Source organism: Rhodococcus sp. C26F (assembly GCF_053345925.1).
Map to the genome: position 1 here is coordinate 56,679 of NZ_JBKFBA010000020.1, position 43,941 is coordinate 100,619.

The following is a 43,941-nucleotide window of genomic DNA, read 5'->3' on the forward strand; positions in this document are numbered from 1 at the left end:
GCCCACGACGATCGGTTTGCCGCGCAGCCACGGATCGTCGCGCTGCTCCACCGACGCGTAGAACGCGTCGAGATCGGCGTGCAGCACCGTCGCATCGGACACGAACACATGTTCGCACCGGCCGCCGACACCTCGGCAGATCGGCGCTGCCGACACCTCGGCAGATCGGCGCTGCCGACACCTCGGCAGATCGGCGCTGCCGACATGTCCGCAGGTCAGCGCGTGAGGGTCGACAGTGCCTGCGCCACGTTGGACACCTCGAACTTCTTCATGCCCTTCGGGACACCCTCGACATCGCGCGGAACCACCCCGCGGTCGAAGCCGAGCCGGTTCGCCTCCGCGAGCCGGCGACCCGCGCCCACGACACGACGGACCTCCCCGGCGAGACCGACCTCGCCGAGCAACACGGTGCCGGCCGGGACGGGCTGGTCGCGCACGGCTGAGGCGACGGCCAGCGCGAGCGCGAGGTCGGCGGACGGATCGGTGATCCGCATACCGCCGACGGTGGAGGCGTAGACGTCGCAGTTGCCGAGCCGGCCGAGACCGCAGCGACGCTCGAGCACCGCGAGCACCATCGCGACCCGCGCCGAGTCGAGGCCGCTCACTGCGCGTCGCGGTGACGGATTGTGCGTGGGCACCACGAGCGCCTGGACCTCACCGAGGAGCGGGCGTTTGCCGTCCATCGTGACCGTGACGGCGGTGCCGGGCACGGCCTCGTCGCGGTGCTGCAGGAACAATCCCGACGGGTCGCTGACGCCGACGATCCCGTCCTCGGCAAGTTCGAAGCAGCCCACCTCGTCGGCGGCCCCGAACCGGTTCTTCACCCCGCGCACCATGCGCAGCGTGGAGTGCTTGTCGCCTTCGAAGTGCAGCACCACGTCGACGAGGTGCTCGAGAGAACGCGGACCGGCGACCGCGCCGTCCTTGGTGACGTGGCCGATGAGCAGCACCGGGATGCCGCTGGACTTCGCGAGGGAGGTCAGGGCGCTGGTGACCGCGCGGACCTGCGTGACACCGCCGGTGACGCCGTCGACATCGGCGGCGAGCATCGTCTGGACGGAGTCGACGACCAGCAGCGTGGGCTTGACCTGCTCGACGTGCCCGAAGATCGTCGCGAGGTCGTTCTCGGCGGCAAGATAGACCCGGTCGTGCACGGCGCCGGTGCGGTCGGCGCGCAGGCGCACCTGACCGGCCGACTCCTCGCCGGTGACGTAGAGCGCGCGATCGGCTTCGCCGCGCAACGCCCAGCGGTGCACCACCTCGAGGAGCAGCGTGGACTTGCCGACACCGGGTTCGCCGGCGAGCAGGACGACCGAACCGGGGACGACACCGCCACCGAGGACGCGGTCGAGCTCGGGGATGCCCGTGGGCTTCGCGTGGGTGGACTTGCCGTCGATCTGCGACAGCGGGGTGGCCGGGGTGCTCGGCAGCACGGCGGCGGCACCGGCGCGGGCGAGCGAGGTACCCGACCGCGAGGCGACCGCGACCGGCTGGACGGGTGCTTCGTCCATCGACCCCCACGTTCCGCATTCGGGACAGCGCCCGACCCACTTCGCGACGGTGTGCGAGCAGTCGGAACAGCGGTAGAGGGTCTTGGTCTTTGCCACGGCCGGAGGATAGTCGGTCGCACCGACACCGGAGCGGATGCGAAAAGGGCCCGGCCGAGCTGTGCTCGACCGGGCCCTTCAGCAGGAAGTCCTAGTGTGCTTCGCCCACGATCGGCGAGAGCTCCGACTCGTCGCGGGGGAGCTCCGGGCCGGCGTCGATCGGCACGGACAGGGTCACGTCGCCGGCCTCGGCGAACGTGAAGGTCACGGGGATGGTCAGACCCGGGCGGACACCCTCGGAGAGGTTCACGAGCTCGACGTTGTTGACGACGCCTGCCGGAGCCGGGGAGGGGGTCTCCTCGGTGCTGTTCGGACGCGGCGACTCGTCGACCTCCTCGACGAGGGCGGCGTTCTCCTCGGAGACACCGGCGACCACGGAGGACTGCGGCGGAACCTCGAGGCGGGCTCCGGTGACCGAGGCTGCGAAATCGGTGGAGATACCGGTGAGCTGATCGCCGACGTACGGGTCGAGGTTGACGATCGTGAAGCCGAGCTGGGCGGTGCCGCCGGGCTCGATGCTGTACTCCTCGGAGTTCGGGTAGATCACGTGCACGTTGCGCAGCGCGAGGCTGCCGGCGTCCACGTTGGAACCGTTGATGGCCGCGACCTGGGTCGAGGTCTGGGTGATCTGACCGGCGCTGCACGCGGACATCGTGAGCGCCGCTCCCGCGGCAAGGGCGAGAGCGGTCACGACTCGGCGAGTCGGCGCTTTGAGAGCAGTCACGGGTTCCTCCACTCGAGTAAGGCTCGCAATCCACTAGGCAGAGTAGTAGTTCCCGTGTGCGCTGTGTACGTCGGGGCCGGATCTCGTGCGGATTCGCGCGCGGAAGACAAGATCGACAGGCGCCGACGGGCGGGTGTGTCGGAGGTCACCCGATACACGGAAGCAACTGCCTGTCAAGCCCTACGCTCAGTGCTCGGTGCCCCTGACCTGCACCGTTGACGGGAGGGTGATGTGGTCACGTGTTAAACTGGGAGAATCGAAAGGGGCACGGGACACATGATTTTCAAGGTCGGAGACACCGTCGTATACCCCCATCACGGTGCGGCGCTGATCGAAGCAATCGAAACACGCACCATCAAGGGTGAGCAGAAGGAATATCTGGTTCTGAAAGTCGCGCAGGGCGACCTGACGGTCCGGGTACCTGCAGAGAACGCGGAGTACGTCGGAGTGCGCGACGTCGTCGGGCAGGAAGGCCTCGACAAGGTTTTCCAGGTGCTGCGCGCACCCCACACGGAAGAACCCACCAACTGGTCACGGCGGTACAAGGCCAACCTCGAGAAGCTGGCCTCCGGCGATGTCAACAAGGTCGCAGAAGTTGTGCGCGACCTGTGGCGCCGGGAGCAGGACCGCGGCCTGTCCGCAGGTGAGAAGCGGATGCTCGCCAAGGCACGTCAGATCCTCGTCGGTGAGCTCGCGCTCGCCGAGGGCACCGACGACGTCAAGGCGGAGACCATGCTCGACGAGGTTCTCGCCGCCGCTTCCTGACGCGCGAGACATCGGCAAACTGCACATGAGCGATCGCAACGGGCCGGTCGTCGGAATCCTTCCGGCGGCCGGCCGCGGTGTTCGCCTGGGAGAACCACTGCCCAAGGCGTTCGTGGAACTGGACGGCCGCACGATGCTCGACCGCTCGGTCGAGGCGATGCTCGCCTCGGCGGTCATCGATCGAGTGGTGATCGTCGCGCCGCCCGAACTGGCTGCGACGCCCGCGGACCGGCTCGTCGGCGAGTCGTTCGCCCACCGGGTCACCGTCGTCGCGGGTGGCGCCGAGCGCGCCGACTCGGTGCGCGCCGGTCTCGCGGCGGCTTCGGGAGCGCGGTTCGTGCTCGTCCACGACGCCGCGCGTGCGCTCACCCCGGCCGATCTGTTCGTCCGGGTCGTCGACGCGCTGCGGGCCGGCAGCGACGCCGTGATCCCCGTGCTGCCCGTCGTCGACACCATCAAGAGCGTCGACGAGGACGGAGCCGTCACCGGCACTCCGGACCGGTCGACCCTCCGCGCGGTACAGACCCCGCAGGGATTCGACGTCGAATTGCTCGAGCGGGCCAACCGCGACGCGGCCGACGCGACCGACGACGCGGGACTCGTCGAGCGACTGGGGGAGCGGATCACCACTGTCGCGGGCGACCCGCTCGCTTTCAAGATCACCACCCCGCTGGACCTGGTGCTGGCACGGACCGTGCTCGCGTCCGGCGTCCGCACCGAGAAGGAGATGTGAGCATCGTGCGTGTCGGCATCGGAACGGACGTGCATCCCGTGGAGGCCGGACGGCCGTGCTGGATGGCCGGTCTGCTGTTCGAGGACGCCGACGGGTGCGCGGGTCACTCCGACGGGGACGTCGCTGCGCACGCGCTGTGCGATGCGGTGCTCTCGGCCGCCGGTCTCGGCGACCTCGGATCGGTCTTCGGTACGGGCCGACCCGAGATGGCCGGCGCCTCCGGTGTTGCCATGCTCGGCGAGGTACGTCGACTGCTCGACGACGCCGGCTGGGTGGTGGGCAATGCCGCCGTCCAGGTGATCGGGAACCGCCCGAAGATCGGGCCGCGGCGCGAGGAGGCACAGGCGGTGCTGTCCGAGGCACTCGGCGGTCCGGTCTCCGTGTCGGCGACCACCACGGACGGACTCGGGCTCACCGGCCGGGGAGAAGGTGTGGCCGCGGTTGCGACCGCACTGGTCCTGGCCCAGCAGGACGAGCGGTAGGATCGACGGTCGTGACCTTGCGCTTATACGACACCGAATCGCGGGCCGTGCGGGATTTCGAACCGCTGGTCCCCGGCCAGGCCTCGGTGTACCTGTGTGGGGCCACCGTCCAAGGCGAACCCCATATCGGGCACGTACGCAGCGGCGTTGCGTTCGACGTGCTCCGCCGGTGGCTCGCTACCAAGGGTCTCGATGTCTTGTTTGTGAGAAATGTCACAGACATCGAGGACAAGATCCTCCGCAAGGCCGCAGAGGCAGGCCGTCCGTGGTGGGAGTGGGCCGCGACCTACGAGCGGGCCTTCAACCGCGCCTACGACGCGCTCGGTGTGCTTCCTCCCTCGGTGGAACCCCGCGCGACCGGCCACATCACGCAGATGGTCGAACTCATCCAGCGCCTCATCGACGCCGGGCACGCCTACGCGGCCGACGGCGACGTCTACTTCGACGTGCTGAGCTACCCCGAATACGGTGCCCTCTCCGGACACCGCATCGAGGACGTCCACCAGGGTGAGAGCGCCGGACTCGGCAAGCGCGACCCCCGCGACTTCACGCTGTGGAAGGCCGAGAAGCCCGGTGAGCCGTCGTGGCCCACCCCGTGGGGACGCGGCCGCCCCGGCTGGCATCTCGAGTGCTCCGCGATGGCGGGCTTCTATCTCGGCGGCACCTTCGACATCCACTGCGGAGGCATGGACCTCGTCTTCCCGCACCACGAGAACGAGATGGCGCAGTCCCGCGCTGCCGGCGACGGCTTCGCCCGCTACTGGCTGCACAACGGCTGGGTGACGATGGGCGGCGAGAAGATGTCGAAGTCGCTCGGCAACGTGCTGTCGATCCCCAACGTGCTCGCCCGCGTCCGGCCGCAGGAACTGCGCTACTACCTCGGCAGCGCCCACTACCGTTCGATGCTCGAATACTCCGACGACGCGCTCGCCGAAGCGGCCGCCGCGTACCGGGGACTCGAGTCGTTCGTGCTCAAGACCCGTGACCGGGCGGGCGAGGTGCCCGTGGGCGAGTGGACCGAGGCCTTCGCCGAGGCACTCGACGACGATCTCGGTGTGCCCAAGGCGCTCGCGGAGATCCACCGTAAGCGCAGCGAGGGCAACAAGGCGCTCGACAACGGCGATCTCGACACGGCCGTGCAGATCGCCTCGCAGGTCCGGAGCATGCTCGGCATCCTCGGTGTCGACCCGCTCGACGAGCACTGGTGCTCCACCGACGATTCCGGATCGGCCGCACTCGCGGCACTCGACGTGCTGGTCGGCGCGGATCTCGAACGCCGCATGACCGCCCGGGCCGAGAAGAACTGGGCGGTGGCCGACGAGGTGCGGGACCGCCTCGCAGCCGCGGGGGTCGAAGTGACCGATACGCCCAACGGACCCGAGTGGTCTCTGAAAGCAGGACAGTGATGGCAGGCAATTCCCAGCGTCGCGGCGCTATTCGTAAGGGCGGCACGAAGAAGGGCCAGGTCGTCGGGTCCGGCGGGCAGCGGCGACGCGGGCTCGAAGCGCGTGGCGCCACCCCCAAGGCCGAGGACCGGCCCTACCACCCCGCCGCACGGCGTGCCCGGGCCGCGGCCAAGGCCGCCGACCCGCGCGGCGGCGGTCGTCGTCCCGCGGCCGGTCGCAAGGCCGAGGACGGGCCCGAGATGGTGCTCGGCCGTAACCCGGTCGTCGAGTGCCTGCGTGCCGGTGTGCCCGCGACCGCTCTGTACGTCGCCCTCGGCGCCGAGGCCGACGAGCGGCTCAAGGAAGCCGTGCAGCGCTCGGCCGAGATGGGCATCTCGATCCTCGAGGTCTCGCGTTCCGAACTCGACCGGATGTCGTCGAACGGGATGCACCAGGGCATCGGTCTGCAGGTGCCGCCGTACCGCTACGCGCACCCCGACGACCTGCTCGCGCGCGCCGCGGAGAACCACGAGCGTCCGCTGCTCGTGGCCCTCGACAACATCTCCGATCCGCGTAATCTCGGCGCGGTGATCCGCTCGGTCGCGGCCTTCGGCGGGCACGGTGTGGTCATCCCGCAGCGCCGCTCCGCGTCGGTGACGGCCGTGGCGTGGCGCACGAGCGCCGGCGCCGCAGCGCGACTGCCCGTCGCGCGTGCCACCAACCTCACGCGCACGCTCAAGGACTGGCAGTCCCGCGGTGTCCGCGTCGTCGGCCTCGATGCCGGTGGCGACACCAGCCTCGACGATTTCGACGGCACCGATCCCGTCGTCGTGGTCGTGGGGTCGGAGGGCAAGGGACTCTCGCGCCTGGTGCGGGAGACCTGCGACGCTGTTCTCTCCATCCCGATGGCCGGAGACGTCGAGTCGCTCAACGCCTCCGTCGCGGCGGGCGTGGTGCTCGCCGACATCGCGCGGCAGCGTCGGGCCTGATCGAGTCGGTCCGATCCGCGGTCGCGAGGGCCTAGTCTGTCCTCGTGGTCGCATCCCTGCCGTTCCGTACGAAGGTGTTCGCCTTCGTCGAACGCTTCGCCAACAAGTCCATCGCCGACGCGTCCGTCGACGAGATCCCGGCACGTCGTGCTGCGCGCGCGAAGCTGCTGTCGTCCCCGGTCGGCCGGCTGATCTCGGGCCGGACGCATCCCGGCGTGCGGATCGAGGACCGATGGGTCGACCTCGAGCACGAGGTGATCGACGATCTCGCCCCCGAGGACTCCCCGGTCCGGACCCGTCTGCGGATCTACCGACCCTCCGCGCGGACGAACGGTCCGCTGCCGGTCGTGCTGCTGTTCCACGGCGGCGGGTGGGTGCTCGGCAATCCGGAGCAGAACGAGTGGTGGGCGAGCCACACCGCCGCGCGGACCCCGAGCGTCGTGGTGTCCGTGGACTACCGGCTCGCCCCCGAACATCCCTATCCCGCAGCGGTGCTGGACTGCTGGGCGGCGTTCCGGTGGGTCGTCGCACACGCTGCGGAACTCGGCGGTGATCCGTCCCGCGTCGTGGTCGCCGGCGACAGTGCCGGAGGCAACCTCGCCGCGGTCGTCGCCGACGTGGCCGGCCGCTCGGGTGGTCCGCTGCCGGCCGGTCAGGTGCTGATCTATCCGGCGACGGAGATGGAGGAGGAGTTCCCGTCGGAGCGGCAGTTCGCGAACGCTCCCGTGCTCACCTCCCGCGGTATGCGGGCGTTCGTGCGCCTGTATCTGGCCGGAGCCGATCCGTATGCGCCGACCGCGGCTCCCCTGCGCGGCACGCTCGCCGGTGCCGCCGTACCGGCCCTCGTCCAGATCGCCGGGCACGACCCGTTGCGCGACAACGCCGTTCGATACGCCGAAGCATTGCGGGCCAAGGGCGGCGACGTCGCGGAGACCGATTATCCCGACACCGTGCACGGCTATCTCAGTCTGCCCGGCATCTCTCCGCCCGCGACACACGCACTCGACGAGGCGATCACCTTCGTACGGCGGGTGACGGCCGCCGACCCGACCGACGAGGACGACGCCTCCGTGCGGTCGCGCACCTGACGGTCACCCGGCTGCGGTCACCCCGCAGCGATCACCGCACCGGCACGAACCGAACCCGCTGTCCGGGACGCAGTTGCGCCGCGACCGGCAGATCGGCGGCGACCGCCACCGCGGCCACCGGATAGCCGCCCGTGACGGGATGGTCGACGAGGAACAGCACCGGATGCCCGTCCGGCGGTATCTGCAGCGAGCCGGGAACCATGCCCTCGCTGGGCATCTCCTCGTGCCGTGCCCGGTGCAGTCGGCCGGGACCGTGGAACCTGATACCCACCCGGTCGAGTTCCGGTGTCACCGTCCATGTCTCGTGGAACAGCGCCCGCAGTGATCCGGGCGTGAACCAGTCGTCGCGCGGGCCGGGCCGTACCCGGATCTCCACGGGGTCGTCCATCGGCGGCGGTGGTGGGAACTGCTCCTCGTCGGGCAGGTGACCCGACATCGCCCCGACGAGCAGACTGTCGCCGGCGCGAACGGGTGACTGTCCGGTGTGCGACAGGGTGTCGGTGGATCTACTGCCGAGCACCTCCGGCACGTCGATGCCGCCGCGCACCGCGAGGTAGGTCCGCAGGCCTTCGTTCGGGACGCCGATCCGCAGCACGTCGTCGTTGCGGAGGGCGATGCGCGCCCAGTCGCCGACCAGCCGGTCGCACACGGTCACGTCGGCGCGGGCACCGGTCACGGCCACGATCGTCTCGCCGACGCTGCGGACGGCGAGACCGCCGCCGGTCACCTCGAGTGTCGCCGCGTCCGGCTGGTTCCCCACGAGCCGGTTCGCAGCGTCGTGTGCGCGCCGGTCGGCGGCACCGGACCGGGTGAGGCCCGAGGAACCGTAACCGGGACGTCCGCGATCCTGGACCGTCGTGAGCATTCCGCCGGAGAGCACCTCGAACCACGCCACGATGTTCATTCTCACTCACCGGCTTCGATCGCACGGCCGGACTCCGGCCGAACGATCGCGTTAGGTTGAAGATCATCGAGGACGGAGGTGACGATCATGGACGAAGCAGACGTCCGGGCGGCGACGACGCGACTGATCGAGAAGGCCGTCGAGGCCGACGACCTTCAGGCCGCGCACGACGCCGTCGCGGAACTGAGCGTCGAACAGGTCGTCGACGTGCTCGAACGGCTCGGCCGGACGGATCGCGCAGTGCTCTACCGGCTGCTGCCCAAGGACCGGGCGATCGACGTCTTCGAACAGCTCGACCCGAGCATGCAGGGCGAACTGCTCCGCGGGTTGCGTGACGACCAGGTGACCGCGATCTTCGCCGACCTCGAACCCGACGACCGGGTGGAACTGCTCGACGAACTGCCCGCGACGGTCGCGTCGACCCTCATGCGCGGCCTGCCGCCCACCGACCGCGAGGTGACCGCCACGATCCTCGGCTATCCGCAGCGGGCGATCGGCCGGCGGATGAGCCCGGCCTTCGTGTCGCTGCGGCAGGACATGACCGTGGAGCAGGCGATGGACGCCGTGCGTCGTCGGCTGGGCGACGCGGAGACGGTGTACACGCTGCCGGTGGTGGACGCCGGTCGTGTGCTGGTCGGGGTGGTCGGTCTGCGTGAGCTGATGACTGCGGCGCCGGGAACGGTGCTCGCCGACATCATGAACGAGCCCTACTGGGCGCGCGTGACCGACGACGCCGAGGAGTCCGCGCGCCGCTGCGCCGAACTCAAACTGCTGGCGTTGATCGTCGTCGACAGCGAGACCAGGTTGGTGGGCATCCTGACCGTCGACGACGCCCTGCGGATCCTCGAAGCCGCCGACAGCGAGGACCAGGCGCGCATCGGCGGTACCGAGCCGCTGCGCCGGCCCTATCTCGCGACACCCGTCGGGCAGTTGGTGCGCTCGCGGGTGGTGTGGTTGCTCGTCCTGGCACTCGGCGCGACCCTCACGGTCCAGGTCCTCGAGGTGTTCGAGTCGACCCTCGATCAGGTGGTCACCCTGGCGCTGTTCGTGCCGCTGATCATCGGCACCGGGGGCAACACCGGAAACCAGGCCGCCACCACGGTCACCCGCGCATTGGCGCTCGACGACGTGACGCCACGCGACATCGGCGGGGTGATCGCCCGCGAGCTCCGGGTGGGTCTGTCCCTCGGTGTCCTGCTGGGCTCGGTCGCGTTCGTCCTGACGTCCCTGGTCTACGACTCGTCGGTGGGCGCGGTGATCGGGCTGACGCTGGTGAGCATCTGCACCCTCGCCGCCACCGTCGGTGGTGCGATGCCGTTGGTGGCCAAATCGATCCGCGCCGACCCCGCGGTCTTCTCCAATCCGTTCATCACGACCTTCGTCGACGCGACCGGCCTGGTGATCTATTTCCTCGTCGCGAAGGCCGTGCTCGGTATCTGAGCGCAGCGGCGCAGTCGATCCGAGGACGGCTCAGATCGCGACGAAGCGCACCGCACATCCCGGTCGCAGCAGCGCCGCAGGAGTCCGATCCGGTTGCCACAGCGGGGCATCGGAGGTTCCGATGAGTTGCCATCCTCCGGGCGACTTCCGCGGGTAGACGCCCGAGAACTCACCCGCCAGTCCCACGGCGCCGGACGGGACGGAGGTGCGCGGTGAACTGCGACGCGGCACGTGCAATCGAGAATCCCCGCCGGTGAGATACGCGAAGCCGGGCGCGAACCCGCCGAAGGCGACCGTCCAGAGGCTGCCGGTGTGGGCGGCGATCACGCCGTCCGCGCCGAGGCCGGTCAACTCGCCGACCTCTTCGAGATCGGCCCCGTCGTACCGGACTTCGAGCGTCACCTCCTCGATGTCGACGTCGTCCCCGGACGCCGGTGGGGTGGTGGTGACCCACTTGTGCACGACCTGCGCGCCGGTCTCCGACGGATCGAAGCACACCAGCAGTGTCCGCGCCGCCGGCACGAGATCGACGACGCCACGCGGCCGCTCGCGGTCGAGTGCCCGGAAGTGGGCGAGAACCTCGTCGAGGGAATCGAACTCGGCGAGCAGGGCGCTGTCTCCGGCACGAAGGATTCTCATCGGTGGACCTGGCGGTGTCGGGCGTTCACACGAACGCCCGGATGTCGATCTTCTCGGCGTCGAGGCGGCGGCGCACGGCGACGGCCATCGCCGTGGCGTCGGGGGAGTCGCCGTGGATGCACACCGACTGCGCGTTCACGCGTATGTCGCTGCCGTCGACGGCGGTGACCACCCCCTCGGTGACCATGCGCAGGACCCGCTCGGCGACCTCCTCCGGATCGTGCAGTACCGCACCGGGTTCGCGTCGGGAGACGAGCGTGCCCTCGGGGGTGTAGGCGCGGTCGGCGAACGCCTCGGTGACCACCCTCAGCCCGGCCCGTTCGGCCTCCTCGAGGAAGACGGAGTCGGGCAGTCCGAGGACGGGCAGCGAGGCGTCGTAGGCGCGCACCGCATCCACGACCGCACGGGCCTGCTCGCGGTGATGGACGATCGCGTTGTACAGCGCGCCGTGGGGTTTGACGTAGCTCGCCGACGAACCGGCCGCCCGGGCGAGACCGTCGAGCGCGCCGATCTGGTAGATGATCTCGGCGGTGAGATCCGCTGACGGCACCTCGATGAACCGGCGGCCGAAACCGCCGATGTCGTTGTAGCCGACCTGGGCACCGATCCGTACCGCGCGCTTCGCGGCGCCGTGGCACGTGCTCAGCAGTGTCGCCGGGTCGCCGGCGTGGAATCCGCACGCCACGTTGGCGCTGGTGACGATGTCGAGCATGGTCTCGTCGTCGCCGAGACGCCACCGGCCGTAGCTCTCGCCGAGGTCGCTGTTGAGGTCGATGCGGGTCACGACCCGAGTCTATGCCCGCTCAGAAGACCGTTCCGACGTCGCGGACGACGATGTCGTCGAGGGCGCGTTCGACGACGGCGGCGATCGTCATCGACGGGTTGCACGCGGCGGTGTTGCCCGGCATGAGGGCGCCGTCGAGCACGTACAGCCCGCGCTGGCCGAACACCCGGCCCTCGAGATCGCACACCGTGCCCATGCTCGCGCCGCCGAGCGGGTGCCAGGTCGACGGGACGATCGAGTTGGTGTCGGTCAGGATGCTGCGTTCGCCGGCGATGCGGCGCACGGTGGGGTCGATGTGACCCGTCTGCAGCACCGAGTCCCCTTCGTGCGGCCAGCGCAGGACGGCGTCGTCGCGAGCGGCGTCGTAGACGAAGTGCCCACGCCCCTCACTGACGCCGTAGCCCACCAGTACGGTGCTGCGCATGTCGATCCCGTAGAAGCCGGGAATGGAGGCCTGGATGACGGTGTACGCGGAGTTCGGGTCGTCCCAGTTCTTGCTGCCGTAGACGACGGGACCGCCCTGCACCGCGCCGAACTCCTCTTCGAGGTTCGTCCAGAGGTAGATGCGGTCGGCGTTCGAACCCCAGCCCTGTCCGACGCCGTCGGGCAGGTCGGAGATGAGATCCTTCGCGGCGGCCTTCATCAGCAGCCGGGTGGTGTTCATGGTGCCCGCGGACAGCACCAGCGCGTCGGTGGTGAGGATCTTGTTCTCGACGACGGCACCGGAGGTGTCGATGTGGTTCACGTGCACCGTCCACCGGCCGTCCTTGGCACGTTCGATGTCGGTGACCTCGTGCTGCGTCGCGACGGTGACCAGACCGGTCGCCTCGGCCTCCGCGATGTAGGTGACGTCGACGGAGTGCTTGCCGCCGTTGTTGACACCCATCGCACCCGAACCGTCGGTGTAGGCCGGGGCCATCTCGCCGCGGAGCTCGGCGAGCGCGTAGTCCCAGTCGATCGGCATCGGGATCTTGTCGATCGGGAAGCCGGCCTTCCGCGCACGGTCGGCGAAGATGCGCGAGGTCGCGTAGTTGGGGCTGTCGACGAGTTCGTCGGGCGCCACGGCCAGGCGCAGCATCTGCGCGACGCGCGGGTAATGGACGCGGTCCATGCGCGCCCAGTCGAGTTCGTTCGGGAAGTGGGCGTTGAACACCGCTTCGTCGGGTTGCAGCGTCATGCCCTGGTAGACGAGCGACCCGCCGCCGACACCGGCGGCGCACAGGGCCGTCATGTTCTCGCCGACGCACGCCTCGACCAGACCGGTGTAGGACTCGAAGGCGAGGTGGCGACCGAACACCTCGGGGTTCGACCGGTGCCACAGGAACCGCTTGTCGGGGTTGTCGACGCGGGGGAAGGTGTTCGCGTTCGGCCCGGTGGGCCACCGGATGCCGCGCTCGATCATGTGCACGCGCACGCCGGCCTGGGCCAGTCGCAGGGCGGTCACACCGCCGCCGAAACCGGTGCCGATGACGACCACCCGGTGTTCCTCGTGGGTGAGCGGCACGTTGTTCACGCGGGCGGGGATGCCGGGCGTCGCGTGGGCACCGGCGGTGCCGGTGAGGGCGAGTCCGGCGGCCGCGGCCGCTCCGGTCAGGAAGGAACGACGCGTGACGTGCTGCACTCTCTACCCCCGATGTCTGTGACGTCCCGTACCGGAACAACCTCGGGAAACTAGGCGGACGTCGAGGAGCGCGTCAAGATCACGTCCCGACGGGCCGTGGATCAGGCAGTTGCGGCGACCCGCCCGGAACCACGCCGGTTGCGGGCGGTGCCGATCACGCGGCAGATCATGTAGATGACGAACGCGATCGTCGTGATGAACGCCGAGACCGGCACGCCCGGCGCCAGCGCGAGCAGGATGCCGCCGACCGCCGAGATCTCCGCGAAGACCACAGACAGCACCGTGGCGGCGAGCGGCCCGCTGACCACCCGGGCCGCCGCGGCGGCCGGGGTGATGAGCAGTGCCATCACCAGCAGCGCGCCGACGATCTGCACACCGAGTGCGGCGGTGACACCGACGAGCACCGCGAACACGATCGACAATGCGCGCACCGGGACGCCGCGTGCAGCCGCGACCTCCGGGTCGGTGCTGGCGAACAGCAGCGGACGGTAGATCACCAGCAGCGTGAGGATCACGACGGCAGCGCACGCGGCGAGCAGGGCGATGCCGGTACCGCCGGGCGCCACGATCTGACCGGTGAGCAGCGAGAAGGCGGCACCGGTGCGTCCGTCGTAGGCCCACAGCAGCAGGACGGCGAGACCGAGTCCGAAGGCCATCACCACGCCGATGACGGAGTCGCGTTCGCGGGCACGTGTCCCCAGGACCCCGAAGAGGATCGCGGCGATCACGGCACCCGCGACCGCACCGATCCCGACGGAGACCCCGATGATGAGCGCCGCTGCGGCACCGGTGAGCGACAGTTCGGAGGTGCCGTGGACGGAGAACGCCATCTGACGGCTGATGATCAGCGGGCCGATCACGCCGGCGAGCAGACCGAGGATCGCACCGGCGACGAGCGCCTGCTGCACGAAGTCGTACTGCAGGAGTTCGACGGTGGTCTCCACGTCGAACATCCGCCCGAGGGCGTCGGTGAACTTGCTGCTCATTCGTGATCCTCGTGATCGTGGTGGACGCCTTCCCCGGGGCGCAGTCCGCCGGCGCTGCCCAGCGCGTCGATGGCGTCGCCGGTGCCGACGACCACCAGGCGGCCGCGCATCTCGAGCACCTCGACGTCGGTGCGGTAGAGCTCGGAGAGCACCTGCGAGGTCATCACCTCGGCGGGGGTGCCGATGCGGAACTGGCCGTCGACGAGGTACAGCACGCGATCCACCAGCGGCAGGATCGGATTGATCTCGTGGGTGACGAACAGGACGGAGGTGTCGTGGTCGCGGCGGCGGCGGTCGATGAGCGCCGACACCAGGTGCTGGTTGGCGAGATCGAGACTGAGCAGCGGCTCGTCGCACAGGAGTACGCGCGGATCTCCCACGAGCGCCTGCGCGATACGCAGCCGCTGCTGCTCACCACCGGAGAGCGTGCCGATCGGGGCTCCGGCATAGGTCTCTGCGCCGACCTGAGCGATCGCGTCGTCGACCGCGACGCGGCGCCGCCGGCGCGTGCGCAGGCCGGTGCCCCAGCGATGTCCGTCCATGCCGAGGCCCACGAGATCGCGTCCCCGCAGCGGGACGCCCTCGTCGAGAGACTTCTGCTGCGGCACGTATCCGACGTGCGAGTTCCCGGTCCGGACGGCCTGCCCGGCGATCGTCGCGGTTCCGGAGGTGAGCGGGAGCTGGCCGAGCAGCACCTTGAGCAGCGACGTCTTGCCGGCACCGTTCGGTCCGAGCACCGCCAGGAACTCGCCGGGTTCGACGACGAGGTCGAGTCCGTCCCAGAGGACCCGATCGCCGAATGCCAGCCGGGCATCGCGGAGTTCGACGGTGGGCGTGCGGTCGGATGGAGGAGGTGTCACCGGAGTCCGTGTTCTCGATCGGATGGTCAGGAGGCGGTCTCGAGCGCGGCGGCGAGGGTCTCGGCGGTCCGGGCCTGCCACTGAATGTAGTCGACACCTTCGGGCAGGGTTTCGAAAACCTCGACCACGGGGACGCCCGACGACTCTGCTGCCGTGCGCATCTCGCGGCTGATCCGGTCCTCGGTCTGCGGGTTGTAGATCAGGACGCGAACCTGCTTGTCGACCAACAACTGCCGTGTCGCCGCGATCGCCGCCGGGGACGGATCGGTGCCGTTCTCGATGGCGTTGGTGAAGTCCGGGGGAGTGATGTCGTCGAGCGTCGCGGCCGAGACGAGGTAGTGGCCGATCGTCTCGGTCTGGGCGACGGGTGCGTCGCCGTGTGTGTCGGCGAGCTTGTCGACGACATCCGCGACGTAGTGCAGGTTCTCGTGGAAGGCCGCGGCGTTGGCCTCGTAGACGGCGGCACCGTCGGGGTCGAGTTCGGCGAGCTGCTCGGCGACGGCGTGCGCGACGGCGTCGGCGGTCGCGAGGTCGTACCAGACGTGCTCGTTGATGCCGCCGTGGTCGTGACCCTCGTGCGAGTGCCCGTCGCCGGCGACGTCGGCGTCGGACACCTCACCGCTCTCGTGCGAGTGGTCCTCGGAAACGGTTGTCTCCGAGTCGCTCTCGATGGCGTCGTCGGTGCCGTCCTCGTCGCCGTGATCGTGTCCGGCGTGCAGATCCGAGTACGCGCCGGATTCGAACAGGGCGAAGGCCTCCACGACCGCAGGCTTGTCCCCGGTGGCGCCGAGGATGTCGTCGACGAAGTGGTCGTAGCCACCGCCGTTGTAGACGACGAGCGAGGCGTCGGAGATCGCCGCGGCGTCGAGGGGGCTGGCCTCGTAGGAGTGCGGGTCGGCGTTCGGTTCGGTGATGAGCGAGCGGACCTCGATGCGGTCTCCGGCCACCGCCTGCGCGATCGACCCCCACACGTTCGTGGAGGCGACGACGCTGATCTCGTCGTCGTCGGCGCCGGAGGTATCGGTGCCGCACGCGGCGAGGGCGGTCGCGCAGGCTACGGCGGCGGCTGCGAGGGCCGTGCGGGAGGACAGTCGCACAGTTCTTCTCCTGAGGATCGGCGGTCTTCGACGAACGGGGTCCGGAACGACCGAGCGACCGACCCAAACGTTATTGGTAACCGTTACCGTTCCACTTTAGCGGACGACACCGAGCCCTCCTACCATCCCTGGGTGGTCGTGACCATGGACACAGGACTACGGTCCTCTCATGTCCAGGTCTCGTCAGCCGCGCCGACAGGCGACCCTGGCGTCGATTGCCGCCGAGTTGAAGATCTCCCGCACCACGGTCTCGAACGCGTACAACCGCCCCGACCAGTTGTCCGCCGAGCTACGCGAACGTGTCCTCGAAGTCGCCAAACGACGCGGATATGCCGGCCCGGATCCGATGGCGCGGTCGCTGCGCACCCGCAAGGCAGGGGCCGTGGGGGTCCTGCTCACCGAAGCGTTGAGCTATTCCTTCCGGGATCCCGCCGCCATGAGCTTCCTGTCGGGACTGTCCGAGGCCTGCGAAGCGGCCGGACAGGGACTGCTGCTCATCCCCGCCGGACCGGGCCGGACCGACGACGAGGCCGCACAGGTCGTGCACCGCTCGTCCGTCGACGGCTTCGTCGTCTACTCGGTCCCCGCCGAGGACCCCTATCTCGCGGCCGTGCTCGAACGGCACCTCCCGGTCGTCGCGTGCGACCAGCCGCGCGGTCTCGAGAACACCCCGGTGGTGGGCATCGACGACCGGCGGGCGATGCGCGATCTCGCCGCCCACCTCATCGAACTCGGCCATCGCCAGATCGGCATGTTGTCGATGCGCCTCGGCCGCGAACGGCACGACGGGGTCGTCGACCTGTCGACCCTCGAATCCGGCGCCTTCCACGTGCAGCGCGAACGCATCCGCGGCGTCCAGGACGCCATGAGCGCCGCAGGGCTGGCCCCCGAATCGCTCACCGTCGTCGAGCGCTACACCCACACCGCGGAGGACGGCCTGTCCGCCGCGGCGCAGATCATGCGCGTGAACCCGCGGATCACCGCGCTCGTGTGCACCACCGACGTGCTCGCGCTCGGCGCTCTCGCCTGGGCCAATCAGATGGGCCTCGACGTGCCCGGCCACCTGTCGATCACCGGCTTCGACGGCATCGACGAAGCGATCCGCGAAGGCCTCACGACCGTGCGGCAACCGCAGAAGGACAAGGGGCGGCGCGCAGGCGAACTGCTCCTCGCCGCCCCCTCGCACTCCGGTGTGCCCGCGCTCGAGACCCTGGGGACCCAGCTGTGGTTCGGTGCCACCTCGGGTCGGGTCGAGAGCGAGTGGTACGCCGAGTGACCGAGCGGTCCCGGCTGTGACCGTAGCTCAGCAGTCCCCGCTGTGACCGTAGCTCAGCGGTCCCCGCTGGGGCCGTAGGTCAGCGCTCCCGGTCGCCCATGGCCTTCGCACCCGACAGCAGCTGGGCGCAGCGCAGCAGACCGATGTGGCTGTACGCCTGCGGGTGGTTGCCCAGCGCACGCTCCGCGACGGGGTCGTACTCCTCGCTGAGCAGCCCGGTCGGTCCGGCCGCCGCGACCAGCTGCGCGAACAGCGCCTCGGCGTCGTTGCGCTGCCCGACCATCAGGTAGGCCGCGACCAGCCACGCCGCGCACAGGTGGAAGCCGCCTTCGGCGCCCGGCAGGCCGTCGTCGCTGTGATAGCGGTAGACGGTCGCGCCGCTGCGCAACTCCCGTTCGGTGGCCTGCACGGTCGCCCGGAACCGCTCGTCCTGCGGGTCGACGAGTCCGGTGAGGCCGATGAACAGGGTGGCCGCGTCGAGATCGGTGCCGTCGTAGGCCGAGGTGAACGACTGGACCTCGTCGTTCCAGCCCTTCTCGGTGACCTCCTCGGCGATCTCGTCGCGCAGCGCAGCCCAGCCCTCGCCGGCGGTCCGGCCGAACTTCTCGGCGAGCGTCAGCGCCCGGTCGACGGTCAGCCACCCCATGACCTTCGAGTACACGTGATGTCGGGGTGCGTGGCGGATCTCCCAGATGCCGTGGTCCGGCTCGAACCAGCGCCGTTCGACCGCGGTGACCATCGAGCAGACGAGCTCCCAGTCGCGGTCGGTGAGGGCCCGGTCGTGGGGCACGCCGAGTGCCTCGCGGCTGTGCGCGAGATCGGAGATCAGGTCGACGATCGGCCCGAAGACGTCGAGCTGCACCTGCTGGTTCGCTGCGTTGCCGACCCGCACGGGCCGCGAACCGGCGTATCCGGGGAGCGAATCGATCACGGCTTCGGGTGGAAGCGGTCCGCCGGCGAGCGTGTACAGCGGGTGCAGACGTTCGGGGCCGGGCACCGTTTCGAGGACGCGGTGCACCCAGTCGAGATAGTTCTCGGCCTCCTCGAGCGATCCGACCCGCACGAGCGCCTGCGCCGTGAGCGCGGCGTCGCGCAGCCAGCAGTAGCGGTAGTCCCAGTTGCGGACACCACCGATCTCCTCGGGGAGCGAGGTGGTCGCCGCGGCGAGGATCGATCCCGTCGGTCCGTGGACCAGTCCGCGCAGGGTGAGCGCCGAACGCTTCATGAGGTCGGGCTTCAGCGGCGGCAGCTCGAGGCGGGACGCCCAGGTGTGCCAGTAGGCCTCGGACTGCGCTCGGCGCTCGACCTCCGGCACCGGGTGCTCGTCGAGATCATCGGTGCCACAACGAAGTTCGAGGATGATGTCGTTCTCGGTGGGGTCGACCACGGCGTGGGCCGTCTGGTGCACCCCGTCGGTGGTGATGTCCCACCGCACACCGGGGGAGCGCAGGACGTAGGGCTCGTTGAAGCCCATCACGCGGATGCCGTCGTCCTCGACCTCGAGGGTGACCTGGCCCTGCCCGAACTCCGGTCGCGGCGCGAAGGTCACCACTGCGCTCGCGCGCCCGGTGATCACGCGGGTCAGGTCGGTGCGACCGATCTCGACGTCGTGCGGGAGGTAGTCGATCACCGCGAGCGACGCCCACCGGGTCACCACCGTCATCGTCGAGTCGACGTAGCGCTGGCTGAGCGGCAGTGCCTGGCGGGTCGGGCCGATGGTGAAGTGACCCGCAGCGTTGCCGCCGAGGAGATGGGCGAACACCGCCGCGGAATCGGGATCGGGATGGCACAGCCAGGTGATCGTGCCGTCGGGGGTCACGAGCGCCTTCGAGCGGGGGCTCGCGAGCATGGTCAGGCGTTCGATCGGCGCGACATGGGCGCCGGACAGCCATGTGCGACGTTCCTCGAGCAGGAACGCGAGCGCGGCGATGACCTCTTCGCTGGTGCGGACGCGGTACTCGGCGGCGGTGTCGCCGTCGCCGATCTTCACTCCGACGTCCGGGCCCTGCAGGGAGCGGAAGGCCTTCTCGTCGGTCACGTCGTCGCCGAAGAAGACCGCTGCGGTGGCAGCTTCCTGGTGCCGGATGACGTCGAGTGCCTTGCCCTTGTCGGTGGGCACCACGGACAGCTCGATCACAGCCTTGCCCTCGGTGACCTGCACACCGGGCCGGAGCGCGAGGTCGTTCCGCACGAGGTCGAGGGCCTGCTCGGCATCGGCGGGGGCGGCGTTGCGCACGTGCAGCGCGGCGCTCGCGGGCTTGGCCTCCACCCGCACGCCGTCGAACCGGGACGCCACCGAGTGCAGTCCCTCGACGATCGTGGCGAGGAGGTCCCTGGCGTCGGGATCGATCTCGTGGACGAATCCGATGTCGAACTCGGAGCCGTGGCTGCCGACGAGTTTGACCTCGACCGGCAAACGCGACAGAGCGGCGAGATCCTTGAGAGCGCGTCCCGAGATGACGGCAGCGGCCGTCGACGGCAGAGCGGCGAGGCCCCGCAGCGCCCGCACCGCATCGTCGTGCGGGTAGGCCTTCTCGGGATCGCTCACGATGGGGGAGATGGTGCCGTCGTAGTCGGTCGCCACGAGCAGACGGGGCGTCCGCGCGACAGCCACCAGAGCACGTCGAAGGTCAATCGGAAGATCGTGGGCACTCACCTGATCCACGTTAGGTCAGAGTGGGGCACGAATCCGACCCGGTGTGCATTCCGACCACGTGTTTCCGGTTACAAGAAGCGGTCGATCGGACGTCGGGCTTCCGGCGCGAGCGCCGCGGGGCTTCGGACGCGAGCGCCGTCAGGCTTCCGACGCGACCGTCGTCGGTACTCGTGAGCCGTCGCCGAGCAGCAGATCCACGGTCAGTTCGAGCCGGCGGGCGACATCGGTGGCCGACGAACGGCGCGTGAGCCAGGCGACGAGATTCGACAACCACACGTCGCTGATGACGCGCGCGATGGCGAGCTCTTCCTCGGTGGGTTCGCCGTCGTTCATGGCCCGCGCGAACAACCGGTCCATGAGGGTGCCCACCTGGTCGACCTCGGCGGCGGCGGAGGCGTCGGCGAACATGAACGCCCGCGTCATGGCCTCGGTGAGCAGGGGATCACGCTGCATGGCCTTGGTGATCAGACCCAGGATGAGGTGCATGCGCTCGAGGGGGCTGTGGCCGGGTGGGATCCGTCCCTTGCCCTCGATGCGGGCGAATTCACGGCCGAGGGCGGAGACCAGCAGGTGGACCTTGGACGGGAAGTACCGGTAGAGGGTGCCGACCGCGACGTCCGCGCGTTCTGCCACCGCCCGCATCTGCACGGCCTCGTAACCACCCTTGGACGCGAGCGCCAGGGTGGCGTCGAGAATCCGCTTGCGCCGTTCCTTCTGGGCATTGGAACTGAGATCGTCCTCGGTGAGGGCGGTCAGAGTTCCGTGTCCGTTGGCACGGGAGCGGGACGGGGTGGCCATAGATTCGTTTCCTCACGCCTTGACTCTGAATCGGTGTCATATTAGAACACGTTCTAGCAATGATGTCATTCGGAAGGGCGGAAACCGCTGTGAGTATCGCCACGACCGAGGAGCAGCGGGCCGTTCAGGCGTCTGTCCAGGCCTGGTCACGTGCCGTAGACCCCATGTCGACGATACGTCGCGCAAGCGACGCGACGTGGCGCGGCGGCTGGTCCTCCCTCGCAGAACTCGGAATCTTCGGCGTCGCCGTCCCGGAGGAGGCGGGCGGCCTCGGCGCGACCGCCGTGGACCTGGCCGTCATGCTCGAGCAGGCCGCCTACGAACTCGCGCCGGGCCCGGTCCTGACGACCGCCGTGGCGGCCCTCGTGTTCGGCCGTGCCGGTGAGATCGTCGCCAAGACGACGGAGCGGCTCGCCGAGGGTGAGGTCCCCACCGCGATCGCGCTCGACTCGGCCGTGACCGCGGAGTCGGCGGGCGACGGAGTCGTGCTGCGCGGTGATGCCGGACCGGCCGTGGGGGCCGAGGCCGGGATCGCGGTGCTCGTGCGTGTCGCGGGTGAAGGTGATCCGGCCGTCGAGAGCTGGGCGCTCGTCGAGGCGGATGACCCGGCTCTGCACGTCGAACCGCTCGAGACCATCGACGTCTCCCGCGCGGTGGCCCGCGTCCGCCTCGGCGGCGCGACGGTCCCGGCCGATCGGGTCGCGACCGTCCCGGCCGGCTTCGTGCGCGACCTCACCGCCGGGCTCGCCGCCGCCGAACTGGCCGGTCTCGCGGGCTGGGCGCTGACCACCGCCGTCGAGTACGCGAAGATCCGCGAGCAGTTCGGGAAACCGATCGGTTCGTTCCAGGCCGTCAAGCACATCTGCGCCGAAATGCTCTGCCGCACCGAGAAGATCCGGGCCGTGGCGTGGGATGCAGCGGTCACCGTCGACGCGCAGCCCGACGAACTGCCGATCGCGGCGACGGCTGCCGCGGCGGTCGCGCTCGATGCCGCGGTGCAGACCGCCAAGGATGCGATCCAGGTGCTCGGCGGCATCGGGTTCACGTGGGAGCACGACGCGCACTTCTATCTTCGCCGCGCGGTCGCGACCCGCCAGGTGCTCGGCGGTTCCACCGCGTGGCGATCGCGGCTGACGACCCTGGTCCGCGACGGCGTGCGCCGTCACCTCGGTATCGACCTGTCCGATCACGAGGAGGAACGCGCACGGATCCGCGCGGAGGTCGAGAAGATCACCGCCGCACCCGAATCCGAGCGCCGTGTCGTCCTCGCCGAATCGGGTCTGCTCGCGCCGCACTGGCCGCCGCCCTACGGTCGCGGAGCCGGCGCCGCCGAACAGCTCGTCGTCCAGGAGGAGCTCACCGCGGCCGGTATCGTACGTCCCGATCTCGTGATCGGCTGGTGGGCGGTTCCGACGGTCCTCGAACACGGAACACCCGAGCAGATCGAGCGTTTCGTGATGCCCACCCTGCGCGGCGACGTGGTGTGGTGCCAGTTGTTCTCCGAACCCGGTGCCGGCTCGGACCTCGCGGCGCTGCGCACGAGTGCCGAGAAGGTCGACGGCGGATGGGTGCTGCGCGGACAGAAGGTGTGGACCTCGCTCGCACAGCAGGCGGACTGGGCGATCTGTCTCGCCCGCACCGACCGCGACGTCCCCAAGCACAAGGGCATCACCTACTTCCTCGTCGACATGAAGTCGGAGGGCATCATGATCTCGCCGCTGCGCGAGATCACCGGCGACGCGTTGTTCAACGAGGTCTTCCTCGATTCGGTCTTCGTGCCGGACGACTGCGTGGTCGGCAATCTCGGCGATGGCTGGAAGCTGGCCCGCACGACCCTCGCCAACGAACGCGTCGCAATGGGGGGCAAGTCGTCGCTGGGGCCGCGCATCGAGGAACTGCTCGAACTGTCGACCCCCGGCGATCCCGTCGCCGAGGACCGCATCGCGACGCAGATCGGGGAGGCGACGGTCGGTTCGCTCCTCGATCTGCGGGCGACCCTCGCGCAGCTCGAAGGGCAGGATCCGGGCGCCGCGTCCAGCGTCCGCAAGCTCATCGGTGTGCGGCAGCGGCAGGACACCGCCGAGCTCGCCATGGATCTCGCGGGCGAGGCCGGCTGGGTGGAAGGTCCGCTCACCCGGGAGTTCCTCAACACCCGGTGCCTGACGATCGCCGGCGGAACCGAGCAGATCCTGCTCACCGTGGCGGCCGAGCGGCTCCTGGGCCTGCCGCGCGATTGAGCGGTCCTTCCGCGGGGCGCCGGGGAGTGCTACAACTAGAACACGTTCTATTCGAAGGTGGGTGACGGTGGATTTCGCACGTGACGAGACACAGGAGGAGATCGCCGGTGTGGCGGCCGGTCTCCGGAAACGCGGCCTCACCGACGACGCGTTGTGGGCCGCACTGGCCGACGCCGACCTGCTCTCGCTCGCTCTGCCGGAGCGTCTCGGCGGGTCGGGCCTCGGGCTCGGCGAGGTCGCCACCGTGCTCACCGAGATCGGACGCGGAGCCGCGCAGACCCCGGCCCTGGCCACCCTCGGCCTGGGCGTGCTGCCGCTCCTCGCGCTCGCCTCCGAACAGCAACAGGACGACCTGCTCGCCGGCGTCGCCGAAGGAGCCGTGCTCACGGCCGCGCTCGGCGAACCGGGGCGCGCCTTCCCGGAGCAACCGGCCGCCACGGCGGTCGCCACCGACGGGGGCCACGCGGTCACCGGTTCGTTCGTCGCCGTGCCCTACGCCGATCGGGCACGCGTGGTGCTGCTGCCCACCGACGCAGGCGTGGTCGCGGTGGCTCTCGACGCCGCGGGTATGACCCTGCGTTCGAGCCCCACCTCGACCGGCTCTCCCGAGTTCTCGGTGCGCGCCGACGGTGCCGTGGGTGTCCTGCTCGCCGAATCTGGCACCGACGCCGTGGCGACGCTCCACCGGATCGCGCTCGCCGCCGTGGCGGCCTTCGCCGACGGACTGCTCTCCGGGGCAACCGAACTCACGGCGAAGCACGTCAGCGAGCGGCACCAGTTCGGCAAGCCGCTCGCGACCTTCCAGGCCGTCGCACAGCAGATCGCCGACGTCTACGTCACCGCCCGCACCCTGCACGTCGCGGCGCTGTCGTCGGTCTGGCGCCTGGCCGAAGGTCTCGACGCCGCGGACGATCTCGACGTCGCCGCCTACTGGATCGCCGCCGAACTGCCGCCGGCCATGCGGGTGCTGCACCACCTGCACGGCGGCGTGGGTGTGGACGAGACCTATCCGCTGCACAAGTACTCGTCGACCGCCAAAGACCTCGCCCGGTTGCTCGGCGGCGCCTCGTACCGACTCGACCTCGTGGGGGCCCGGTGTTCATCGATCTGACCGACGACCAGCGCGCACTGCAGGCCGAACTGCGGCGCTACTTCAGCAGCCTCGTCTCACCCGAGGAGGCTGCGATCATGCGCACGGAGCGGCACGGCCCCACCTATCGCGAGGTCGTGCGTCGCATGGGCAAGGACGGCTGGCTCGGCGTGGGCTGGCCCGTCGAGTTCGGCGGCCGCGGCTTCGGCGACGTGGAACAGCAGATCTTCGCCAACGAGGCCGTCCGCGCCGACGTGCCGTTGCCGAGCGTCACCCTGCAGACCGTCGGCCCGACCCTGCAGGTCTACGGCACCGACGAGCAGAAGCGGAAGTTCCTGCCCGCCATCCTCGCCGGCGAGGTGCACTTCGCCATCGGCTACTCCGAACCCGAGGCCGGTACCGACCTCGCCGCCCTGCGCACCACCGCCGCCCGCGACGGCGACCACTACATCGTCAACGGACAGAAGATCTTCACCACCGGGGGACACGATGCCGACTACATCTGGCTCGCCGTCCGCACCGGCCCCGCCGACTCGCGTCACCGCGGCATCTCCGTGCTCATCGTCGACACCAAGGATCCCGGCTTCAGCTGGACGCCGATCATCACGTGCGACGGTGCCCACCACGTCAACGCCACCTACTACAGCGACGTACGCGTTCCCGTCGAGATGCTCGTCGGCGAGGAGAACAAGGGCTGGAAGCTCATCACCACCCAGCTCAACCACGAACGCGTCATGCTCGGCCCGGCCGGTCGCGTCGCCGGCATCTACGACCGGCTCGTCGAATGGGTCCGCGCCCACGAACTCCGGGACCGTCCCGAGGTGCGACGCGCACTCGGCGAGATCCACGCGACCTGGCGCCTCAACGAACTGCTCAACTGGCAGGTCGCGGCGAGCAGCAACGACGCCGTCGACATCGCCGATGCCTCGGCGACCAAGGTGTTCGCCACCGAGCGGATCCAGCGCGTCGGTCGCCTCGCCGAGGAGATCGTCGGCGCCTTCGGCGATCCGGCCGACGACGACACCGCCGATCTGCTCCGCTGGCTCGACATGATGGCCAAACGCAATGTCGTCATCACCTTCGGCGGTGGCGTCAACGAGGTGATGCGCGAACTGATCGCCACCGCCGGTCTGGGCATGCCGCGGGTCCCGCGTTGACACAGGAGAATTCGGTGATGCAGGAGAATTCGGTGACACGCGACGTTCCGGGGAAGAACCCCGAGGAGATCCTGCAGGCTGCCGAGAAGGTCTGCGGCGACGGCCCGTCCGCGCCGCGGCCCGGCCGCGATCCGGTGAACATGCCGATGATCCGCAACTGGCTCGAGGCGATCGGCGACGACAACCCGATCTACACCGACGAGACCGCGGCGATCGCAGCCGGTCACGGTGGTCTCGTGGCCCCGCCCGCGATGGCGCAGGTGTGGACGATGCGCGGCCTCGGCGCCGAACGCGAGAAGGACGACCCGCTCGGCCGGATGACGCAGATCCTCGACGACGCCGGCTACACCTCGGTGGTCGCCACCAACTGCGACCAGATCTACCACCGCTACCTGCGCCACGGCGAACAGGTGACGATCGAGTCCACCCTCGAGGACGTCGTCGGCCCGAAGCGGACCGGGCTCGGGGAGGGCTGGTTCTTCACCACCCGCAACCTGTGGAAGGTCGGCGACGAGGTCGTCGCCGAGATGCTCTTCCGCATCCTGAAGTTCGCGCCGCCGTCGAAGGACGAGAACGCGGAGACGCCGCAGGACCGGCCCGCCTCCACGGTTCCCGACGATCTCGACCCCACACGGATGCTGCGCCCGTCCGTCTCCCGCGACACGCAGTTCTTCTGGGACGGCGTGGCCGCCCACGAACTGCGCATCCAGCGACGCCCCGACGGCACCCTGCAGCACCCACCCGTCCCGGCGCTCTGGCTCGACAAGTCGGAGACCACCGACTACGTCGTATCCTCCGGTCGCGGAACGGTGTTCAGCTTCGTCATCCACCACGCACCCAAGGTGCCGGGGCGGCAGGTGCCCTTCGTCGTCGCGCTCGTCGAACTCGACGAGGGTGTCCGGATGCTCGGTGAACTCCGCGACGTCGACCCCGGGCAGGTACGCATCGGGATGCCGGTCGAGGTCACCTTCCTCGATTTCCCCGGCGACGACGAGACCGGCGGGCAGCCGTGGACGCTGTACGCCTGGAAGCCGATCGAGGAGGACGTGTGAGCACCCCGACCGTCACGACGGGCGAGAGCCTGCCCTCCCTCGAGATCCACGCCGATCCCACCTTCATCGTGTCGACGGCCCTGGCCACACGCGACTTCCAGGACGTGCACCACGACCGCGACAAGGCACAGCAGCGCGGATCGAAGGACATCTTCGTCAACATCCTCACCGACACCGGCCTCGTGCAGCGCTACGTCACCGACTGGGCCGGCCCCCGCGCGGTGGTGAAGTCGATCTCGCTGAGACTGGGTGTGCCCTGGTACGCCTACGACACCCTGACCCTCTCGGGCGCCGTTGCGTCCGTCGAGGACGGACTGGCCACCGTCGACATCACCGGCACCAACAGCCTGGGTAAACACATCACGGCCACAGCCACTTTCGTGATCGGAGGCACCGCATGAGCGGCCTGTCGGGTGCAGCGGCGATCGTCGGCATCGGCGCGACCGACTTCTCGAAGGGCTCCGGCCGCAGCGAACTCCGCCTCGCGGCCGAAGCGGTGCGCGCCGCCCTCGACGACGCGGGACTGACCCCGGCCGACGTCGACGGTCTGGTCTCGTTCACGATGGACACCAACACCGAAGTGGCCGTGGCCCGTTCGGTGGGCATCCCGCACCTGAAGTTCTTCTCCCGCATCCACTACGGCGGCGGCGCGGCGTGCGCGACGGTGCAGCAGGCGGCGATGGCCGTCGCGACCGGCGTGGCCGACGTGGTGGTCGCGTACCGGGCGTTCAACGAGCGGTCCGGCGCGCGATACGGACAGGTCAACACCGCGCTTGCCGCGCAGGTGAATTCGTCGGGCACCGACAATGCGTTCTCCTACCCGCACGGGCTGAGCACACCGGCCTCGTTCGTCGCGATGGTCGCGCAACGCTACATGCACGTCTCCGGGGCGACGAGCGCCGACTTCGGCGCCGTGGCGGTCGCGGATCGGGCCCACGCCGCGACCAACCCGAAGGCGTTCTTCCACGGCAAGCCGATCACGCTCGAGGACCATCAGAACTCTCGGTGGATCGCCGAGCCGCTGCATTTGCTCGACTGCTGCCAGGAATCCGACGGCGGCGTCGCGATCGTCGTCACCAGCGCCGAGCGGGCGAAGGACCTGAAGCAGACCCCGGCGGTCATCGCAGCCGCGGCGCAGGGGAGCGGGCCCGACCAGTACATCATGACCAGCTACTACCGCGACGGACTCACAAGCCTGCAGGAGATGGGCATCGTCGGCGACCAGTTGTGGGAGCAGGCAGGCATCGGGCCGCAGGACATCGCCACGGCGGTGCTCTACGACCACTTCACCCCGTACGTGCTCATGCAGCTCGAAGAACTCGGATTCTGCGGACGCGGAGAGGCCAAGGACTTCGTCGCCGACGGCATCCAGGTGGGCGGGCGGCTGCCGATCAACACCCACGGTGGTCAGCTCGGCGAGGCCTACATCCACGGCATGAACGGCATCGCCGAGGGCGTCCGGCAGATCCGCGGCACGGCCGTCAACCAGGTCGACGACGTCGACCACGTCCTGGTCACGGCAGGAACGGGGGTTCCGACCTCAGGGCTGGTGCTGTCGCGGTCCTGACGCCGTTTCCCTCCCAGGGGACCGCAGGCCTGCCTACTATGAAGGCCCACACTCCGGTGATATCCCCGTGGGAGGACCCATGTCGGTCACGGACGGACATGTCGTGCATCCGACTCGCGAACAGCGGGTCCAGAACGGTCTCGCCGCTCGGAGGGTCACTCCCGTCGAGTCGCTGGCCGATCTCGGGGAGTCGTCCCGGGATCCGATCGCGCTGCTCGAGAGTCAGGCCCAGTCGCGCGTCCCCCAGCTCGTCCCGGTCCGGTACGGCCGCATGGCGACGTCGGCGTTCGCGTTCTTCCGCGGTGCTGCACTGGTGATGGCCGACGATCTGTCGCGCACGTCCGACAGTGGTCTGCACACACAGCTGTGCGGCGACGCCCACGCGAGCAATTTCGGCCTGTTCGCGACTCCGGAACGGAGAACGGCCTTCGACGTCAACGACTTCGACGAAACCTATCCGGGGCCGTTCGAATGGGACGTCAAGCGCCTGGTCGCAAGCCTCGAGATCGCCGGTCGCGACAACGGGTTCACCGCGAAGGAACGCCGGAAGATCACCCGGGCGTGTGCCGCAGAATACCGCGAGACGATCTGTAGGCAAGCGCAACTCGGAAATCTGGCCGTGCGGTACTCCCACCTCGATCCCACGACCGAGATAGCGGAGTTGGGCGGCCTGCTGGATGCGAAGATGGAGAAACGCACGCGGAAAGCGCTCGACAAGGCCTCGCGCCGCGACAGCCTCCAGGCACTGGAGAAGCTGACCACCATCATCGACGGTCACCGCCGGATCATCAGCGATCCGCCGCTCATCATGCCCGTCGAAGAGGTCTTCGCCGACCTCGACGCCGAGGCGATCTACGACGAGTTGTACGGCCGTGTCCGTTCGTACCGGGCGACACTACAGTGGGACCGCCGAGTCCTCCTCGAACAGTTCGAACTGGTCCAGGCCGCGCGGAAGGTCGTCGGAGTGGGCAGTGTCGGCACGCGGGCGTGGATCCTCCTGCTGCGCGGTGCGGACGACGACGATCCGCTGTTCCTGCAGGCGAAGGAGGCGCAGCGTTCGGTGCTGTCGTACTACGTCGACGGTCCGGCCTTCCGGAACGAGGGCGAACGCGTCGTGAACGGTCAGCGGCTGATGCAGTCGGCGAGCGACATCTTCCTCGGCTGGCAGCAGGGCGCCGGAGCCGACGGCGTGAACCGGGACTTCTACATCCGTCAGCTCCGCGACGGCAAGGGTTCGGCGGTGATCGAGGAGATGGCGCCCAAGGGCATGAAGCTCTACGGCCGACTCTGCGGCCGGGTGCTCGCCTACGCCCACGCCCGGTCCGGCGACCGGATCGCACTGGCGTCCTATCTCGGCACGGACGAGGAGTTCGACGAGGCGCTCTCGTCCTTCGCGGCGGCCTACGCCGACCGTAACGAGCGCGATTTGCAGGCGCTGCACGAGGCCGTCGAACAGGGACGAGTGAAGGTCCGGACCGGACTCTGATCCCCGTTCGTGTCCCGGACACGTCCGCTGTCCGGGACTCACTCACCTGTCCTCTCTCCCGGCGCGGTACAAGGGAGGCGATCACGAGCCGACGGAAGGACGTCATGATGGGTTTCGAGGGCAGGGTCGCATTCGTGACGGGAGCAGCGCGGGGTCAAGGACGCTCGCACGCCGTCGCATTCGCCGAGGCAGGGGCCGACGTGGTCGTCTGCGACCGGTGCTCCGACTCGCCGGTGGTGGGATATCCGCTGGCGACCGAGGAGGACCTCGCGGAGACGGTGCGACTCGTCGAGGAAACCGGTCGCCGGGTCGTCTCGGCGACACTCGACACCGCCGACCGCCCGGCGATGGACGCTCTGGTCGCCCGTGCCCACGCCGAACTCGGACGGATCGACATCGCGGTCGCCAATGCCGGGGTGTCGGTGGCGGCACCGGTGCACCGCATGCCGCAGGAGATGTGGAACGAAGCGATCTCGTCCAATCTCACCGGGGTGTTCAACACCGTCGGCGCTGTCGCGCCCGGGATGATCGAGCGCGGCTACGGTCGCATCGTGACGGTGTCGTCGATGCTCGGCCGAGCGGGCAACACCAACATGGCCGCATATGCGGCGTCGAAATGGGGCGTGATCGGCCTGACGAAGAGCGCGGCCCTGGATCTCGCGCAGAACGGCATCACCGTCAACGCCGTCGCCCCAGGCAACATCTCCACGCCGATGATCCACAACGACGCGCTCTACGGGATGCTGCGACCCGACCTCGAACATCCGACCGCCGACGATGTCGCCCCGGTGTTCACTTCCCTGCACGCACAGCCGGTGCCGTGGCTCGACCCGGCCGAGATCACCCGTGCGGTCCTGTTCTTCGCCGACGAGGCGTCCGCCCACATCTCCGGCACCGTGCTGCCGATCGATGCCGGCAACGCCGCCCGGGTGACGGGCTGAGCGATCCGCCTGGCGGAGCGATGAGAAAACCCGTCGAACCGTGTCGGTCTCTTCGTGCACACTGTGCTCACCACCACAGTCAGGGAGAAACTCATGGCCGACGCCATAGTTGCAGAAGGACTGATCAAGACATACGGGCAGGTCAGAGCGCTCGACGGGGTCGATCTGCGGGTACCGGAGGGGACGGTCACCGCACTGCTCGGTCCCAACGGCGCGGGTAAGACCACCACGGTGCGGGTGCTGACGACACTGCTCGTCCCCGATGCCGGTCGCGCCGAAGTGGCGGGATACGACGTCCTCACCGAGGCGCGGGAACTCCGTTCCCGGATCGGAGCGTCGGGACAGTACGCGGCGGTCGACGAATATCTCACAGGCTTCGAGAACCTCGAGATGGTCGGCCGGCTGTACCACCTCGGCGCCAAACGCAGTCGCCTCCGGGCACGCGAGCTGCTCGAACAGTTCGATCTCGAGGAAGCGGGCGATCGCCCGGTCAAGGGTTATTCGGGCGGTATGCGACGCCGCCTCGACCTCGCCGGTGCGCTCGTCGCCGATCCTCCGGTGCTGTTCCTCGACGAACCCACGACGGGTCTCGATCCGCGGGCCCGCCTCGGGTTGTGGGACGTCATCGACACCCTCGTGCAGCGCGGCACCACGCTGCTGCTCACGACGCAGTACATGGACGAGGCCGAACGCCTCGCCGACGACATCGTCGTGATCGATCGGGGCGCGGTCATCGCTCGTGGCACGGCCGACGAGCTCAAGAGCCGCGTCGGTGGCGAACGCATCGAACTCGCCGTGACCGACACCGATCAGCGCGACCGAGCGGTCCGGGAGCTCGAATCGGTGGCGGCCGGGGAGATCAGGGTCGAGCGCAGCACCGGTCGCATCACCGTGCCGGTCAGCGGCGACTCGGGCGGCGGAACCGACGGACTCGTGACGGCGCTGGGGAAGCTGTCGGCCGCGGGCATCCGGGTCTCCGACGTCGCTCTACGGAAACCGACCCTCGACGACGTGTTCCTCACGCTCACCGGTCGCGGGACGGACGAGAAGGTCGAGGAGGCGGTGTCGTGAACACACTCGAGATGGTCGCATCCGACGGCCTGACCATCGCCAAGCGCAACATGATCAAGATCAAGCGTGTGCCGGATCTGCTGGTCTTCACGACGCTGTCGCCGATCATGTTCGTGCTGTTGTTCGCCTACGTCTTCGGCAGCGCGATCGACGTTCCCGGCGTCTCGTACCGGGAGTTCCTCATCGCAGGCATCTTCACCCAGACGGTCATCTTCGGGTCCACCTGGACGGGCCTCGGGATGGTCGAAGACCTGCAGAAGGGCATCATCGACCGGTTCCGGTCGCTGCCGATGGCCCCGTCCGCGGTGCTCATCGGACGCACCAGCACCGACGTGCTGATCAATGTGCTCAGCCTCGTGGTGATGTCGTTGACCGGTCTCGTCGTGGGGTGGCGGATCAACACCTCGCTCGGGGAGGCACTCGCCGGCTACCTGTTGCTGCTGCTGTTCGCCTACGCCCTGTCGTGGGTGATGGCCGTGATCGGCATGTGGATCCGCACACCGGAGGTCTTCAACAACGCGAGCTTCATGGTGATCTTCCCGCTGTCGTTCATCGCCAACACGTTCGTCGACCCGTCGTCGATGCCGACGGTGCTGCGCGTCATCGCCGAGTGGAATCCCATCTCGGCCGTCACGCAGGCGGTCCGCGAACTGTTCGGCAACACCAATCCCATGGTGCCGCCGCCCGACGTGTGGCCCCTGCAGAATCCGGTCCTCGCGTCGCTGATGTGGACAGCGTTGATGCTGATCGTGTTCGTGCCGTTCGCGATCCGCAGGTACCAGAAGGCCGTCAGCCGCTGACCGTCGGCGTCCGGCCGGCGGGTGGGTTCATCCCGGGTAGGGCGCGTACTGGCGCTGACGCAACAGTGTCGCCAGGTGCACGGCGTTGCGGGCGACGGATTCGGTGGTCGAGCGCACCGCTTCGGGGATCTCGTCGAGGTCCTTGAAGTCGGTGCCCGACATCGCCTCGCCGTTCCAGTAGGTCGAGCCCTGCGCGGGGATCGAGAAACCGATGTCGTTGAGGCTCTGGAACAGGTCGGCGACGATCTTGTGCGCGCCGTCCTCGTTGCCGACGACTGCGGCGATCCCGACCTTGCCCACCATGCGTGGACGGTTCTCGTCGTCGGTGTTCGACAGTTCGGCATCGAGCCGCTCGAGGACGCGCTGGGCGACGCTCGACATGTGTCCCACCCAGGTCGGTGTGGCGACGAGCAGGATGTCGGCCGAGACGATGCGCTCGACGATCTCCGGCCACTGATCCCCATCGCCCATGTCGGCCTCGACACCGGGCTTGACGTCGAAGTCGACGACCCGGACGGTTTCGACGCTGACGTCGTGCTTCGACAGTGCGTCGAACACGTGCGCCACCATCTTGTCGGTGCTGGACTCGGCGGGGGACGGCTTGAGCGTGCAGTTCAGGGCCACGGTGTGCAGTGCTGTCATGCGCCCGGGATACCCGAGTTACACCACGACAATCAGCTGCAGCACGACAATCACCTACAACACGACAGTCATCGACCGCGTGCGGCCGCCCAACTGTCGATCGCCGCCGAGAACTCGAACGAGGTGGGCAGCAGCGCCATCTGGTCGGCCGGGCCGGGCTGCAGCGGGCCGAGTTCCTCGAGACTGTGGTTGGCGGTGGTGAAGTGCTCGAACTGCAGGTCGGTGTGGGCGAGGGCGTTCCGCAGCGGCTCGACCTGCGCGCAGCTGATGTTCAGGTCCTTGTCGGAACAGGTGAGCAGCACCGGGGTGTCGGCCGCCAGCTCTGCGGCGAGCTCAACCGGGTCGAGCTTGTCGGACTCGAAGAGGAACTTTGCGTTCGCGGGGTTCATGCCGAATTGCGCGAGGATCGGGTGCAGATCGGTGGGGAAGGCCCCGGTCGTCCGCAGCGACTCGACGGCACGCGGCAGGTCGGCCCGGACCGCCTCGCCGTCGGGGCCGAGCTGTCCGGAATCCACCACGGCATTCAGCTGGGCGGTCAGCAGGTCCAGGTAGCGCATCGGCAGCGGAGCGAGAAGTGCGAAGCCGCTTCCGATACCGCGATCGGCGAGTGCGAGCGCGGTCAGTGCACCCTCGCTGTGTCCGAGGACGAGGATCTTTTCGGGGGAGACTCCGGTGCGTTCGGCGAGCAGACGCACCGCGGCTTCGGCGTGGTCGACCTGCTCGGTGAAGCCGTACTCGCCAATGGTCTCGACCGTGTAGGACCCGAGGCCCGTCTCACCGGCCCCGATCTTGTCGAAGCGCAGGCTCGCGATGCCGTGGGCGGCGAGTGCGTCCGCGGTGCGCACCAGGGTGTCGGCCGCCCAGCCGGGCTGGTTGCCGTTGCGATCGGTGGTGCCGCTGCCCGGGAGCAACAGTGCGGCGGCCACCGCGGCTCCGTCCGGGTTGCGGAGGCTGCCGTGGAAGGTGGTGCCGTCGGCCTCGAAGGTCACCGGGGCGTCGGTGCCGTTCGACACGGCGACCGAACCCGTGTCGGGAAGGGCCACCGCGGTTCCCGCGAGTGTCACACCTCCCGCGAGAACCAGCACGGGCACAGCAGCAGCACCGATCCACCTTCGCACGTTCCGCATGGTGCGAACCCTAGCAAAGGACTGCGCTGTGCCCGTGGTGAGCGAGGACGCCCGTGGGAGATCAGGGGAGCAGGGTGTCGATGAAGGTGTTGCTGAAGACCCGATGCGGATCGAGACGGTTGTAGACCGCGCGAGCCGAATCCCAGTTCTCGTCCGAGGGAACACCTTCCCGGTAGGTGTCGGGCAGGCCCTGCGTCAGGATCTGCTCATCGGTGTACGGCAGGTCGGGACCGAACGCCCAGCCCTTCGACCATTCCGGCCGGAAGGTCGAGTCGCTTCCGTTGTACCGCTGCCGCATCCACTGCTCCATCTCGCGGTAGAAGGCGAACATGCCGGGAGTTCCCGGGACACCGAGAACGTTGAGCCAGATGGCGGTGTCCCATTCCGGGTGGTCGGGACGTGGACGGGTCGACGCGATCGTCGGCGGTCCGGCCGACGGGACGAGGACGTCCTCCGGCCGATCCAGTCCGCAGCACCGGATTTCGACCGGACCGTTGAGGGGGAACTGTCCCAGGCTGCGGTAGTGCTCGATGCGCTCGGAGAACCAGTGTGCGAAGTCGTGGATCACGTTGGCGATGTTGGCGCGGTTCGTGAGCACCGCACCGCCACCCTCGGTCAGTCGCAGGGTGGTCGCCTTGATGTAGAACTGCAGATCCTTCGACCAGCCCCAGATGTCGGACGATCCCGTCGCTGCGAGACCGGCCACGGTCACGCCGTAGTAGGTCTGCCCGAAAGCCGGTGCGATCGACGTGTTCCCGGCCGTGATCTGCCCCAGCAGGTCGGTGATCGGTTCGGGCACGTTGTCGGAGAACGGGTAGTTGTACGGTCCGGTCACCTCGCGCGAGGTGGCCGGCTTCTCCGGTGCGAGCGACCACACCTTCATCCACGGACGTTCCGTGAACGGATACCAGATCGCCTCGGCCCGTCCTGCCGAATCGACGAACGACTCGAAGGTCCGTCCCGGCGCGCCGGCGGGGGAGAACAGTTCCTGCCAGGTGATGTCGGTGAAGGACTGGCAGCGCATGCGGTAGTTCGGCCCGGTCTGCAGTGTGACGGACGTGATGAACGTCCGGCCGAGATGCGTGAGCAGCGGGGTGATCTCGGGATCGGCGCGGGTGAAAGTGCGCAGCGCGTAGGCACTGCCGTCCCACACGACGGCCGTCAGTTCGGTCACGAGATTGCTCAGCGAACCGAAGGTGTGCCCGGGAAGGGTGGATTCACCGTTCGCGGTCAGCGCGGCACCGTGCGCGTTGACGGCGAGTGCTCCGGCGATCGACAACACGCCGGGCGCAGGAAGATTCGCGAGACCGAGGCCGTGGTTCTGCAGTGCCGTGGTGATGGCGTCGAGTGTCGCGCCGGGACCTGCCGTGACGGTCGCGGGGGAGCCGACGGGGTTCACCTGGACCCCGTTGAGGTGGAGCATGGTGTCGGCGAGGATCACCCGGTCGACGGGTGCGCCGTTGACGATCGTCAGCGGTGTCCAGCCGTGCATGGCTCCGCGCGGACGGATGGTGTATCCGTTCTCGTGCGCCCAGTTCACCAATCGCACCACGTCGTCGGGGGTGCGAGGCGCGCAGGTCCAGATGGCGTCCAGCATGATCTCCTTCGACCAGTTCTGGTACGCCTGCTGGTAGAGGTCGATGCCGCCGGGGAACGCCGGAGGAGAGGGGAGCGTCGAGGCCGCGGACCCGGAAGGGACGGCGTGCACCGGGGTCCACCCACCGAGGGCGGAGACCGCCAGCGCACCGGCGCCGGCCGCGAGGAAGCCGCGCCGCGACAGGCGCGGCGACGAATCACGAAGTGTCATATTCGAATGTCGCTCTTTCGGGAGGGCGTGGCGATCACGCCACGGTGAGTACCACATCGGCCAGGGCAGGGGCGAGATCGCGTTCGACGACGGAGGCGGTCACGAGCTTGCGGTCGCCGTCGTTCCACACGCGCACCCGGAGGGTCTCGCCGGGGAAGACCACACCGGCGAACCGGGCGCGGAATCCCTTCACGCGCGAAGCGTCCGCGTCGAGCAGGCCGTCGGTCACCGCCTTGCACACGATGCCGTAGGTGCACAGCCCGTGCAGGATCGGCGCCGGGAAGCCCGCCGCGGACGCGAACTCGGGATCGGAGTGGAGGGGATTGCGGTCGCCGCACAGCCGGTACAGCAGCGCCTGCTGCGGGAGGGTCGGCACGTCGAACTCGGCGTCCGGCTCACGATCGGGGTACTCCACCGATTCCGACGGGCCACGCTCGCCGCCGAAACCACCCTCGCCGCGGGCGAAGATCGACGACCGTGCGGTCCACAGGGGATTGCCGTCGAGATCCTCGGTCACCGATTCCTGCACGACGACCGCGGCCTTGCCCTTGTCCCACACCTCGGCGATACGGGTGATCGTGCGGCCCTTGCCCGAAGCGGAGATGGGCGCGTGCACGGTCACCTCCTGGCTGCCGTGGACGACCTTGGCGAGATCGATCTCGATCCCGGGGAACGAGACCTTCGGCGGCTCGACCTGGTGGAAGGTCGCGGCGACGGTCGCGAAGGTGGGGAGAACCTGGGGGTCCTTGTCCCGGAGGTAACGCAGTTCACCCGCATCGGTGGGATGGGACCCGGCACCGATGCCGAGGTTGTAGAGCTGGACATCGGTGCTGCTCCACTCGAATTCCTGGGCGGGCAGTTCGGCTCCGACGGCAACCGAGGGATCGATGGGCACGGGCACTTCCTTTCTACGGCTCGAACGCGAGTCGATCGGGTCACACGGTGTCGGCGGATTCTCGCAGCTCCTCGGCACGTTCGTCACGCGTGCGGTCCAAGATGTCGAGGGCCGCCAGATAACCGAAGGTCATCGCCGGTCCGATGGTGGCGCCGGGCCCGGCGTAGGTGTGACCCATGACCGGGGAACCGGCGTTGCCGGCCGCGTACAGGCCGTCGATCACGCTGCCGTCCTCGCGCACCACCCGGCCGTGGACGTCGGTGACGAGCCCGCCCTTGGTGCCGAGATCGCCCGGGACCACCTTGAACGCGTAGAACGGGGCCTTGTCGACCACGCCGAGGCTCGGATTCGGCTTGTTGCGCGGATCCCCGTAGTAGTGGTCGTAGTGGGATTCGCCCCGGCCGAAGTCCTCGTCCTTGCCGGCACGCGCGAAGCCGTTGAAGCGTTGCACCGTCTCGGTGAGGGCATCGGCCGGTACCCCGATCTTCTCGGCGAGTTCGGCGACGGAACCGGCCTTGACGAGCACCCCGGCCTCGAGCCACCGGCGGGGGAAGGGGGTGCGGGGGGTGATGCCGGCGAAGGTGTAGCGGTCGCGGTAGCGCTGATCGAGGATCAGCCAGCTTGGGATGTTCTCGCCCGGTCCCTCGCCGCGTCCGTGCTCGCCGCCGTACATCGCGTGCGTCGCCTCGACGTAGGGCGCCGACTCGTTGACGAAACGCTTGCCCGCCGCGTTGACCATGAGGCACCCGGGGAGGCTGCGCTCCGACAGTGCGAACCACGGGCCGCCGGTGAGGGTGAAGGACGGTCCCCACCAGGCGTCGTCCATGAAATCGACTGCGGCGCCGAGCTTCTGTCCGGCGCGGATGCCGTCGCCGGTGTTCGCCTTCGCGCCCACGGTCCACTCGGTGCCGATCGGCTGACGCTGGTACTGCGCCCGCATCTCGGCGTTGTGCTCGAAACCGCCGCTCGCGAGGATCACGCCCTTGCGGGCACGGATGACGCGCTTCTCGCCGTTCGCGACCACCTCGACGCCGCGCACGACCCCGTCCTCGACGACGAGGTCGGTGAACGCCGTCTCCAGCAGCAGGGGCACACCGGCGTCGCGCAGACCGATCCGCAGCCCGGCCATGAGCGCCTGGCCTCGGACGAGCAGGTGCTTCTTGGTGATGTTCGCCCAGACGAACCGAGCGCCGACCCGCATGGCGCGAACCGGTCCGCGCGGGTTCCGCATGAGCAGGTTCAGCCACTTGTAGTCGGCCTGGGTGATGACGAAGTTCTTGGGAGCTCGGGCGTAGTCGGGTTCGAGGAGAGCGAGATCCTCGCCGAGACGGCGGCCGTCGAAGGGCGTCGGTTCGACCGAACGGCCACCGGGACGTCCGCCCGGCGCCTCGGGGTAGTAGTCGGAATAGCCCGGTACCCATTGCAGTTCGAGGGCGCTGTTCTTCAGGACGAAGGAGAGCATCTCCGGTCCGCGATCGATGTAGGTGTCGATCTTCTCGGCAGGTACGTCGTCGCCGATGATGCTGTGGAGGTACTTCCGGGCTTCTTCGGGGGTGTCGTCCACCCCGGCGGCCTTCAGTGCCTCGTTGTTGGGGATCCACACACCGCCGCCCGATCGGGCGCTCGACCCGCCGTAGCGCGGCGCCTTCTCGATCAGGACCACGTCGGCGCCCTTGCGGGCTGCGGTGATGGCGGCGGTCATTCCGCCGGCACCGCTGCCGACGACAACGATGTCGTACTCCTGCTTCGTCATGTAGAACACGTTATAGAAATGGCGGTGCCGAGTCCATCCCCGAATGCGAAGAGTCCTGGACGTGAAGCGAAGACGCGGTGACGCCGACACTGGAACGCGGTATCGCCGGCCGACGACGGGCGACGGNCGATAGGGACGGTGCCGTCGCGGGGTCGATCGGGGTCGGAATCGGTCAGGTGGGTGATCCGTCCGGTACGGGAAGGGTGCCGTCGAGCACGGCCCGGTCGATGCTCTCCCGAAGCTGCGGACACCCCTCGCGCGGTGTGATGGACGAGCCTCGGAGCGAGGCGGTCTCGCGGAAGGTCGGGCACACGGTGTCCGGATCGTCCTGCCACTGCACGCTCGTGTGCGACAGGCTGTTCTTGCGCACCAGCACGCAGGTGCCGCACTCGCGGCACTGCACCTCGTGCTGACCCGAATCCAGGTAGTTGATCTTGTCGATCGCGGTCTGGACGGCGACGGCCTCGGCCCGCTCGGGCCACTGGGAGAAGTCCGGGGACTTCGCCCATCTGCTCCGCCGGGTCGAGGCACTCATCGTCACACCTCCGCTTCCTGCTTGCCCTGTTCTTCCTGGCGCTTCTTACGCTCGAGATTCTCGGCGACCTCCTTCTCCCAGGCCTCGTTGGCCTTGGCGGTGTCGACCTCGAACTCGAAGCGGCCCGTCATCTTCTCCGTCACGTCGGCGACGTCGACGTAGAACTGCTCGTACCAGCGGCGGAGCTGGTAGACCGGACCGTCCTCATCGCACAGCAGGGGATTCTCGATCTTTGTCTTGTTCTTCCAGATCTCGACGTCCTGCAGGAAGCCCTCGCCGACACCCTCGGTGAGCTTGTCGGCCAGCACGTCGGACTGCTCGGGTGACATGCCCTGCGGCTTCTTGACGATGATGCCGTACTGCAGCATGAACGAATCGTGCGTGATCGGGTAGTGGCAGTTGATCAGCACGGATTCGGTCTGGTACCCGCCGTAGTTGTTCTTCAGCGGATTGATCATGTAGGAGGGGCCGTAGTAGGCCGCGTACGACTCGAGCGTCGACTCCAGTCCGTACTGCGTCGCCATGCCCTTGTCCGGCCGGCCGCGGGTGTTGAGGTACTGCTCGGCGATGTGCCCCTCGAAGACGTTCTTGAAGAACGTGGGGAAGGCGTAGTGGATGTAGAAGAAGTGCGCCATGTCGACGACGTTGTCGATGATCTCGCGACAGTTGGAACCTTCGATCCGGATCTGGTTCCAGGTCCAGTCCGTCCACTCGTCCGAGCCGTACTGCTCGATCTCGGGGATGGTGACCTCCGGAGGAGGGGTGTTGCCCTCGGGGTCGTTCCACACGAACAGCTGGCCGTGCTTCTCCATCGTGATCCACGAACGGGTGCGGGCCAGCGGGGGAACACGCTTGGCGTAGGGGATGTCCGTGCACTTGCCGTTGCCGCCCCAGCGCCAGTCGTGGAACGGGCACGCAACCGAATCGCCCTTGATCTCGCCCTGTGACAGGTCGCCGCCCATGTGGCGGCAGTACGCGTCGAGCACCTCGAGGTCGCCGTTGCTGTCGGCCCACACCACGAGTTTCGTGCCGAAGGCCTCGACGGCGTGAGGCTTGCCGTCCTTGAACGTGCGACTGAGGCCGAGGCAGTGCCAGCCTCGCGCGAAACGCGTCCGGACCTCTCCGACGTCGATCTCGCGAATCTGTGCCATGTCCGCTCACTTCCTTCCGGAAATCTCTTCTAGAACACGTTATAGAATTCGCGTCGCGAGGGGAAGGGTTCGGGGACTTTGGTCCCGCCATAGGGATTGTCTACCTGCGAATGTGTCGCGTCTCGACACGAATAAGAACATGTTCTAGTCTCGGTGCAAGCGATCAATTCCTGAACAGACGGGAGCGTCCAGTGGGTGACCACGACAGCCACGAGGTACTGCAGCGGATCGACGCTCTGCTGCCTACGCTGCGAGAACGTGCGCAGGAGGCCGAGAATCTGCGCCGGGTGCCCGACGACTCGATCAAGGAGCTCCAGGAGGCCGGCTTCTTCAAACTTCTGCAACCGGCCCAGTGGGGTGGATACGAGGCCGATCCCGTCACCTTCTTCACCGCGGTGCGCAACATCGCGAGCGCGTGCGGCTCGACCGGATGGGTCTCCGGCATCATCGGCGTCCACAACTGGCACCTCGCACTCTTCGATCAGCAGGCCCAGGAAGAGGTCTGGGGCGACGACACCGACGTCCGCATCTCGTCGTCCTACGCGCCCATGGGCGCCGGTGAGGTCGTCGACGGTGGATACAAGGTCAACGGTGCATGGGCGTGGTCGTCCGGATGCGACCACGCGAGCTGGGTCGTCGTCGGTGGCCCGGTCATCAAGGACGGCCGTCCCGTCGACTTCGGCAGCTTCCTGATCCCTCGTTCCGAGTACGAGATCGACGACGTGTGGCACGTGGTCGGTCTGCGCGGCACCGGATCCAACACGGTCGAGGTGAAGGATGTCTTCGTCCCGCGCCACCGCTTCCTCAGCTTCAAGGCCATGAACGACCTCGCGTCGCCCGGGCTCGAGCGCAACACCGCGCCCGTCTACAAGATGCCGTGGGGCACCATCCATCCCACCACCATCTCGACGCCCATCGTCGGCATGGCCTACGGCGCGTACGAGGCCCACGTCGAGCACCAGGGCAAGCGTGTCCGTGCGGCGTACGCCGGTGAGAAGGCCAAGGACGATCCGTTCGCCAAGGTGCGCATCGCCGAGGCCTCCAGCGACATCGACGCGGCCTGGCGTCAGCTGTCGGGCAACGTCGCCGACGAGTACGCCCACCTCCTCGCCGGCGAGGAGGTTCCGATGGAACTGCGTCTGCGGGCACGTCGCGACCAGGTCCGCGCGACCGGCCGTGCCATCACGTCGATCGACCGTCTCTTCGAGAACTCGGGTGCCACCGCACTCGCGGACGGCACACCCATCCAGCGTTTCTGGCGCGACGCGCACGCCGGTCGTGTGCACGCCGCCAACGACGCCGAACGCGCCTACGTGATGTTCGGTGCCGCCGAATTCGGCCTGCCGATCACCGACACGATGGTCTAGGGGTGGATGTGACCGCAATCGACGAGATCACCTACGAGTCGACCTCCCGTTTCGCGCAGGTCCGCGACGACCTGCGCCTGCACTACCACGAGGCCGGCGTCGGCAACGACACCACGATCGTCCTGCTCCACGGCGGTGGCCCGGGCGCGTCGTCGTGGTCGAACTTCGCCAGGAACATTCCGGTGCTGGCACAACGGTTCCACGTGCTCGCCGTCGACCAGCCCGGCTACGGCAGGTCCGACAAGCCGACCGAGCATCCGCAGTACTTCGTGCACAGCGCGTCCGCGCTGAGCGACCTGCTCGACACGATCGGGATCACCGACCGCGTCCACCTCCTCGGCAACTCGCTCGGTGGTGGTGCCGCCGTGCGGTTCGCGCTCGACTACCCCGAGCGCGCCGGACGACTCGTCCTCATGGGACCGGGTGGGCTGAGCGTCAACCTGTTCGCACCCGACCCCACCGAGGGCGTCAAGAATCTCGGCCGGTTCTCGTACGAACCCACCCGCGAGAATCTCGAGGCGTTCCTGCGGATCATGGTCTTCGACCAGTCGCTGATCACCCCCGAGCTCGTCGAGGAACGGTTCGCGTCGGCGAGCACCCCCGAGTCGCTCGCCGCGGCGAAGGCGATGGGGAAGTCGTTCTCCAGCGCCGAATTCGAGAAGGGGATGCTCTGGCGCGACGCCTACAAACTCCGTCAGCGGGTACTGCTGATCTGGGGTCGCGAGGACCGCGTCAACCCCCTCGACGGTGCGCTCGTCGCACTGAAGATGATCCCGCGCGCGCAATTGCACGTGTTCGGTGGATGCGGTCACTGGGCACAGCTCGAGAAGTTCGACGAATTCAACCGCCTGACAGTGGATTTCCTCACGGATGGAGTCGAATAGATGAGTATCCGGTCGCTGGCATATCTCCGGATCGGCGCCACCGACGTCCCGGCCTGGCGCGAGTACGGTCTCAAGGTCCTCGGCATGATCGAGGGCAAGGGCACCCACGCCGACGCGCTGTACCTGCGGATGGACGACTTCCCGGCCCGGCTCGTCATCGAGCCGCACGAGTCCGACAAGCTGCTCGTCTCGGGCTGGGAGACCGCGAACGCCGCCGATCTCCAGTCGGTTCGCGACAGTCTGTCCGCGGCAGGTGTCCCGTTCAAGGAGGGCACCGCCGAGCAACTCGCCGATCGTCGCGTCGACGAACTGATCGTCTTCCAGGACCCGTCGGGCAACACCCTCGAGGCGTTCCACGGTGCCGCGCTCGAACACCGCCGCGTGGTCAGCCCGTACGGGCACAAGTTCGTCACCGGCGAGCAGGGCCTCGGCCACGTGGTGCTCTCGACCCGCGACGACGAGGAATCGCTGCGCTTCTACCGCGACGTGCTCGGTTTCCGCCTGCGCGACTCCATGCGGATGCCTCCGCAGATGGTCGGCCGGCCCGCCGACGGAAAACCGGCCTGGCTGAGGTTCTTCGGATGCAACCCGCGCCACCACAGCCTCGCCTTCCTGCCCATGCCCACCCCGTCGGGCATCGTGCACCTGATGATCGAGGTGGAGAACTCCGACGACGTCGGTCTCGCCCTCGACCGCGCACTGCGGAAGAAGGTCAAGATGTCGGCGACACTCGGTCGCCACGTCAACGACAAGATGCTGTCCTTCTACATGAAGACCCCCGGCGGATTCGACGTCGAATTCGGTTGCGAGGGGCTGCAGGTCGAGGACGACGACTGGATCGCCCGTGAATCCACGGCCGTGAGCCTGTGGGGCCACGACTTCTCGGTGGGAATGCAGTAATGACCGCGCCGGAGGCCGGAGAGAACGGTGCGATCGACCCGCGGGCCTTCCGCACCGTGCTCGGGCAGTTCTGCACCGGCGTCACCGTCATCACCACCACCGAGGACGACGGAACGCCTGTGGGATTCGCGTGCCAGTCGTTCGCAGCGTTGTCGCTCGACCCGCCGCTCGTGTTGTTCTGCCCCACGAAGCAGTCGCGGTCGTGGGCGGCCATCGAACGAGCGGGCCGCTTCTGCGTCAACGTCCTTGCCGAGGAACAGCAGGAGACCTGCGCGCGGTTCGGTTCCCGCGAACCCGACAAGTTCGCCGGACTCGACTGGACGCCCTCCCCGTTGGGCTCACCCGTCCTGACGGGCTCGCTTGCGCACATCGATTGCACGGTCGAGACGGTGCACGACGGGGGAGACCACTGGGTGGTGTTCGGTCGCGTGTCGTCGCTGAGCGAGGTGCGCGACGAGAAGGAACGCCCGCTGCTCTTCTACCGCGGGCAGTACACCGGGATCGAACCGGAGAAAACGACTCCGGCGCCCTGGCGCGACGATCTCGAAGCGTTCCTCACCTCCGTCACGGAAGACACCTGGCTGTAGATCGCAGACTGTAAGCACTGCACGACGAAGCCGGGACGACCACATCGAAAGTGGTCGT

At 68.6% G+C, this 43,941-nt stretch carries 41 protein-coding genes (1 of these 41 cut by a window edge); 22 read left to right on the forward strand and 19 right to left on the reverse strand.

Features of this window, described 5'->3' with window-relative positions:
- The 3 genes from dinB to ACLBYD_RS19110 form a co-directional block, all read right to left on the reverse strand.
- Window positions 1-108: the start of a DNA polymerase IV gene (gene dinB, locus ACLBYD_RS19100; protein WP_447817637.1), read on the reverse strand. 1,149 nt of this gene lie to the left of the window's left edge; the window shows 108 of its 1,257 coding nt (coding positions 1-108); it begins with the start codon at window positions 106-108; its stop codon lies beyond the left edge, outside the window.
- 107 nt (window positions 109-215) lie between these two features.
- Window positions 216-1,607, reverse strand: coding sequence for a DNA repair protein RadA (gene radA, locus ACLBYD_RS19105; RefSeq protein WP_271037903.1), 1,392 nt, complete (start codon window positions 1,605-1,607; stop codon window positions 216-218).
- Window positions 1,608-1,698: 91 nt separating this feature from the next.
- Window positions 1,699-2,331, reverse strand: a complete 633-nt coding sequence (locus ACLBYD_RS19110) for a hypothetical protein (RefSeq protein WP_026061386.1) — start codon at window positions 2,329-2,331, stop codon at window positions 1,699-1,701.
- A gap of 276 nt (window positions 2,332-2,607) precedes the next feature.
- Here ACLBYD_RS19110 and carD point away from each other — a divergent pair, with 276 nt between their 5' ends.
- Genes carD through ACLBYD_RS19140 form a run of 6 tightly spaced genes read left to right on the forward strand, consistent with a single transcriptional unit; the run spans window position 2,608 to window position 7,773 of the window.
- A complete protein-coding gene (gene carD / locus ACLBYD_RS19115) occupies window positions 2,608-3,096 on the forward strand; it encodes an RNA polymerase-binding transcription factor CarD (protein WP_006550486.1) in 489 nt (162 codons plus the stop codon).
- A 25-nt stretch (window positions 3,097-3,121) separates the two neighbouring features.
- The gene (gene ispD, locus ACLBYD_RS19120; RefSeq protein WP_447817640.1) at window positions 3,122-3,829 is read left to right on the forward strand and encodes a 2-C-methyl-D-erythritol 4-phosphate cytidylyltransferase; all 708 of its coding nucleotides are present in this window, start codon (window positions 3,122-3,124) and stop codon (window positions 3,827-3,829) included.
- Between the two features lie 5 nt (window positions 3,830-3,834).
- The gene (gene ispF / locus ACLBYD_RS19125; RefSeq protein WP_024102859.1) at window positions 3,835-4,311 is read left to right on the forward strand and encodes a 2-C-methyl-D-erythritol 2,4-cyclodiphosphate synthase; all 477 of its coding nucleotides are present in this window, start codon (window positions 3,835-3,837) and stop codon (window positions 4,309-4,311) included.
- 11 nt (window positions 4,312-4,322) lie between these two features.
- Window positions 4,323-5,717, forward strand: a complete 1,395-nt coding sequence (cysS, locus tag ACLBYD_RS19130) for a cysteine--tRNA ligase (protein WP_447817641.1) — start codon at window positions 4,323-4,325, stop codon at window positions 5,715-5,717.
- Window positions 5,717-6,685, forward strand: coding sequence for a 23S rRNA (guanosine(2251)-2'-O)-methyltransferase RlmB (rlmB, locus tag ACLBYD_RS19135; RefSeq protein WP_060653581.1), 969 nt, complete (start codon window positions 5,717-5,719; stop codon window positions 6,683-6,685). Before cysS ends, rlmB begins: the two co-directional genes overlap by 1 nt.
- A 44-nt stretch (window positions 6,686-6,729) precedes the next feature.
- Complete coding sequence (locus ACLBYD_RS19140) at window positions 6,730-7,773, forward strand: alpha/beta hydrolase (protein WP_447817642.1); 1,044 nt, start codon at window positions 6,730-6,732, stop codon at window positions 7,771-7,773.
- A gap of 31 nt (window positions 7,774-7,804) precedes the next feature.
- Here ACLBYD_RS19140 and ACLBYD_RS19145 read toward each other — a convergent pair whose 3' ends face one another.
- On the reverse strand, window positions 7,805-8,677 hold the full coding sequence (locus tag ACLBYD_RS19145; RefSeq protein ID WP_447817643.1) for a 5-oxoprolinase subunit C family protein: 873 nt from the start codon (window positions 8,675-8,677) through the stop codon (window positions 7,805-7,807).
- Window positions 8,678-8,764: 87 nt separating this feature from the next.
- Here ACLBYD_RS19145 and mgtE point away from each other — a divergent pair, with 87 nt between their 5' ends.
- The gene (mgtE, locus tag ACLBYD_RS19150; protein WP_447817645.1) at window positions 8,765-10,117 is read left to right on the forward strand and encodes a magnesium transporter; all 1,353 of its coding nucleotides are present in this window, start codon (window positions 8,765-8,767) and stop codon (window positions 10,115-10,117) included.
- A gap of 30 nt (window positions 10,118-10,147) precedes the next feature.
- On the opposite strand, the gene ACLBYD_RS19155 is transcribed toward mgtE, so the two are convergent.
- The 6 genes from ACLBYD_RS19155 to ACLBYD_RS19180 all read right to left on the reverse strand — a co-directional run bounded on the left by ACLBYD_RS19155 (window position 10,148) and on the right by ACLBYD_RS19180 (window position 16,104).
- Complete coding sequence (locus tag ACLBYD_RS19155; RefSeq protein WP_413768345.1) at window positions 10,148-10,756, reverse strand: 5-oxoprolinase subunit B family protein; 609 nt, start codon at window positions 10,754-10,756, stop codon at window positions 10,148-10,150.
- A 25-nt stretch (window positions 10,757-10,781) separates the two neighbouring features.
- Window positions 10,782-11,540, reverse strand: coding sequence for a LamB/YcsF family protein (locus tag ACLBYD_RS19160; protein ID WP_447817646.1), 759 nt, complete (start codon window positions 11,538-11,540; stop codon window positions 10,782-10,784).
- A 19-nt stretch (window positions 11,541-11,559) separates the two neighbouring features.
- Window positions 11,560-13,161 carry a GMC oxidoreductase gene (locus ACLBYD_RS19165; protein WP_447817647.1) on the reverse strand — a complete coding sequence of 534 codons (1,602 nt, stop codon included), beginning with the start codon at window positions 13,159-13,161 and terminating at the stop codon, window positions 11,560-11,562.
- 101 nt (window positions 13,162-13,262) lie between these two features.
- Entirely contained in the window at window positions 13,263-14,147 is an 885-nt protein-coding gene (locus ACLBYD_RS19170) for a metal ABC transporter permease (RefSeq protein ID WP_006550474.1), read from the reverse strand.
- The gene (locus tag ACLBYD_RS19175; RefSeq protein WP_006550472.1) at window positions 14,144-15,007 is read right to left on the reverse strand and encodes a metal ABC transporter ATP-binding protein; all 864 of its coding nucleotides are present in this window, start codon (window positions 15,005-15,007) and stop codon (window positions 14,144-14,146) included. Before ACLBYD_RS19175 ends, ACLBYD_RS19170 begins: the two co-directional genes overlap by 4 nt.
- 26 nt (window positions 15,008-15,033) lie before the next feature.
- Window positions 15,034-16,104 (reverse strand): metal ABC transporter solute-binding protein, Zn/Mn family, encoded by a 1,071-nt coding sequence (locus ACLBYD_RS19180; protein WP_447817649.1) that lies wholly within the window; start codon window positions 16,102-16,104, stop codon window positions 15,034-15,036.
- A 169-nt stretch (window positions 16,105-16,273) separates the two neighbouring features.
- Between ACLBYD_RS19180 and ACLBYD_RS19185 the strand changes: the two genes are divergently transcribed.
- Window positions 16,274-17,380 carry a LacI family DNA-binding transcriptional regulator gene (locus ACLBYD_RS19185; RefSeq protein ID WP_026061382.1) on the forward strand — a complete coding sequence of 369 codons (1,107 nt, stop codon included), beginning with the start codon at window positions 16,274-16,276 and terminating at the stop codon, window positions 17,378-17,380.
- Window positions 17,381-17,459: 79 nt separating this feature from the next.
- Here the strand turns inward: ACLBYD_RS19185 and otsB are convergent, their stop codons facing one another.
- Together otsB and kstR are read right to left on the reverse strand one after the other, a co-directional pair.
- Window positions 17,460-20,036, reverse strand: a complete 2,577-nt coding sequence (otsB, locus tag ACLBYD_RS19190) for a trehalose-phosphatase (protein WP_447817650.1) — start codon at window positions 20,034-20,036, stop codon at window positions 17,460-17,462.
- Between the two features lie 138 nt (window positions 20,037-20,174).
- Complete coding sequence (gene kstR, locus ACLBYD_RS19195) at window positions 20,175-20,834, reverse strand: cholesterol catabolism transcriptional regulator KstR (RefSeq protein ID WP_447817651.1); 660 nt, start codon at window positions 20,832-20,834, stop codon at window positions 20,175-20,177.
- 89 nt (window positions 20,835-20,923) lie between these two features.
- On the opposite strand from kstR, the gene ACLBYD_RS19200 reads away from it, so the two are divergent.
- From ACLBYD_RS19200 to ACLBYD_RS19245, 10 genes are all read left to right on the forward strand, one after another.
- Window positions 20,924-23,071 carry an acyl-CoA dehydrogenase gene (locus tag ACLBYD_RS19200; RefSeq protein ID WP_447817652.1) on the forward strand — a complete coding sequence of 716 codons (2,148 nt, stop codon included), beginning with the start codon at window positions 20,924-20,926 and terminating at the stop codon, window positions 23,069-23,071.
- Between the two features lie 67 nt (window positions 23,072-23,138).
- On the forward strand, window positions 23,139-24,182 hold the full coding sequence (locus tag ACLBYD_RS19205) for an acyl-CoA dehydrogenase family protein (protein ID WP_447817653.1): 1,044 nt from the start codon (window positions 23,139-23,141) through the stop codon (window positions 24,180-24,182).
- Window positions 24,167-25,318 (forward strand): acyl-CoA dehydrogenase family protein, encoded by a 1,152-nt coding sequence (locus ACLBYD_RS19210; protein WP_447817654.1) that lies wholly within the window; start codon window positions 24,167-24,169, stop codon window positions 25,316-25,318. The genes ACLBYD_RS19205 and ACLBYD_RS19210 overlap by 16 nt, the downstream gene beginning before the upstream one ends.
- Window positions 25,319-25,335: 17 nt before the next feature.
- Window positions 25,336-26,370, forward strand: a complete 1,035-nt coding sequence (locus ACLBYD_RS19215) for a bifunctional MaoC family dehydratase N-terminal/OB-fold nucleic acid binding domain-containing protein (RefSeq protein ID WP_447817673.1) — start codon at window positions 25,336-25,338, stop codon at window positions 26,368-26,370.
- Window positions 26,367-26,771, forward strand: coding sequence for a MaoC family dehydratase (locus tag ACLBYD_RS19220; RefSeq protein WP_447817655.1), 405 nt, complete (start codon window positions 26,367-26,369; stop codon window positions 26,769-26,771). The genes ACLBYD_RS19215 and ACLBYD_RS19220 overlap by 4 nt, the downstream gene beginning before the upstream one ends.
- Window positions 26,768-27,937, forward strand: a complete 1,170-nt coding sequence (locus ACLBYD_RS19225) for a lipid-transfer protein (protein ID WP_447817656.1) — start codon at window positions 26,768-26,770, stop codon at window positions 27,935-27,937. Before ACLBYD_RS19220 ends, ACLBYD_RS19225 begins: the two co-directional genes overlap by 4 nt.
- A gap of 79 nt (window positions 27,938-28,016) precedes the next feature.
- Window positions 28,017-29,423: a DUF2252 domain-containing protein gene (locus ACLBYD_RS19230; protein ID WP_447817658.1), complete on the forward strand. Its 1,407-nt coding sequence runs from the start codon at window positions 28,017-28,019 to the stop codon at window positions 29,421-29,423.
- A gap of 104 nt (window positions 29,424-29,527) precedes the next feature.
- The gene (locus ACLBYD_RS19235) at window positions 29,528-30,364 is read left to right on the forward strand and encodes a mycofactocin-coupled SDR family oxidoreductase (RefSeq protein ID WP_413768355.1); all 837 of its coding nucleotides are present in this window, start codon (window positions 29,528-29,530) and stop codon (window positions 30,362-30,364) included.
- Window positions 30,365-30,457: 93 nt separating this feature from the next.
- Window positions 30,458-31,435 carry an ATP-binding cassette domain-containing protein gene (locus tag ACLBYD_RS19240; RefSeq protein ID WP_447817659.1) on the forward strand — a complete coding sequence of 326 codons (978 nt, stop codon included), beginning with the start codon at window positions 30,458-30,460 and terminating at the stop codon, window positions 31,433-31,435.
- Window positions 31,436-31,446: 11 nt separating this feature from the next.
- Window positions 31,447-32,235 carry an ABC transporter permease gene (locus ACLBYD_RS19245; protein WP_447817674.1) on the forward strand — a complete coding sequence of 263 codons (789 nt, stop codon included), beginning with the start codon at window positions 31,447-31,449 and terminating at the stop codon, window positions 32,233-32,235.
- A 27-nt stretch (window positions 32,236-32,262) separates the two neighbouring features.
- On the opposite strand, the gene ACLBYD_RS19250 is transcribed toward ACLBYD_RS19245, so the two are convergent.
- From ACLBYD_RS19250 to ACLBYD_RS19280, 7 genes are all read right to left on the reverse strand, one after another.
- The gene (locus ACLBYD_RS19250; protein ID WP_447817660.1) at window positions 32,263-32,877 is read right to left on the reverse strand and encodes a flavodoxin family protein; all 615 of its coding nucleotides are present in this window, start codon (window positions 32,875-32,877) and stop codon (window positions 32,263-32,265) included.
- A gap of 68 nt (window positions 32,878-32,945) precedes the next feature.
- Window positions 32,946-34,004, reverse strand: a complete 1,059-nt coding sequence (locus ACLBYD_RS19255) for an alpha/beta hydrolase family protein (RefSeq protein ID WP_447817661.1) — start codon at window positions 34,002-34,004, stop codon at window positions 32,946-32,948.
- A 61-nt stretch (window positions 34,005-34,065) separates the two neighbouring features.
- On the reverse strand, window positions 34,066-35,811 hold the full coding sequence (locus tag ACLBYD_RS19260) for a cholesterol oxidase substrate-binding domain-containing protein (RefSeq protein WP_447817662.1): 1,746 nt from the start codon (window positions 35,809-35,811) through the stop codon (window positions 34,066-34,068).
- 34 nt (window positions 35,812-35,845) lie between these two features.
- Window positions 35,846-36,706 (reverse strand): MaoC/PaaZ C-terminal domain-containing protein, encoded by an 861-nt coding sequence (locus ACLBYD_RS19265; RefSeq protein ID WP_447817663.1) that lies wholly within the window; start codon window positions 36,704-36,706, stop codon window positions 35,846-35,848.
- 40 nt (window positions 36,707-36,746) lie between these two features.
- A complete protein-coding gene (gene kstD / locus ACLBYD_RS19270; RefSeq protein WP_447817664.1) occupies window positions 36,747-38,459 on the reverse strand; it encodes a 3-oxosteroid 1-dehydrogenase in 1,713 nt (570 codons plus the stop codon).
- 172 nt (window positions 38,460-38,631) lie between these two features.
- On the reverse strand, window positions 38,632-38,994 hold the full coding sequence (locus ACLBYD_RS19275; RefSeq protein WP_447817665.1) for a hypothetical protein: 363 nt from the start codon (window positions 38,992-38,994) through the stop codon (window positions 38,632-38,634).
- Window positions 38,995-38,996: 2 nt separating this feature from the next.
- Complete coding sequence (locus ACLBYD_RS19280) at window positions 38,997-40,145, reverse strand: Rieske 2Fe-2S domain-containing protein (RefSeq protein ID WP_447817666.1); 1,149 nt, start codon at window positions 40,143-40,145, stop codon at window positions 38,997-38,999.
- Between the two features lie 191 nt (window positions 40,146-40,336).
- On the opposite strand from ACLBYD_RS19280, the gene hsaA reads away from it, so the two are divergent.
- From hsaA to hsaB, 4 genes are read left to right on the forward strand one after another with little or no spacing between them, the layout of a single operon-like run.
- A complete protein-coding gene (hsaA, locus tag ACLBYD_RS19285; RefSeq protein ID WP_447817667.1) occupies window positions 40,337-41,512 on the forward strand; it encodes a 3-hydroxy-9,10-secoandrosta-1,3,5(10)-triene-9,17-dione monooxygenase oxygenase subunit in 1,176 nt (391 codons plus the stop codon).
- An 8-nt stretch (window positions 41,513-41,520) separates the two neighbouring features.
- Window positions 41,521-42,396: a 4,5:9,10-diseco-3-hydroxy-5,9,17-trioxoandrosta-1(10),2-diene-4-oate hydrolase gene (gene hsaD / locus ACLBYD_RS19290; protein WP_447817676.1), complete on the forward strand. Its 876-nt coding sequence runs from the start codon at window positions 41,521-41,523 to the stop codon at window positions 42,394-42,396.
- Window positions 42,397-43,296 (forward strand): iron-dependent extradiol dioxygenase HsaC, encoded by a 900-nt coding sequence (gene hsaC / locus ACLBYD_RS19295; protein ID WP_060653625.1) that lies wholly within the window; start codon window positions 42,397-42,399, stop codon window positions 43,294-43,296. It begins immediately after the preceding gene.
- Window positions 43,296-43,883 carry a 3-hydroxy-9,10-secoandrosta-1,3,5(10)-triene-9,17-dione monooxygenase reductase subunit gene (gene hsaB / locus ACLBYD_RS19300; RefSeq protein WP_016693305.1) on the forward strand — a complete coding sequence of 196 codons (588 nt, stop codon included), beginning with the start codon at window positions 43,296-43,298 and terminating at the stop codon, window positions 43,881-43,883. Before hsaC ends, hsaB begins: the two co-directional genes overlap by 1 nt.
- Window positions 43,884-43,941: the final 58 nt, after the last annotated feature.

What these genes read in the sequence shown, in the direction of transcription:
- ACLBYD_RS19240 (WP_447817659.1), top strand. Translation starts at nt 30,458, where the DNA reads ATGGCCGACGCCATAGTTGCAGAAGGACTGATCAAGACATACGGGCAG.
- rlmB (WP_060653581.1), top strand. Translation starts at nt 5,717, where the DNA reads ATGGCAGGCAATTCCCAGCGTCGCGGCGCTATTCGTAAGGGCGGCACG.
- kstR (WP_447817651.1), bottom strand. Translation starts at nt 20,834, where the DNA reads ATGGCCACCCCGTCCCGCTCCCGTGCCAACGGACACGGAACTCTGACC.
- ACLBYD_RS19280 (WP_447817666.1), bottom strand. Translation starts at nt 40,145, where the DNA reads ATGGCACAGATTCGCGAGATCGACGTCGGAGAGGTCCGGACGCGTTTC.
- hsaC (WP_060653625.1), top strand. Translation starts at nt 42,397, where the DNA reads ATGAGTATCCGGTCGCTGGCATATCTCCGGATCGGCGCCACCGACGTC.
- ACLBYD_RS19255 (WP_447817661.1), bottom strand. Translation starts at nt 34,004, where the DNA reads ATGCGGAACGTGCGAAGGTGGATCGGTGCTGCTGCTGTGCCCGTGCTG.
- ACLBYD_RS19260 (WP_447817662.1), bottom strand. Translation starts at nt 35,811, where the DNA reads ATGACACTTCGTGATTCGTCGCCGCGCCTGTCGCGGCGCGGCTTCCTC.
- ACLBYD_RS19230 (WP_447817658.1), top strand. Translation starts at nt 28,017, where the DNA reads ATGTCGGTCACGGACGGACATGTCGTGCATCCGACTCGCGAACAGCGG.
- ACLBYD_RS19225 (WP_447817656.1), top strand. Translation starts at nt 26,768, where the DNA reads ATGAGCGGCCTGTCGGGTGCAGCGGCGATCGTCGGCATCGGCGCGACC.
- mgtE (WP_447817645.1), top strand. Translation starts at nt 8,765, where the DNA reads ATGGACGAAGCAGACGTCCGGGCGGCGACGACGCGACTGATCGAGAAG.
- hsaB (WP_016693305.1), top strand. Translation starts at nt 43,296, where the DNA reads ATGACCGCGCCGGAGGCCGGAGAGAACGGTGCGATCGACCCGCGGGCC.
- ACLBYD_RS19170 (WP_006550474.1), bottom strand. Translation starts at nt 14,147, where the DNA reads ATGAGCAGCAAGTTCACCGACGCCCTCGGGCGGATGTTCGACGTGGAG.
- ACLBYD_RS19250 (WP_447817660.1), bottom strand. Translation starts at nt 32,877, where the DNA reads ATGACAGCACTGCACACCGTGGCCCTGAACTGCACGCTCAAGCCGTCC.
- carD (WP_006550486.1), top strand. Translation starts at nt 2,608, where the DNA reads ATGATTTTCAAGGTCGGAGACACCGTCGTATACCCCCATCACGGTGCG.
- ACLBYD_RS19215 (WP_447817673.1), top strand. Translation starts at nt 25,336, where the DNA reads ATGCAGGAGAATTCGGTGACACGCGACGTTCCGGGGAAGAACCCCGAG.
- ACLBYD_RS19145 (WP_447817643.1), bottom strand. Translation starts at nt 8,677, where the DNA reads ATGAACATCGTGGCGTGGTTCGAGGTGCTCTCCGGCGGAATGCTCACG.
- ACLBYD_RS19185 (WP_026061382.1), top strand. Translation starts at nt 16,274, where the DNA reads ATGTCCAGGTCTCGTCAGCCGCGCCGACAGGCGACCCTGGCGTCGATT.
- ACLBYD_RS19155 (WP_413768345.1), bottom strand. Translation starts at nt 10,756, where the DNA reads ATGAGAATCCTTCGTGCCGGAGACAGCGCCCTGCTCGCCGAGTTCGAT.
- kstD (WP_447817664.1), bottom strand. Translation starts at nt 38,459, where the DNA reads ATGACGAAGCAGGAGTACGACATCGTTGTCGTCGGCAGCGGTGCCGGC.
- ACLBYD_RS19275 (WP_447817665.1), bottom strand. Translation starts at nt 38,994, where the DNA reads ATGAGTGCCTCGACCCGGCGGAGCAGATGGGCGAAGTCCCCGGACTTC.
- ACLBYD_RS19245 (WP_447817674.1), top strand. Translation starts at nt 31,447, where the DNA reads ATGGTCGCATCCGACGGCCTGACCATCGCCAAGCGCAACATGATCAAG.
- ACLBYD_RS19235 (WP_413768355.1), top strand. Translation starts at nt 29,528, where the DNA reads ATGATGGGTTTCGAGGGCAGGGTCGCATTCGTGACGGGAGCAGCGCGG.
- ispD (WP_447817640.1), top strand. Translation starts at nt 3,122, where the DNA reads ATGAGCGATCGCAACGGGCCGGTCGTCGGAATCCTTCCGGCGGCCGGC.